Origin of the sequence: Flavobacterium sp., from assembly GCF_044341265.1 — a bacterium.
Taxonomy (GTDB): domain Bacteria; phylum Bacteroidota; class Bacteroidia; order Flavobacteriales; family Flavobacteriaceae; genus Flavobacterium.
Genome location: NZ_JBIISA010000003.1, coordinates 57,672 through 115,342, shown reverse-complemented (window position 1 = coordinate 115,342; position 57,671 = coordinate 57,672). Strand labels below are relative to the sequence as shown.

At 30.8% G+C, this 57,671-nt stretch carries 53 protein-coding genes and 1 tRNA gene (2 of these 54 cut by a window edge); 28 read left to right on the top strand and 26 right to left on the bottom strand.

Translation table 11 applies throughout. From position 1 onward, the window contains the following. Window positions 1-541, top strand: partial view of a tryptophan synthase subunit alpha gene (trpA, locus tag ACIQ06_RS02335; protein WP_396143676.1) — the 3' portion only. The gene continues 233 nt to the left of window position 1, outside the view; 541 of the gene's 774 nt are visible here — the last part of the coding sequence; its start codon lies beyond the left edge, outside the window; it ends in the stop codon at window positions 539-541. Between the two features lie 47 nt (window positions 542-588). Here trpA and ACIQ06_RS02330 read toward each other — a convergent pair whose 3' ends face one another. Next, complete coding sequence (locus ACIQ06_RS02330; RefSeq protein WP_396143674.1) at window positions 589-1,944, bottom strand: alpha-amylase family glycosyl hydrolase; 1,356 nt, start codon at window positions 1,942-1,944, stop codon at window positions 589-591. A 355-nt stretch (window positions 1,945-2,299) separates the two neighbouring features. On the opposite strand from ACIQ06_RS02330, the gene ACIQ06_RS02325 reads away from it, so the two are divergent. The 5 genes from ACIQ06_RS02325 to ACIQ06_RS02305 all read left to right on the top strand — a co-directional run bounded on the left by ACIQ06_RS02325 (window position 2,300) and on the right by ACIQ06_RS02305 (window position 9,144). Beyond that, the gene (locus ACIQ06_RS02325; protein WP_396143672.1) at window positions 2,300-3,661 is read left to right on the top strand and encodes a DNA methyltransferase; all 1,362 of its coding nucleotides are present in this window, start codon (window positions 2,300-2,302) and stop codon (window positions 3,659-3,661) included. Beyond that, entirely contained in the window at window positions 3,645-4,601 is a 957-nt protein-coding gene (locus ACIQ06_RS02320; protein WP_396143670.1) for a hypothetical protein, read from the top strand. The genes ACIQ06_RS02325 and ACIQ06_RS02320 overlap by 17 nt, the downstream gene beginning before the upstream one ends. Before the next feature lie 2 nt (window positions 4,602-4,603). Continuing rightward, the gene (locus ACIQ06_RS02315) at window positions 4,604-6,577 is read left to right on the top strand and encodes a hypothetical protein (RefSeq protein WP_396143668.1); all 1,974 of its coding nucleotides are present in this window, start codon (window positions 4,604-4,606) and stop codon (window positions 6,575-6,577) included. Next, window positions 6,574-7,554, top strand: a complete 981-nt coding sequence (locus ACIQ06_RS02310; RefSeq protein ID WP_396143666.1) for a hypothetical protein — start codon at window positions 6,574-6,576, stop codon at window positions 7,552-7,554. Before ACIQ06_RS02315 ends, ACIQ06_RS02310 begins: the two co-directional genes overlap by 4 nt. Before the next feature lie 645 nt (window positions 7,555-8,199). Further along, a complete protein-coding gene (locus ACIQ06_RS02305; RefSeq protein WP_396143664.1) occupies window positions 8,200-9,144 on the top strand; it encodes a hypothetical protein in 945 nt (314 codons plus the stop codon). A gap of 120 nt (window positions 9,145-9,264) precedes the next feature. Here the strand turns inward: ACIQ06_RS02305 and ACIQ06_RS02300 are convergent, their stop codons facing one another. The 10 genes from ACIQ06_RS02300 to ACIQ06_RS02255 form a co-directional block, all read right to left on the bottom strand. Further along, on the bottom strand, window positions 9,265-9,921 hold the full coding sequence (locus tag ACIQ06_RS02300; RefSeq protein ID WP_396143662.1) for an NUMOD1 domain-containing DNA-binding protein: 657 nt from the start codon (window positions 9,919-9,921) through the stop codon (window positions 9,265-9,267). Beyond that, the gene (locus ACIQ06_RS02295; RefSeq protein ID WP_396143660.1) at window positions 9,902-10,999 is read right to left on the bottom strand and encodes an AAA family ATPase; all 1,098 of its coding nucleotides are present in this window, start codon (window positions 10,997-10,999) and stop codon (window positions 9,902-9,904) included. Before ACIQ06_RS02295 ends, ACIQ06_RS02300 begins: the two co-directional genes overlap by 20 nt. Window positions 11,000-11,451: 452 nt before the next feature. Then, window positions 11,452-11,700, bottom strand: coding sequence for a hypothetical protein (locus ACIQ06_RS02290; protein WP_396143658.1), 249 nt, complete (start codon window positions 11,698-11,700; stop codon window positions 11,452-11,454). A gap of 69 nt (window positions 11,701-11,769) precedes the next feature. Continuing rightward, window positions 11,770-12,750 (bottom strand): DUF3871 family protein, encoded by a 981-nt coding sequence (locus ACIQ06_RS02285; protein WP_396143656.1) that lies wholly within the window; start codon window positions 12,748-12,750, stop codon window positions 11,770-11,772. Then, on the bottom strand, window positions 12,728-13,624 hold the full coding sequence (locus ACIQ06_RS02280; RefSeq protein ID WP_396143653.1) for an AAA family ATPase: 897 nt from the start codon (window positions 13,622-13,624) through the stop codon (window positions 12,728-12,730). Before ACIQ06_RS02280 ends, ACIQ06_RS02285 begins: the two co-directional genes overlap by 23 nt. A 111-nt stretch (window positions 13,625-13,735) precedes the next feature. After that, window positions 13,736-14,083, bottom strand: coding sequence for a hypothetical protein (locus ACIQ06_RS02275; RefSeq protein WP_396143651.1), 348 nt, complete (start codon window positions 14,081-14,083; stop codon window positions 13,736-13,738). A 181-nt stretch (window positions 14,084-14,264) separates the two neighbouring features. After that, a complete protein-coding gene (locus ACIQ06_RS02270) occupies window positions 14,265-14,702 on the bottom strand; it encodes a hypothetical protein (RefSeq protein WP_396143649.1) in 438 nt (145 codons plus the stop codon). Between the two features lie 19 nt (window positions 14,703-14,721). Further along, window positions 14,722-15,204 carry a hypothetical protein gene (locus tag ACIQ06_RS02265; protein ID WP_396143646.1) on the bottom strand — a complete coding sequence of 161 codons (483 nt, stop codon included), beginning with the start codon at window positions 15,202-15,204 and terminating at the stop codon, window positions 14,722-14,724. Between the two features lie 5 nt (window positions 15,205-15,209). Further along, window positions 15,210-15,842, bottom strand: a complete 633-nt coding sequence (locus tag ACIQ06_RS02260) for a hypothetical protein (protein ID WP_396143643.1) — start codon at window positions 15,840-15,842, stop codon at window positions 15,210-15,212. 3 nt (window positions 15,843-15,845) lie between these two features. Then, window positions 15,846-16,163 (bottom strand): hypothetical protein, encoded by a 318-nt coding sequence (locus tag ACIQ06_RS02255; RefSeq protein WP_396143640.1) that lies wholly within the window; start codon window positions 16,161-16,163, stop codon window positions 15,846-15,848. A 97-nt stretch (window positions 16,164-16,260) separates the two neighbouring features. Between ACIQ06_RS02255 and ACIQ06_RS02250 the strand changes: the two genes are divergently transcribed. Continuing rightward, a complete protein-coding gene (locus tag ACIQ06_RS02250; RefSeq protein ID WP_396143637.1) occupies window positions 16,261-16,509 on the top strand; it encodes a helix-turn-helix domain-containing protein in 249 nt (82 codons plus the stop codon). A gap of 53 nt (window positions 16,510-16,562) precedes the next feature. Here ACIQ06_RS02250 and ACIQ06_RS02245 read toward each other — a convergent pair whose 3' ends face one another. The 4 genes from ACIQ06_RS02245 to ACIQ06_RS02230 all read right to left on the bottom strand — a co-directional run bounded on the left by ACIQ06_RS02245 (window position 16,563) and on the right by ACIQ06_RS02230 (window position 21,535). After that, complete coding sequence (locus tag ACIQ06_RS02245; protein WP_396143633.1) at window positions 16,563-17,771, bottom strand: site-specific integrase; 1,209 nt, start codon at window positions 17,769-17,771, stop codon at window positions 16,563-16,565. 216 nt (window positions 17,772-17,987) lie between these two features. Further along, window positions 17,988-18,061, bottom strand: a tRNA-Asn gene (locus tag ACIQ06_RS02240). Window positions 18,062-18,191: 130 nt separating this feature from the next. Further along, window positions 18,192-19,538 carry an RIP metalloprotease RseP gene (rseP, locus tag ACIQ06_RS02235; protein ID WP_396143631.1) on the bottom strand — a complete coding sequence of 449 codons (1,347 nt, stop codon included), beginning with the start codon at window positions 19,536-19,538 and terminating at the stop codon, window positions 18,192-18,194. An 80-nt stretch (window positions 19,539-19,618) separates the two neighbouring features. Next, on the bottom strand, window positions 19,619-21,535 hold the full coding sequence (locus ACIQ06_RS02230) for a M1 family aminopeptidase (protein ID WP_396143629.1): 1,917 nt from the start codon (window positions 21,533-21,535) through the stop codon (window positions 19,619-19,621). 180 nt (window positions 21,536-21,715) lie between these two features. On the opposite strand from ACIQ06_RS02230, the gene serS reads away from it, so the two are divergent. From serS to ACIQ06_RS02175, 11 genes are all read left to right on the top strand, one after another. After that, complete coding sequence (gene serS, locus ACIQ06_RS02225; protein WP_396143626.1) at window positions 21,716-22,987, top strand: serine--tRNA ligase; 1,272 nt, start codon at window positions 21,716-21,718, stop codon at window positions 22,985-22,987. Window positions 22,988-23,065: 78 nt separating this feature from the next. Then, the gene (locus ACIQ06_RS02220; RefSeq protein WP_396143623.1) at window positions 23,066-23,770 is read left to right on the top strand and encodes a hypothetical protein; all 705 of its coding nucleotides are present in this window, start codon (window positions 23,066-23,068) and stop codon (window positions 23,768-23,770) included. Next, window positions 23,771-25,543: a tetratricopeptide repeat protein gene (locus ACIQ06_RS02215; RefSeq protein ID WP_396143621.1), complete on the top strand. Its 1,773-nt coding sequence runs from the start codon at window positions 23,771-23,773 to the stop codon at window positions 25,541-25,543. It abuts the gene before it with no gap. Between the two features lie 41 nt (window positions 25,544-25,584). After that, window positions 25,585-25,908 (top strand): DUF4286 family protein, encoded by a 324-nt coding sequence (locus ACIQ06_RS02210; protein ID WP_298309305.1) that lies wholly within the window; start codon window positions 25,585-25,587, stop codon window positions 25,906-25,908. Window positions 25,909-25,986: 78 nt separating this feature from the next. After that, window positions 25,987-26,766: a 16S rRNA (adenine(1518)-N(6)/adenine(1519)-N(6))-dimethyltransferase RsmA gene (rsmA, locus tag ACIQ06_RS02205; protein WP_396143619.1), complete on the top strand. Its 780-nt coding sequence runs from the start codon at window positions 25,987-25,989 to the stop codon at window positions 26,764-26,766. Continuing rightward, on the top strand, window positions 26,756-28,108 hold the full coding sequence (gene mgtE, locus ACIQ06_RS02200; RefSeq protein WP_396143617.1) for a magnesium transporter: 1,353 nt from the start codon (window positions 26,756-26,758) through the stop codon (window positions 28,106-28,108). Before rsmA ends, mgtE begins: the two co-directional genes overlap by 11 nt. Window positions 28,109-28,269: 161 nt before the next feature. Then, on the top strand, window positions 28,270-29,274 hold the full coding sequence (locus ACIQ06_RS02195) for a 2-hydroxyacid dehydrogenase (RefSeq protein ID WP_396143615.1): 1,005 nt from the start codon (window positions 28,270-28,272) through the stop codon (window positions 29,272-29,274). Between the two features lie 93 nt (window positions 29,275-29,367). Beyond that, on the top strand, window positions 29,368-29,706 hold the full coding sequence (locus ACIQ06_RS02190) for a TM2 domain-containing protein (protein ID WP_298395397.1): 339 nt from the start codon (window positions 29,368-29,370) through the stop codon (window positions 29,704-29,706). Window positions 29,707-29,709: 3 nt separating this feature from the next. Further along, entirely contained in the window at window positions 29,710-30,114 is a 405-nt protein-coding gene (locus tag ACIQ06_RS02185; RefSeq protein ID WP_396143612.1) for a DUF2752 domain-containing protein, read from the top strand. Continuing rightward, entirely contained in the window at window positions 30,111-30,551 is a 441-nt protein-coding gene (locus ACIQ06_RS02180; protein ID WP_396143610.1) for a hypothetical protein, read from the top strand. The genes ACIQ06_RS02185 and ACIQ06_RS02180 overlap by 4 nt, the downstream gene beginning before the upstream one ends. Next, entirely contained in the window at window positions 30,541-31,347 is an 807-nt protein-coding gene (locus ACIQ06_RS02175; RefSeq protein WP_396143608.1) for a M48 family metallopeptidase, read from the top strand. The genes ACIQ06_RS02180 and ACIQ06_RS02175 overlap by 11 nt, the downstream gene beginning before the upstream one ends. A 69-nt stretch (window positions 31,348-31,416) precedes the next feature. Here the strand turns inward: ACIQ06_RS02175 and ACIQ06_RS02170 are convergent, their stop codons facing one another. Then, window positions 31,417-33,219, bottom strand: coding sequence for a GNAT family N-acyltransferase (locus ACIQ06_RS02170; protein ID WP_396143606.1), 1,803 nt, complete (start codon window positions 33,217-33,219; stop codon window positions 31,417-31,419). A 167-nt stretch (window positions 33,220-33,386) separates the two neighbouring features. On the opposite strand from ACIQ06_RS02170, the gene ACIQ06_RS02165 reads away from it, so the two are divergent. From ACIQ06_RS02165 to ACIQ06_RS02150, 4 genes are all read left to right on the top strand, one after another. Continuing rightward, window positions 33,387-34,148, top strand: a complete 762-nt coding sequence (locus ACIQ06_RS02165; RefSeq protein ID WP_396143604.1) for an exodeoxyribonuclease III — start codon at window positions 33,387-33,389, stop codon at window positions 34,146-34,148. A 65-nt stretch (window positions 34,149-34,213) separates the two neighbouring features. Beyond that, complete coding sequence (locus ACIQ06_RS02160) at window positions 34,214-34,936, top strand: hypothetical protein (protein ID WP_396143602.1); 723 nt, start codon at window positions 34,214-34,216, stop codon at window positions 34,934-34,936. 143 nt (window positions 34,937-35,079) lie between these two features. Next, entirely contained in the window at window positions 35,080-36,045 is a 966-nt protein-coding gene (locus ACIQ06_RS02155) for an OmpA family protein (protein WP_396143599.1), read from the top strand. Window positions 36,046-36,165: 120 nt separating this feature from the next. Beyond that, window positions 36,166-37,206, top strand: coding sequence for an aldo/keto reductase (locus ACIQ06_RS02150; RefSeq protein ID WP_396143597.1), 1,041 nt, complete (start codon window positions 36,166-36,168; stop codon window positions 37,204-37,206). Between the two features lie 66 nt (window positions 37,207-37,272). Here ACIQ06_RS02150 and ACIQ06_RS02145 read toward each other — a convergent pair whose 3' ends face one another. The 10 genes from ACIQ06_RS02145 to panC form a co-directional block, all read right to left on the bottom strand. Beyond that, window positions 37,273-37,656, bottom strand: coding sequence for a hypothetical protein (locus ACIQ06_RS02145; RefSeq protein WP_396143595.1), 384 nt, complete (start codon window positions 37,654-37,656; stop codon window positions 37,273-37,275). Window position 37,657: 1 nt separating this feature from the next. Then, entirely contained in the window at window positions 37,658-39,076 is a 1,419-nt protein-coding gene (locus ACIQ06_RS02140) for a PQQ-dependent sugar dehydrogenase (RefSeq protein ID WP_396143593.1), read from the bottom strand. Between the two features lie 131 nt (window positions 39,077-39,207). Further along, window positions 39,208-41,040: a mucoidy inhibitor MuiA family protein gene (locus ACIQ06_RS02135; RefSeq protein WP_396143591.1), complete on the bottom strand. Its 1,833-nt coding sequence runs from the start codon at window positions 41,038-41,040 to the stop codon at window positions 39,208-39,210. Window position 41,041: 1 nt separating this feature from the next. Further along, complete coding sequence (locus ACIQ06_RS02130; protein ID WP_396143589.1) at window positions 41,042-41,797, bottom strand: hypothetical protein; 756 nt, start codon at window positions 41,795-41,797, stop codon at window positions 41,042-41,044. 68 nt (window positions 41,798-41,865) lie between these two features. Then, window positions 41,866-42,330, bottom strand: a complete 465-nt coding sequence (locus ACIQ06_RS02125) for a hypothetical protein (protein WP_396143587.1) — start codon at window positions 42,328-42,330, stop codon at window positions 41,866-41,868. A 39-nt stretch (window positions 42,331-42,369) separates the two neighbouring features. Next, a complete protein-coding gene (gene radA, locus ACIQ06_RS02120) occupies window positions 42,370-43,728 on the bottom strand; it encodes a DNA repair protein RadA (protein ID WP_396143584.1) in 1,359 nt (452 codons plus the stop codon). Between the two features lie 27 nt (window positions 43,729-43,755). Then, window positions 43,756-44,910 (bottom strand): alpha/beta hydrolase, encoded by a 1,155-nt coding sequence (locus ACIQ06_RS02115; RefSeq protein ID WP_396143582.1) that lies wholly within the window; start codon window positions 44,908-44,910, stop codon window positions 43,756-43,758. A 56-nt stretch (window positions 44,911-44,966) separates the two neighbouring features. After that, window positions 44,967-45,926 (bottom strand): lysylphosphatidylglycerol synthase transmembrane domain-containing protein, encoded by a 960-nt coding sequence (locus ACIQ06_RS02110; protein ID WP_396143580.1) that lies wholly within the window; start codon window positions 45,924-45,926, stop codon window positions 44,967-44,969. 4 nt (window positions 45,927-45,930) lie between these two features. Further along, window positions 45,931-46,281, bottom strand: coding sequence for an aspartate 1-decarboxylase (gene panD, locus ACIQ06_RS02105; RefSeq protein WP_344815969.1), 351 nt, complete (start codon window positions 46,279-46,281; stop codon window positions 45,931-45,933). A 14-nt stretch (window positions 46,282-46,295) separates the two neighbouring features. Then, window positions 46,296-47,144: a pantoate--beta-alanine ligase gene (panC, locus tag ACIQ06_RS02100; protein ID WP_396143578.1), complete on the bottom strand. Its 849-nt coding sequence runs from the start codon at window positions 47,142-47,144 to the stop codon at window positions 46,296-46,298. A gap of 107 nt (window positions 47,145-47,251) precedes the next feature. Between panC and ACIQ06_RS02095 the strand changes: the two genes are divergently transcribed. The 6 genes from ACIQ06_RS02095 to atpD all read left to right on the top strand — a co-directional run. After that, a complete protein-coding gene (locus ACIQ06_RS02095; RefSeq protein WP_344815971.1) occupies window positions 47,252-48,055 on the top strand; it encodes a glycogen/starch synthase in 804 nt (267 codons plus the stop codon). 15 nt (window positions 48,056-48,070) lie between these two features. Then, window positions 48,071-49,705: a DUF4270 domain-containing protein gene (locus ACIQ06_RS02090; protein ID WP_396143575.1), complete on the top strand. Its 1,635-nt coding sequence runs from the start codon at window positions 48,071-48,073 to the stop codon at window positions 49,703-49,705. An 18-nt stretch (window positions 49,706-49,723) separates the two neighbouring features. Further along, window positions 49,724-51,574, top strand: coding sequence for a glutamine--fructose-6-phosphate transaminase (isomerizing) (gene glmS, locus ACIQ06_RS02085; protein WP_396143573.1), 1,851 nt, complete (start codon window positions 49,724-49,726; stop codon window positions 51,572-51,574). 280 nt (window positions 51,575-51,854) lie between these two features. Beyond that, the gene (locus tag ACIQ06_RS02080; RefSeq protein WP_396143571.1) at window positions 51,855-54,698 is read left to right on the top strand and encodes a TonB-dependent receptor; all 2,844 of its coding nucleotides are present in this window, start codon (window positions 51,855-51,857) and stop codon (window positions 54,696-54,698) included. Window positions 54,699-54,733: 35 nt separating this feature from the next. Beyond that, window positions 54,734-56,302 carry an SGNH/GDSL hydrolase family protein gene (locus ACIQ06_RS02075; protein ID WP_396143569.1) on the top strand — a complete coding sequence of 523 codons (1,569 nt, stop codon included), beginning with the start codon at window positions 54,734-54,736 and terminating at the stop codon, window positions 56,300-56,302. A 225-nt stretch (window positions 56,303-56,527) separates the two neighbouring features. Further along, window positions 56,528-57,671, top strand: partial view of a F0F1 ATP synthase subunit beta gene (gene atpD / locus ACIQ06_RS02070; protein WP_396143567.1) — the 5' portion only. 368 nt of this gene lie beyond the right edge of the window; the window shows 1,144 of its 1,512 coding nt (coding positions 1-1,144); it begins with the start codon at window positions 56,528-56,530; the stop codon falls past the right edge of the window.

The following is a 57,671-nucleotide window of genomic DNA, read 5'->3' as shown; positions in this document are numbered from 1 at the left end:
TTTATTCGAACAATTGCAATCGCATCGAAATATCACTCAAAAGCCAATTGTTTTGATGGGTTATTTGAATGTAGTGTTGCAATTTGGTGAAAAAGAATTCATAGAAAAATGCGCACAAGTTGGTGTTGACGGAATTATCATTCCTGATATGCCATTGCATTATTATATTTCAAATTTTAAAGAATTGTGTGAAATAAATCAAGTTTCAAATGTGTTGTTGATAACGCCTGAAACTTCGGAAGAACGCATTAAGCAATTGGACAGTTATTCGTCTGGATTTATTTATTTGGTTTCTTCTAATAGCATTACAGGAAGTACCAATGCGATTACTTTTCAAACGGATTATTACAAACGCATACAAAGTATGAAATTACAAAATCCGCATTTAATTGGTTTTGGCGTTCATGATAAAAAGACTTTTGAAACAGTTTGCGAATTTGGTTCGGGAGCAATTATTGGAAGTGCTTTTATTAAGCATTTAAAAGAGAAAGGAACAAGTAGAGAATCGATTGTTGCTTTTGTTGACTCGATAAGAAAATAGTATAAATAAGAAATCCAGTTTATTTATTTAAACTGGATTTTTTATAATTAGTATTCATAAACTTCATAGCCCCAAGGCTTTATTTTTCTCCCATTATTACTTAAGGTTTCTTCTTTTTCGCTAAAGACGTTGTGAGTTTTTCCTAATAGAGTTTTGTCAGAAATTTTGATACTTTGCTCTTTTTCTGAAAAATTTAAAATAACAAGGATTTTTTTATTGTCTTTTTCTCTGGTGTAGGCATATATGACATTTTTATCTCCTACATCAACTTTTTTGAAAGATGCATTTGCAGAGAGCGCTATATTTCTTTTTCTTAGATGAAGTAATGTTTTGTAGAATTTCTCTCTTTTAAGATTTTTAAAATCCATCGGATCTTTGTCAAAGAATTTTATAGCTCTTAAAGTAGGTTCTTCTTGTCCGCTGTAAATTAATGGAACACTGTTTTTCATTGTTTGAGTAAAGACTGCAAAAGGTGCGTGAACATCATTTGGAAAAGTGCCATAATCAGCATGATTCCAACTGTTTTCATCATGGTTGCTTGTGAAGTACATTTGGATGGTGTTCTTTGGATAACGCGTTTCATTTTCTTTATTAATACTGTCTAAACTAAACGCAGGTCTTTTTCCTTTGGCCACTTTTTCCATCATTTTGAACATGTGCCAAGGATACACTGCGTCAAAACCACTTTTTGGAAGATACGTGCTATCACCTTCAGCAAGCATAAAAACATTCTTCATTTTTTTCAATTGTGGAATAGATTTTTTCCAAAAATTAGCTGGAACATTCCAAGCAACATCACAACGGAAACCATCGATATCGGTATCTTTAATCCAAAATTTCATAGCAGCTACCATACTATCTTGTAAGACAAGATTTTTATAATCTAATTGTCTAACGTCAGCCCAATCAAAAGCGACTGCGGCTTTTCCTGTACTATCTTTTACATAAAAATCAGGATGTTGTTTTAACCAACGATGGTCTGCTCCAGTATGATTAGGAACCCAATCAATAATGACTTTCATTCCTCTATCATGAATAGCTTTCACTATATTTTTAAAATCTTCTAATGTGCCAAATTCTGGATTAATAGAAGTAAAATCGGAAACCGCATAGTAACTTCCTAAAGAACCTTTTCTATCTACTTTACTAATTGGATTTATGGGCATGAACCAAATAGTTTCAACTCCCATTGCTTTGAGTCGGTCAAGATGTTTAGCAAAAGCATTTAGAGTGCCTTCTGGAGTATATTGTCTAACATTAACCTCATAGATATTACTTTGCATTATCCACGCAGGATGGTCATCAATAAGTTCATTATTTGCAATCTCTGGCTTACTTTTTTTGCAACAAACAAAAGAAAGTACAACAATAATCAAAAGTATTGGAATACGAATTTTCTTCATGATGAAAAGAATTTGATAGTTAGAAAAAGTAAATATCACAAAAAATCTTGATATAGCTACCAATTTGGTTTTGATTTTTTGGTATGATTTGAAAGAAATTGGTAATTTATAGGAATAAAAAAGCCTCTACAAAAATGTAAAGGCTTTAAAAGCTCCCTCTCTTGGGCTCGAACCAAGGACGGTTAAACCTTTAAATCCAGTATATTGAAATTGTTTTATTTTTTTGGGTGTCGAATTGTGTGCCTTATTTAGTTATTTTAAAGTTTTTTTTTGCTAATAACAAATATATTTAAAATAAAGATGATTTTTTTTTTTTTGTTTAAATAGAAAGTTATTTTTACCTAAAAATTTTAAATTGGAATTGAAGGAACTTAGTTATAGTGAAATATTTAATAATTTTTTAGAAACATACTCTAAAAATCAGGAGCCAATTTCTGTTGATTTTAGGGAGCTAGTAAACACAATTAAATTTACAGATAGAGCGACACATTCAATTCACTCCTATCCTGCAAAGCTTTTACCTAATATACCTTATTTTTTTCTTAATAACAGTTTTTTTTTAGATGAAGGAGATTTAGTTTTAGACCCTTTCTGTGGATCTGGAACAGTTTTATTAGAAGCTAATTTAGCAAATAAAAACTCGTTAGGATCTGATGCAAATCCATTAGCTAGATTAATATCTAAAGTCAAAACTTCCACATACGATATCAAGATACTTAATGATCTTACCAATAGCTTGAAAGAAGAAATAGAACAAATCGAGATAGATGAAAATGTAATATTTCCTGATGTCATAAATATTGATTATTGGTTTTTACCACATATTAAGGTTCAATTACAAGCTATTTTAACGAGTCTAAAGACAATATCGGATGAAAATTATAGGAATTTTTTTCTACTTTGCTTTTCAAATTGTGTAAAAAAAGTTAGCTTGGCTGACCCAAGAGTTTCCGTGCCAGTAAAAGCAAAACTTAATAGAGAAACTATTAGTTATCACCCTTTTTTTGAAGAGTCTAAAACTAAATTAAGAAAACTTGAAAGTATAAATGTTTTTGCAAAATTTATTGAAATTGCTAATAGTAACATTAAAAGATTTGAGAATAAACAAAATTTAATATCTAAAAAATATAGTTCTAAAATAGTTTCAGAAGACGCAAGAGAATTAAAACTTAAAAGTGAAAGTGTAGATTTAATAATTACTTCTCCACCATATGCTGGAGCACAAAAGTACATTCGTTCATGTAGTTTAAATCTGGGTTGGACTGAACTTTCAGATAAAGATAATTTAAGAGTATTAGACAAAAAAAACATTGGAAGAGAAAACTATAGTAAAGCAGACTATTTAACACTTAAAATCACAGGCATTAAAGAAGCTGATAGTCTTTTAGAAGAAATTTTTATAATTAATCCTTTGAGAGCTCATATTGCTGCAAATTATCTTTTAGAAATGAAGCAAGCTATAATAGAAGCATCAAGGGTGTTAAAAAAAGGCAAATACTTTATACTTATTGCTGCGAATAATAAGGTTTGTAATAGAGAATTTAAAACTCAAGAATATTTAAGACATTTAGCAGAAGAATCTGGGTTAACTACAATTTGTAGATTAGTAGATGATATTAAATCATATGGTTTAATGACTAAAAGAAATAAAACTGCTAGTGTTATAACTTGCGAATGGGTATTAATATTAAAAAAAGTGAATGAGCCTAGAAGATAAATTACATAAGAAGATTAAGCGTCTGAATGAAACATTATGGGATGGTAAAGCATCTTATTCAAAAGTACAAGCTTGGTTAAATAATTTCAATGATGATGACGAAAAATTACATGCACTTTTTTTATTATCACAATGTATTTATTTTAACGAGTTCCAAATTAGGGTATTACTTAAAGCTATATATAGAGATTTTTTTGAATATCCGCATATTGAAAATATCCGAAGAAAAAATGCAAATTCTCTTGATGAGAAACTTATAAAACTTGAATATAAAAAGGTTCTTAACGTAACTAGATTTATAACTGTTGGAAATCCTTCTGAAAGTAGTGCTCATTTAATGATGTATTTTAGACAGGAGAATAAATTAAAAACTGAGCTTTTCATTAGCCCAGAAGATATACTAAGTTGTCCTGCGAATATTGAAAATTTTGTTTTTCTAGATGATATTTGCGGAAGCGGTAATCAAATGGTAAGCTATTCTAGAACTGTAATAAAACACATAAAATCAAGTTACCCGTTTGCTAAAACATACTATTTTTTATTGTTGGGAACTAAAGAGGGTAAGGATTACATTAGGACCAATACTGTGATAGATGTGGTTGATTCTGTACTTGAACTAGATGACTCTTTTAAACTTTTTGACTCAAATTCTAGGGTGTTTAAGAGTAAGCCCGCTGAAATTGATATTGATAAAATTAATATATTTACTGGGAGAGATGGCAAGGATCTTTACCAAACTATTTATGATAGGACACACGCATCATATGATTCTATGGAACGTGCCGCACTAGCTGATAGAGATAAGTTTGGCTATAAAGACGGACAGTTTTTAATAGCTTTTCAGCATAACACCCCAGACAATACTTTACCAATTATATGGTACAATGAAGATGTTAAACCTTGGTATCCTATCTTTAAACGAGCACATAAGATTTACTAGTTATGAAAAAAAATAGCAATCCATTTAATATTACAAAAGCTGTAGATTATACAGATGAAGAACTTGATAAATTTTGGGTGGATTTTCCATCAGATTCAGGATTTAAAGAAATTATTAAACCTACATCAGATATGCCTATGATAATAAGAGGAAGTAAAGGAAGTGGAAAAACACATATAATGAAGCACTTTTCATTTACTTCACAATCTTTAAGATGGAAAGAAAAAATTATAGACGGTATTAATGATGATGGGTATTTAGGAACCTATCTTAGATGTTCGGGATTAAATGCTTTTAAATTTAAAGATAAACATGATAGCACGGAAGATTGGCAAACAATTTTTTCTTATTATTTAGAATTATGGTTGAGTCAATTGCTTTTAAAAAATATTATTAAAATATTAGAAGATAAACACTTAGTAATTTCGAATGAACATATTATTGCTTTAGAAATAACGGATTTACTAGATACTAATATTTCAAATAATATTAAAAGTTTTGCTCATTTGGTTAAATACTTCAGCGACTTACAAAAGCATATAGATTATACGATTAATAATAAAGCTTTTACAAATAAAAGTGTTTCTGAATCTGTTGAAATATTAGCTAGTCCTGGAAGTCTAATCTTTGGAATTCCTGAAATTTTGACTTCACATGTGAAAGAGTTTGAGAATGTAAAATTTCTCTATTTGTTGGACGAATATGAAAATTTTACAGCCGATCAACAAAAGTATTTTAACACCCTAATAAGAGAAAGGAAGAATCCAACCTGCTTTAAAATTGGTGCTAGAAGATATGGCATTAGAACATATGAAACCTTAAGTGCAGGAGAAGAAATTAAAGCTGGCTCAGAATTCGAGGCAATTGATATTGATAATATATTCAGAGAAAACAAGAAGGTTTATAAAAAGTTTATTACTGATATTTGTATAAAGAGACTTGATCAAGCTGGTGTTAAAATAGCTGATAGCGAATTGACAAAATATTTTGAAATATTTGATGAGGATAAGTTTTTAACTAAGATTCAAATAGGAGACAAAGGTCATCTACAACTTTTATCTAGAAAATTGTCATCTTATCAATATAAATCTATTCGAAATCGTGTTATTCAAAACTTAATTTTTGATAAAAACATCCTTTTGGAAAGAATAAATATTATGTTATTTTATCGAGAATGGAAAAAGGGGACTGACTTAATTATGGCTTCTGAGCAAATAGCAGTTAGCTGTTCAAGATACCACCAAAACAAAGTTGAAAATGAGCACTATGTAATTATTCAAAAATTTAAATATGATCTTTTAGATAGTCTAGCTAGAGAGAATGGAGAAAAGATTCAGACAGCAATAGGTTTTGATAATATTGTAAAAATTTCAAATGGTATTCCTCGGCATTTTTTAATAATCATGAAACATATTTTCAAATGGAATGAATATTATGATCTATCGACATTTAAATCACTAGGCACGAAAATACCTGCTGAATCTCAATTAAAAGCAATTAAAGACACTAATAAATGGTTTGTCGAGGATGCTAGAATACCAGGAAATAATGGTTCTAAAGCGAAAGACTCAATTGAAAGATTATGTGATTATTTAAGGGAATTGCGGTTTTCAGACATACCTCCAGAGTGCTCGATATCGTCATTTTCCATTAAACCTAAGCATATCCCTGTTGAAATTTCTGAGATGCTCGATTTTTTAGAGCAATACAGTTATATAATTGAAGTTCCTGACCGAAGAGATAAAAACACTAATAGTACTTACAGAACATACCAATTAAATGGATTAATGGCTGTAGATTGGGAGTTGTCTTTAAGTAGAAGAGGAATCGTTGATTTAAACAGTATGGTTATAAAAGCTATTTTTGATCCAAAAGACCAAAATGAATTTAAGACAATGCTACAAAGCGAAAAGGCGAAATATAACACTCCTTTTAAAACTAATAATTCTCCAACCTTATTTGATATTGATTCATGAAGTACTCATATTTATTTAAATCAAAACTAGAAAACATTGATAAGCATTTAATTGCTTCAACTTTTAATCATGATTTGTTTATCTCAGCTTATAACGAATCTGAAAGGGTAAACTTTGTCTTTGATAATGTAAGTAGCAAAAATAAACATTGGATTATTTTCCCAGAATATAATTTTAATGTTATTGATTTAGCTACACTAAGTGGTTCTATATTTGATTATTCAAAAAAAGCTGATGAAGATGAAGCTCAGATAATTACTCATTACTATGAGAATCATGCAAAAAGTTTTTTTGAAAATAAAAAATCTGTTTGCATTGATATGACAGGTTTTATAAGGCCTTATTTAGTTTTTTTAATACGTCTTTTGCAACAATATGGAGTTAAAGACATTAATTTTATTTATAGTGAGCCATCAAATTACATTAAAAAAGAAGACACTTTGTTTTCTGAAGATTTTGATGAAATTAGAGCAATAAAAGGTTGTTTAAATAGTCATAATCCTGACACATCTAATGATATTTTAATAATTGGCTCAGGATATGACAATAAGATGATTTCTAAAATTGCCAAAGAAAAGGCGGAAGCTCGAAAAATTCAAATACTTGGATTCCCATCTTTAAAAGCAGACATGTTTCAAGAAAATATTTTAAAAGTTTATGAGTCTCAAGAAGAGATTTCAGGAGGAGATTTTTCGATTGATGACAATAATAATATAATTTTAGCCCCTGCAAACGACCCATTTGTAACAGCAGAAATGATAAGTGATTTTGTATCAAAGGAGCATAAGAAAAAGCCAATTACTAATTTATATTTATGTCCACTTTCAACAAAAGCTCAAACTTTAGGGATGGCGTTATATTATGTTTCGGAGTGCTTGACTGAACCTGCAAGTATACTTTATCCTTTTTCAAACAAATATTCTAGAGAAACAACTGAAGGGATTTCTAATATTCTTATTTACGAAGTCCAATTTTAATATTAGAAACAGCCCTCTCGGGCTTTCTCAATTTTAAGAGTATTTCCAAAGGTAACTTCCCGTTTGTTTTCTTTCTTTTCTACAACATCTAGTGATACAAGTTTTTGATATTCCTGTTTTTCTTGATGCTATAGTCTCTGAAGTAGATTCACTTGCTGTTTATTTCTCTCTGAAATAATGAAGTATTTATATAATGATATTTTATTCGCTTTTTTATATAAAAAGCAATAACCTTTATTTTTGATTATATAGTTTGGATTTTATTTAAGAATTTTTTTTCAAAAGTATCTGAATGCTAATTGTATTAAAGACATTCTTTTTTATATTTACTTAAAAACAGTAATATAAAAAATTTAAAAAAACAACTATTTAAATAATGTTTTCAGTAAATTTAAATTGATTAGGTATAAAAAAATGAATTGATGTTGATGATTTTTCACAATAAACTTGTAAAAGTCAATATTGACAAAAATAATAATTGAAGCTTAAATAAATTATTTCAAAATGATTTAGTGATTATTAAAGAACATGGCATCTAAATATAAAAAGAATTGTAGAGAATGTAGGATAGCAGGAGACTCTTTTTCCCCTGGAGACAAAAAATGTAGAGCTTGTTGGGGATCTGGTAAAGATGGTATTAAACAAATGTCAAAAATTTTTACGGATATCCCATTAGGTTTTTTAGGGATTGATAATAATAGTGATGAGGATTGTAAAGTTTGTTCTGGAACTGGTCAATGTCAAACCTGTGGTGGTGAAGGAATAGTACATGTTGAAATTGATGATGAGCGTACTAATTTAACAGATAGTGAGACAGATGAGTTTAAAGAAGATGGCGAAGAATTTTTAGAATATTCAAGTAGTTTAGAAAATTCATATGATTATGATGACTATTCTAGTTCGCATAATGGAGATTCAAATACAAAGACAAATAATAACAATTATTCTTTTATTTGGATTATAATTATTTTAACATTAATTGTGGGCTATTTTGGATTAAAAAATTTATTTAAAGACTTATCTGATAAATCAAAACCAAAACCCGAAATTGAGAATATTATAGACAAAGTAGGCTATGTTAATATAAAATCAGAGGGTAGAGTTCAAGTTTATCCAACAGCCAATATGAATTCTGTTGAAAGTTATTATGTTTATGGAAGAGAAAAAGTTGATGTGATTAGTTTTTTCCCAAAATATGAGACGTACAAAATCAGAAATGAATACAATCAAATAGGGTTCATAGACAACATGTTTATTACTTTTGAAGATATTACTAAGGAATATAATGGAAAAGTTTATAGAGAATTTTATTTTGAAAACATATCATTAACAGAGAATGATAGAAATGAAATTAAACTGTTTATAAATGAATTAAAAGAATATTCTGATGATTACGAAATTTTGTCATATGATTATTTGAATCAAGAAGCAGTAGCACATCATAGAGGTCAAGATGTATTTTATTTATTTGATATGTCAGGAATAAGAAATCAATTTAATGTGATAGTTAAATTTTGGGATAATGATAGTAAGAATACCAATAATCTTATTATAATAAAAAGTAAAGAATATAATAAAGAGTTAAACTAATAATCAAATCCGATTATATAAATGGCTCTTCTCAACTCAAAGACAAATAACATTAAGCTGTTTTTTTTACACTTATAAATACCTAAAAAAGACAGCCCATTAAGAGCTGTCTTATAAAGTTTAATTATATTCAAATATAAATCCGTGAGTGCTTGTTCTGTCTCCTCTACAACATCTTGCAATGCAAGTTTTTGATGCATTTGTTACTCTTGAAGCTTCTGCTAAAGATTCATACTTAGCAATGAAATTTTTATTTAAATCAAATTGAATCACTTCTTTTTTTCTTTTGTCCGTAAAAAGCTTGTAATCCTCGTCATAGCTCCATGCATAACCTTTACAAGTATTGTAGAAACCTAAACAAACATCACTAATATTTTGTTTTACTGCATCCACTGCTTCGGCAGCTTGTGATAACGATTCATAAGAATTAATTAATTCACCTGTTTTAGAATTGAATTGATAAACTGTTTTCTTAATTCCACCACCTCTATCTTCGTTGTATCCATCTCGCAAAGCATTATATTGTTGTATGTATTTAACTTCTTTTTTAGCAAGTTCATCATTTGATGAAGCTGTGTCAATTTGTTCCCAAGAAAAAGAATCCATCCCATAAGTCTGTATCGCTTCTTGAAAATAACTGCCAACCTTTTTTTCAGATTTTTGTAGGTGGTCTAATTTTCTTTCATCAATACTTTTTGTAGTTGCACCAATGTAAACTTCATTTGTAATTACGTTTTCTGCCTTGTAAATAATATAATTATTGTTGTTCTCTTTCATCTTCTTTTCTTTTTTTAATTATATATTCTCCCATCTTAACTTTTTCAATAGTACCTTCATTAATCAATTTTTCTAATGATTTATATAGGGTGTCTTTTGACATTGTTTTAGAGTCATTATCAACAAATTCTTTTTTTAAATCAGCTGAATAAGTAACCTGACTATTCTGACTACTCTGATTTTGAATGAAGTTCAAAATTCTATTTCTATTTGTTGAATCTGTTCGATAATCTATTTTTGTATTATTGTACAAGTCATATTTATTTGCAGATCCAATATTTTGAACCCAATTTTCAGAATCTATTTTATAAGTATAAGCTGTTGAATCGTCTTTTTCTATATATTTATTATATAGTATGCATAGATAACTTCCACCTGCGTTTGTTGGTATGTTCCCCAACCCGATAGCATATTCGAACTCTTGAGCAATAATTCTACTTCCTGCAATACTGTCTTGGTCTATCGGTTTATCATTTCCTTTAGTATTGTGATGTACAATTATAACTGTTTTATTTAAAGAAGAAATATATGTTCGAAATCTTTTTACAAATTTAATGGCTGGTTCACTATTCTCAATTTGTCCCTCAAACATGTGAGATAAGCTATCAATAAAAACGTATTTAGGATTTACTTCTTCAATATATTTGTTTACAGAATTCCAATTATCCTCTGTAACTAAAAATTCTGGAAAATCTTCGGGTGTAGAGTAATAGTTTTCATCAAATAAATTTTTTTCATCCTCTGATAGTATTGAAATTTGTTTAAGATTTCTTCTGCTTCTTACCCTAAAACTTTCTTCTAAATTAATAAAAAGTACTTTTTCTGGTTTGCCTTTTAAAGGATAGTTGAAAAATTCATTTCTACCGACCGCGAGAGAAATTGCTAAATTTTCTGCTAAGGTAGTTTTGCCTGTTTTACTTACTCCTACAATAAGACCTTTGGAGCCTTCTACAATTCCATTCCAAATAATTTCAGGTTCTGGTTCATTCTGAATTTTAGAGATCAAATCTCTTGCCTTTGTGATTTTAAAGTTAAATCCATTAAACTCATCTTCATGTTGCTCTAAAGCATCTTTCATTTTAAATAATTTTAAATTAATAATTTAAAACTACATTATGGGAAACCTCTTTTTTTTTGATTTATTTTTATCTGAAATTTAGTCAGACCAGTCTGTTTAGTCAGACTACACTATAAAGAGTTATAGCTTTTTTTGATTTTATTTTATTTTGATTTTTTTGAAGTTTTTTCGTAGCTAAAATTTACATAAATGTAATTTTATGCAAAGATACAAATAAATATATGACAATTCCTAATTTTTTAGGCATTATTTTTAAAATTAAAGTTAAATAATTGAATAAAATGTAAAAATAAGCTAAATAACCACATTTTTTAAATAAAAAATTCAAAAATGTGGTTGATTTTAACTTATATGAATAGCTAACTACTTTTTCAGTGTTTTTTTGATAACGGAGAAACGGCTCAAAAGCTTGGTTATTCAAAATACAACATAACTCCGATATAGCAAAACAGCTATATAATAATATCAAAATGATAATAATAATATGCGTTATCATTTATGATATAAACAGTCTTTAGTTCTGGGGTTACTTTAACCTCTTCCACCCATGCAATTTGGTTTCTAAAAAGCTCTCCAATATCACTTTTTACTCTAACTTTAAAGGGACAAAATACCTGTTTGAGTATATTATTCCATGTTACAACGTAAATTATGTTTGGAGAGCTATATTTGAGCATTTCTGCTAATTGATTTTTGTTCATTTTTACAATAGATAGTTACTTTTTTGCATCTATATTTTTTAGATGTTTCCTAATAAAAAAGCTATAGTATTATAATTGTAAGAACCAATTTGGTTGGCTGTTTTGCAACGAATTTGCAGTCATATTTATAAACTCGTATGCATTTACATTTCTTTCTAAATTGGAATCAATATAACTGCTTTTATTTGCCTCTGTGAATATGTTGTATAAATTCCAAAGTGAAATGTTTTTGTTTTCATCTCTTGAAAAGTTGGAACAAGTATAATAGTCTTTTACTACAGAATTCATTTGTCCATCGTTTAAAAGAAATTTTCCTTTACTTTTTTGGTCATCCTTTTCAAGATGTTGATACATTCTGATTTTACCAATTAAGTGAGCAAACTGATTTTCATTTAGATGGAATTGATTCATCTTTTCCATCATACTTAAATGTTTAATTCTATCGTAATTACTAAATAGATTATACATGTCAGTGTGCAATTCATTTACAGATGATATCCTGACTTCATTAGTAAATCCGTCCGTTGAAACGCATAGATTAGTACAAACCTTATTTTGATAACCAATAAAGATTTTAAATTTTTCAACCGATTTCTTACTGTAAAGATTCTCTTGATTGTAGGATCTTACGCCACCAATTGACAATGAAAGAGTATTTCCATTAATAACTTCTTTGGCTTGATGTAATTCAATTAAGAAAGCACAACGTTCGTAATAAAGCGTTTTTTCCTCGTCTAATAAATCTTTAGCTGGTTTCCCAATAGCTGAAGGAATCCTACCTTTTACAATGTGAGATACTCTAATATCAGGTTCTTTAGGAGTAAAATCTGGAAATAATTCCTGTACTACTTCGTAGGCTTTGTTTATAAACTGATAATGTGAAATTGTAGATTCATTATCTTTAGAAAATACAGGAATAATACAATCATTTTTTAGGTGGTCAAGCGTAACCTTTTGTGTATTGGCTTCAATAAAGCTTGAAGTTTTATTAATTACTTCACTTTCTTCAATAACTTGGTTATTAATACTACTGTTTATTACTAATTCCATTTTCTTCTGTTTTTATAGGTTGGATGACTTCTTCTTTTGATAAAACTTGAGAATGGATGTTTTCAAGTTCGTTTTTACGTTCCATTATTAATGGATGTGTTGACTTCTTTAAACTTGGGTATTTCTCATAGATAACTTTCAAATCTTCTAGAGATTCAGCTTGTTTAATTTCAAGTTTTACATCTTCAATTGATATGCCTGAATTACACCATTCAATCAGCTTTTTGCCTGTCTGAGTTGAAATTATAAATTCAGGTGACTCAGAAAATAATCCTGTTCTGTCCTTACTTGTTTTAACTAGATGTTTATCATTGATTAATTCAAAATTGACCGTTAATTCATATTCAAAACCTTCTCTAGTGACTTCTTTTGTTCCGTGTTTAATTACTTGTGTTTTTCCGTTGCTATTAACATCTAAAGAATAATCAATTTTTCGCCTTACCGTTGTTATTATATGGCAACTTGAATTTAAAATCTTATCAATGAAAGTCTGATGTCTAGGCGATACCTTCGCCCAATCAGAAAATCTACCTCCTAATGATTCGTGTATTTCCAGACAGCCTCCCTTTCCATTCCATTCGTGGGTAATACTATCAATGATAATTACTTCAATATTTGATAATTCACAAGTTTCAATTGCTTGAATATATCTTTCAGGAGTATAAGGTTCTGTTAGTGTTAAAACATTATAACCTCCTAAATGAGAATATAAAGAAGCACTTCCGTTTTCAGTGTCAATGATTGCAATTTTTGACCAATCATCTGTAATGCCATAGGCTAGGATTAAGGCTGAGTAAGTTTTGCCAAATCCGCTTGCGCCTGATAAACCAAGTCTTAATTTTACTTGATTTCTTTGAGCTTTATGTAGCTTCATAATTTTATTATTTAGTATTAATTAAAAAAATAGAAGACATATGTTAATTTTTAATAAAAAAAAAGGAGCCTCATTTCTGAAGCTCCTTACATATGTTCATTTTGTGATGAATTAGTGAATTGGAATTTCTTGTTCAATAACATTAGATTCAATAATGCTGTCCTCTTCATTCACAAATTCATATCTGTGATTTAGTTGAATGATTTCTCCTGTTTCTGTAACAGTATAATCATAAGGGTCTGTTTTAACTTTTTTAACAACACCACTGATTTTTTCCCCAATTAACCCTGAACAAGTTTGTTCGTTGAAGGTTGTTGGAACATTTACAGTTTTTGCTGTAATATAAGTTCTACCTGTTTGCTGACTTTTAACAGCCTCAATTCCACCTTGAACCACAAGGCAGTAAAAATTCTCTCCATTCTCTTTCTCGAATGTTTTGTAACCTACGATTGTAACCATAGTTTTTAAATTTTATAGATTAGACATAACGGAAAATCCCGCAAAACTTGATAAAAGTGGGCTGATGAATCAACTTCTTATTTCAACTAGCGCGGGTTCACCCAAACTTGTATTAAGGTCCGGGGTTATGTTTGGTTTAGGTTACGTTTACTTTCAAAAAAATTAGAAAAAAAAATATTTTTCAAGAAAAATAAACAACTAATGATATGATTGTTATTATTGCTAAAACTATAATACAACCCGAACTTTTATTTTCTGAATTTGATAATTTACCATTAAGAAAATTCATCGCTACTTTTTGATGGTCTGGATTGCTTATGTGTTTAATCATTATTTCATTAATTATCTGTAACCAATTTTCGACTGTCAAATCATTTTTAATAAATTCACTTTGAGTTGTTGCTTTAATTTTTTTACCAGTTAAAGTATGAAAAACAATAATTGCATATTTGTTATTGAATTCTATTAATTCTATTGCAACATCTCCGAGTTTATTATTAAACGCCAGTAGTGGCATAGTATATTTTATTTTATTGTAATCACTTGAGATTAATTTCAAATTAGTATCAGCTTTGATACTCTCTATTGCAATAACAAAGTTTGGATATTTTTTTAGCATTGTTTATTGTTAAAAGTATTTAAAAGCAATTCAGCTCATTAATATATATATTGTTGTTTTTAGATATTGATTGACCATATTTTTTATTGTCAATACTGAAATAAATACTTTTAAGAGGGTACTTTTTCAATTCAACAATGCTTTTATTGTCAATCTCATATAAACCGATTGCTACTTTTTTACCATTCATTTCCACTTCTTCACTTTTTATTAATTTTAGGGTAATACCTATCTTATTAGTAGTTTGAATTATTAATTCTCCATTTAGTGGTTTGTTTGGTAGACTTTTGAATAAAATAGTTAAGTTAATCATCATTTTTCCAGTAGTTACATTTTTATAAATTGCTGTTCCTACTTCGAATTGTTCTTGAATTATAATAGGTTTTGGATTAAAGTATTTAATTGTGTTACCATCAGGGCGATTTACTGTTTTTATATCACATTGTCCAAAAATGTTGGAATAAATGAAAATAAGAAACAGAGTTAAAAGTTTTGTTTTCATAGTTTTTAATTTAATTGTTTAAACTGAAATTTTAAATTTTTTATTTGATTTTCAACAACATAATCTTGAAGTGCATCATTGAAATAAGCCTTGTCAAAAGATAATACTAATGCATTATTAATTATGCTACCGTACCATTTATCATAATTAAGTATATTTTCAAGATCACTATTTGAGTAATCATCTGGATCAAAAAATTTCATTCTAATCTGTCCATCTTTTAGTTTATACTTTGCTGAAATTTGTGGATTTTTAATTTCAGTAATTTTACTGGACTCTAAAATTAGTTCTTTAATGTCTTCGTCAGAATTGTTCATTCTCCACTCATCATAATCTTCGATTTCTAATAATCCAACAAGACCATTTTTAGTGAAAATTATAAAGAAATGAATTAATATAATTTCATTAAATTCAGTTAAGGCTTCATATTTAGAAATATAATAGCCATCTGTTCTTATTTTACCATTTGTATTATTTTTTGTTTTTTTGTCTTCTTCTAATTTAGATGAAATTTCTTCATTAGGCTTTTTACCAAATAATAATGGCACTAAAACAAACAAAGCAATTGAGAATAATACCATAACAAGCATTTTTGCTTGTTCCGATCCAGACAACAAAATGAGATCAAATGTTTTCATAATTTATTTAATTTTGAATTTAACAAAGTGATTGATTATTGATATAACCCAGTAAATTATAAAAATAATAAACACAACAAACATATCGTCATCTTGAAATAGTGCTAAAAAGGCACATTGTAATTTAGAAGAGTTTCCAAATATACTTTCGTTAAAAGCTGTATTAACATAATATGTATTAGTACCGTAAATATATCCATAATTTGGTTTTTCCATTACTATTAGCTCTAAAACATATACTGTTATTATTGCTAGTATTAAACTAATTAATAGATTTTTTAAAATCATACGATTGATTGTAAATTCAATTTTTTTTTCCATACTATAAAAACTTTTTTTAAATTTTAGGTTAAACAAATATATTAAAATTCGACTTATATGTCGAGAATAAAAATCTTATCTCATTTTTCTTTGTAGAATGCTTGAGCATTTTGAACAAATAGAAAAAAATGTAGTAAATAAAATTTACAAATTGTTCCTTGAAAAATTCAATGGGAACAATTCTAGGTTTGCAAATGCTTCAGATTGTTCTGAAACAACTGTTAGAAGAGTTTTTAGAAACAAACAAAGAATGACTTTAAATTTACTTTTAAGGTTTTGCAATGCCCTAGAAATAGATATTAAGGATGTATTCGATGATATTGAAGTTACTCAAAAAGACAATTAAACTTACTACAATTTTTTAATGTAGCAAGTTTAGAGATCTTTAATTTTAATTCCTTACGGTTTCCCGTAATCATTCATTTTTTTTGATAAATTGATCATTGCATCACTAACTTTTTCCTTTACAATTTGCCCATAACTTTCTTGAGTAATAGTCATATTAGAGTGTCCTAATAGTTCTGATACTATCTCCATTGGTACATTATTATATAGAAGGACTGTAGAAGCAAAAGTTTTCCTAGCAATATGATGGGTAATGTTTTTGTTAATTCCAACAATTGCAGCTATTTCTTTTAAGTAGGAGTTTACTTTTTGATTACTTAATTTTGGGAGAGAGTTTTCATATTTATTTAAAATATATTTTGCTTTTGGTAAAATTGGAATAGCTATTTGTTTAGATGTTTTTTCACGTTTCATTTGAATCCATTCCATATTATCAAATCCAATAGAAATGTTTTCAGATTTTAGGTTTACCATTTCATTGTAGGCTAAACCTGTATAGCAACAAAAAATAAATAAATCTCTAACTTGATTTAATCTAGTTTGTTCAAAAGAATAGTTTTCTAATTTGTTTAGTTCATCACTTGTTAGAAAAATAATCTCTTTTTTTACTCGGCTAGCTTTATACATTAGAAAAGGATCTTTATCAAGATAACCTTCAGAAATAGCATTTTTAATTGGTTTTCTAAATCTTTGAATAGTTTTATTTAAAGTAACTTGTTTGTTGTTCTTTTCTGTCTTTAAATAGTATTCAAGCTCCTCTAAGAAATTAAGATTTAACTCATTTAAAGGAATGTCTTTTTGTTTAAAAGCAAACTTTATAAATGAAGCAACATCATTGTAGGCGTAGTTAAATTTATTCCAGGTGGATTGTTTTAAATCTTTACCAATTAATTTTTTTAACTTATCTAAATCTTTATTTAGATAACTAATAACTGAATCTTCTTTTTTAGATGGTTTTTGAAAATAGGAATCAATAATATCATCAACTTTAATTGTTACGTTTTCAATTTGTAGTTTGAAGTAGATGTTATTGATTTTTTGTTTAATGAGAGATAGCTGACCATTTAGAACTGTGTAATCTATTTGTTTTGATTCAGCTAGTTGTTTTTTAGAATTCCAATCTTTTGGATTTATGGAATTTCCTGTAGAGAATTGTTTTCTCACTTTATTGAAAGTTATTCTGCAATAAATGGAACAATGTCCTTTTTGATTTGTTTTTGCTTTATTTGTGTAGAATAAAACATTTAAGTTTTCTGCTTTCATGACCAGATGTTTTTAAGATTAGACAAATGGCACACATGCGACTAAAAAAATGGGATACCTGAGTTTTTTAATGGGATACCTAATAGGATACCTTTTTTATTTAAATCTTGGTATAATTTCAAATAGTACTTCTTTTAGAGGAAGCTTGTAAACATCAATGAATATTGATAAAAACAAAAAATCCAGTCTAAATAAATAAACTGGATTTTTAAAAAGCTCCCTCTCTTGGGCTCGAACCAAGGACCCTCTGATTAACAGTCAGATGCTCTAACCAACTGAGCTAAGAAGGAAACTGTATATTTTAATTTTTTTAAGAACTTTTTTGTGGCTAATCAAGAATAAAAAGATATTTTTTATCTGCTAAGCGGTTGCAAATATAAAGCGTTTTTTATTTTTTGCAAACAAAAAAGAATAATTTTTTTAATGATTTGTAAAAAATTTATCCATTACTAATTGATAAATGTCTTTTCCAAAGGTTAAAGCCATTAAAGTCAGTAAGATAATCATTCCAAAGGTTTGAACGTAACCTGCTGTTTTTTCGTTTAAAGTTTTACCTGTTATCATTTCTACAATAGTGAAAAGAGCATGTCCTCCATCTAATCCCGGTATTGGAAGTAAATTCATGAAGGCTAAACCAATTGAAAAAAGAGCTGTAAAACTCCAAATAAATTCCCAGTTCCATTCGTCTGGTAGCATTCTTGCAATACCAATTGGACTTTTTACTTGTTTGTAAGCTTGAGTTTTTGGTTTTAAAATTAGTTTGAATTGTTTAACATTATAAACAAGTAATTCCCAAGATTCTTTCATTGCTTGGGGTAATGCATTACCAAAAGATAGTTTGTTTACTACCTCATATTTTTCTTTATCATTGGTAAGACTTAGACCAGGTAGAAAACCTAATTTACTATTTTTATCAAGTTTAGCTTTAAGATTTACAATTTTATTGTCTCTTTGAACCGCTAAAGCAATTGAATCATTTGCTTTGTTAGTAATTAGTTCAGAGAATTCATCAAAATATTTAAATTCTTTATTGTTTACCGATATAATTTGATCGTTTACTTTTAAACCTGCATTGAATGCACCTGATTTTGGTAAAATAGAATCGATTTTAAATCCTTCAATTCTTGGAGCCATAAAGTTTTTGCCTTCTGCACCCAATATTTTTGCTTTATCTTCATCTGATAAAGTAATTTCTTTGTTTTGTCCGTCTCGATCTACAATTAATTTATCACTTAAAAGAACGTCTATAATTAACCTATTAAATTTATTTTGAACTAGTTCGCCATCTACAGAAACTATTTTGTCCCCATTTTTAAAACCTACATCTTTTCCTACTTGGCTAAAACTTAATCCATTTTTTTGGACAACATTAGTTGCTGTGTATTTCTGTCCAACAGTAGAAAACATTATGGTATAAATCGTTATTGCTAGAATAATATTTACAATAATTCCACCAAGCATAATTATTAATCTTTGCCAAGCAGGTTTCGAACGAAATTCCCATGGTTGTGCTGGTTGTTTCATTTGCTCGGTATCCATGCTTTCATCAATCATTCCTGAAAGTTTCACGTATCCTCCAATTGGTAACCATCCAATACCCCATTCTGTTTCTCCAATTTTTTTCTTTACTAGTGAAAAACCAGCATCCATAAAAAGGTAGAATTTTTCAACTCTTACTTTAAAAATTTTTGCAGCAATGTAGTGACCGAACTCGTGAAGTATAACTAATACTGAAAGTATAAAAATAATTTGTGCAACTTGTATCATTTAATCTTGTAATCTAATGTTTCTAAAAAAAGCAAAAGTAAGGTTTTCACCTTACTTTTTACTAAATATGTTGTTTATGTCTAATTTTTTATAATTTTTTTATGAAATGTCCCTTCAGATGTTTGAATTTGAACGAAATGGACACCAGATGATAATTGGCTTACAGAAAAATTGGCAGTATTATTTTCGATAACTTTTTGTCCTAAACTATTAAAAATGATTACTTTTTCTATAGAAATATTACTTGGTATTTGTATGTGTAATTCATTTGACAAAGGATTTGGGTAAAGAGCAATAGCTTTTTCTAAATCGAAATTTTCATTACCTAATGTGACCGTGTTGTTTTTAGAGATTATATCTTTTTCAAGGTCGAAATTTGCTCCAGTAATAGCAAAAGGAACCGATATGATGAACTCTTGATTATTGGTTGTATTTTCTAAAATTGTATCAAATGTTTGCCCTCCGGCGCCAGTTAATCTTACTGGAATTGGCATTTCAAAGAACGAAACACTACTGTGAGATTGTGTTTGGCTTACAGTAATCTTGGCTTGTCCAGCACCCCAATTTTGTGCAGTAATATTATAAGTTGGATATCCTTGATTAAAAACCCAATCATTAAAAAATTCGGTTAAACTACTTCCATATACGGCTTCTAAATGATATTTTAAATCGCTAGTTACGGCATATTTAAATGCTAAATTAGTGTCAGCTAGATAATTTCTTAAAGCTTGAAAGAACATTGTATCACCCATTTTTAGTCTCAACATGTTTAAAACCATCGCGCCTTTGTTGTAGGATAATCTTGAACTGAATATACGTCCTACATTTTGAGCCTCGGTATCTGTTAAATAAACAGAACCATTTGTTTGCGAGGTTATATTGTTAATTAAACTGTTTTTATTAGCAATAAAAGCGGTATTTCCGTCAAAATTTTCAATTACTAATGATGATAAATAGGTTGCAAATCCTTCATTTAACCAAATGTCTTTCCAGGTCCCACAGGTAATTTTATCACCAAACCATTGGTGTGCTAGTTCATGAGCAATTAAACCACGACTAAAATTCTGCATAAAGGAAACCGTAGTATGTTCCATTCCTCCTCCCCAGCCGAATTGTGCATGTCCATACTTTTCGTTATGAAAAGGATATACTTCAAATAACGTTTCAAACAAATTCATAATTAAAGGTGTTTGTGCTAATTGAGTTTGAACAGCAGGTGTAAGAGTTTCAGGATAAATGTAATTTACTATGGGAAAATCATTTGGAGCGGTTCCTGCAGTTTGATTAAAAACAGAATAATTAGTAACTGCAATAGCTACTAAATAAGCAGGAATTGGATAGTTGTGCTGAAAATGTGTTATTTTATTAGAACCAGTAATTACTTGGCTAATTTCAAGACCATTAGATACACTAACGTATTGAGAAGGCGCTGTAATATAAACGTCGATAGAATTTATTTTATCATTTAAATCTTGTTTACATGGCCACCAATCTCTAGCTCCAAAAGGTTCAGATAAAGTAAAAATAACTGGAGTTCCACTGTGAGTTGAAGCTGTAAATGCTTGTTCCCCAGTTGCAGGTGCACCTGAATAATTTATTTCAATTGTTCGCGATGTTCCTGCTAATTGTGTCGACGGAAGCGTGATAACAAGTTCATCATTTGTATTTTGCAGGAAAGTAAGATTTGTAGTGCCTAATTTTACCGAACTCACGACTAATACGTTAGTTAAGTCAAAAGTTACAGTTGACATATTAGATAATGCTGTATAAGTTGTAGTGACTTTTCCAACAATGTTATAAACAGCTGGATTTACAGTGAATTCTAATTTTTGATAAGTAACATCATAATTTAATGTATTCGGATTAACCGCTAATTCCATTAAACCTGAGGCCGATTTCATCTCAGCTTCAACGATTTCATTTAACTCTTTTTCATTGGTTTGGGAAAATGAAAAGCTTATTGAAAAAAGGAAAAATAATAAGTAGGTTTTTTTCATGACAAATGGTAATTTTTTGCGAATATAGTAATTATTTGGCTTTGCAATTTGTAAAGTTTCATTTAAAATAGAATTAAGTTACTAAAACAGATGACTTTACATACAATAATAGAAACTCATTGTAATATTCTATTAATAGAAATCAATTCCTTAAATTTGCAATCTTATAAAATTTTAGTCATGTTACAGTTAGCATTTATTAGAGAAAATCAAGAGAAAGTTGTAAAAGCTTTAGCCAAAAAACACATGGATGCCAAAGCCATAGTGGAAGAAATCGTTCAAACTGATGATTTGAGAAGAAGTTCTCAAGCTGAATTAGAAAATACTCTTGCCGAATCCAATAAATTGTCGAAAGATATTGGCGAAATGATGAAGAATGGTGAGAAATCTAAAGCTGAAATTTTAAAGCAAAAGACGGTTCAATTGAGAGAACTTGGAAAAGAGTTGTCTGAAAAAGTGGATGCTTTAGCTAATGAAATCACACAGAAACTATATTTATTACCTAATCTTCCAGCAGCTATTGTTCCTGAAGGAAAAACTCAAGAAGAAAACTTAAATGTTTATGAAGAAGGCGATGTTCCTAAATTGCATGAAGGTGCTTTACCACATTGGGAATTGGTAAAAAAATATGACATCATCGATTTTGAATTAGGAAATAAAATTACAGGTGCAGGATTTCCTGTTTATAAAGGAAAAGGAGCAAAATTACAACGTGCTTTAATCACCTATTTCTTAGATAAAAATACTGATGCAGGTTATCTTGAATATCAAGTGCCTCATTTAGTAAACGAAGCGTCTGCTTATGGAACGGGACAATTACCTGATAAAGATGGTCAGATGTATCATGATGCAACTGATGATTTGTATTTAATTCCTACAGCAGAAGTTCCAGTAACTAATATTTTTAGAGATGTAATTTTGTCTGAAAACGAATTGCCAGTAAAATGTACAGGTTACACACCATGTTTCCGTAGAGAAGCAGGTTCGTATGGTGCGCACGTTCGTGGCTTGAATCGTTTGCATCAATTTGATAAAGTCGAAATAGTACGTGTGGAACATCCAGAAAAATCGTATGAAGCATTAGATGAAATGGTAGAGCACGTAAAAAGTATTATGCGTGAATTGAAATTGCCTTACAGAATTTTACGTCTTTGTGGAGGTGATATGAGTTTTGCTTCAGCATTAACTTACGATTTTGAAGTTTTTTCAACGGCTCAAGACAGATGGTTAGAAATTTCATCAGTTTCTAATTTTGAAACTTTTCAAGCGAATCGTTTGAAATTAAGATTTAAAGATAAAGACGGAAAAAACCAATTGGCACATACGTTGAACGGAAGTTCGTTAGCTTTACCAAGAGTTTTAGCTGGAATTTTAGAAAATTACCAAACACCAGAAGGAATTGTAGTTCCAGAAGTGTTGCGTAAATACACAGGATTTGACATTATTAACTAAAAGTTAATCTTATATAAATAATGTACTAAATTGGCACAAAATGTGTTACTTTAGTACATTGTTTTTTAAAGGTATTTGATGAAACAATTATTATTTTTATTCTTTTTGGCTTCAGTTACCCTTGTGAATTCACAAAATAACCAGCCAATTATTCATAAAGAAGGAAAGTTAATTACTGACTTTGTTCCTAGAAAATGGAAGATTATTGCAAAGTCAGAAGGTGATTTGAATAAAGATAAAATGATTGATATTGCATTTGTAATTGAAAACACCGCAATTGAAAACATTATTTTAAACGAAGGTTTAGGAAAAGACACATTGAATGTTAATCCAAGGTTTTTGTTGGTTTTATTTAAAACAGATTCTAAATATGTTTTGAAAAGTATCAATAAAAAATTTATTCCTTCGCAAGATGATGCAGAAAGTCCTTGTTTAGAAGATCCATTTATGGAAAATGGAGGAATTGAAATAAAAAATGGCGTTCTATATATAGATTTACATTATTGGTTAAGCTGCGGTAGTTGGTATGTAACAGATAGAAAATACAAGTTTAGATTTCAAGACAATAGTTTTGTTTTAATAGGTTATGATTCGACTAGTTTTCATAGATCATCGGGTGAAAGTGAATCGGAGAGCATTAATTTTCTATCTAAAAAGAAAGAACTAATTACAGGAATGAACGAATTTGAAGAAAGTAATCCAAAAACAACTTGGAAAAGCATTAAAATTGAAAAACTAATAAAATTAGAAGATTTAACTACCGATTCAGAAATAGATTATTAAATGAAAAAAATCATTGCTTTATTATTTATATTCTTATCACTATTTGTTCATGGTCAAAACGAACAATTGGCGCTAAACTACTTTGATAGAGGTGAGTTTGAAAAGGCTTTGGTAAGTTATGAAGAACTGCTAAAAGCACAGCCTAATAATTTCAATTATTTTCAGAAAGCAGTAGAATGTTATCAGCAGTTACAGCAATTTGATAAGGCAGAAAAAGCTATTCAAGAACGATTAGACAAATACAAACAAGGCAATTTCTTAGTTGAATTAGGGTATAATTATCAGCTCCAAAAAAATCAAGAAAAGGCCAACAAGTATTATGATCAAGCTATTGATAAAATTAAGAGGAATCCAAGTGAGGTGTATCAAATAGCCTATGTTTTTGATAGAAAGGCTTTGGTGGATTATGCTTTATTGGCTTATCAAACTGCAGTTTCGTTGGAACCTAAGTTCAATTTTAATTTCCAAATGGCTTTGCTTTATGGTCAGAAAGGCGAAACAGACAAGATGATTGACATGTTTTTGACAGAATCGTATGCCAATCCTCAAAACTTGATTATGATTCAAAATCAGTTATCCCGATTTACAACAGAAGAAACAGATATAACTTTTAACGATGCTTTAAAGAAAGCCCTACTAGTTAGAATTCAAAAAAATCAAGATATATTTTGGAATGAATTTTTGAGTTGGTTTTATGTTCAACAAAAGGAGTATGGAAAAGCTTTTATTCAAGAAAAAGCCATTTACAAAAGAAATCCGGAATCCTTTTCAAACATTGTAAATTTAGGTCAATTAGCTATTGAAGAAAATGATCAAGAAGCGGCAAAAGAAATATTAGGATTTGTATTAGAAAACACTAAAGATTTGGATTTACAAATTCAATCACATTCCTATTTAATGGAAATGAAAATTGACAAAGCGCTTCCTAAAGATTATACAGCAATTAATTTTGAATTGGATAATTTGATAAAGGAGTTTGGTGTTAGTCCTTTTTCATTATCTCTTTTGAAAATTAAAGCACATTTTGTGACATTTAATTTGAAAGATGCAGAAACCGGGAAAGTCATTTTGAAGAACGTTTTAGAAATGCCATTGAATAGAGATCAAGTAGCAGAAGTTAAAATGGAGCTGGCAGATATTTTATTATTTGAAGAAAAATTCAATCAAGCCTTAATTTATTATTCGCAAATTGAGAATGATGCTAATAATAGTCCTATTGGTCAAGAAGCAAGCCTAAAAACAGCCAAAACTAGTTATTTTAAAGCTGACTTTAAATGGGCAGAACACCAATTGAAAGTTTTAAAATCGGCTTCAACCCAGTTGATTGCTAATGACGCTTTAGATTTATTTCTTTTAATTTCGGATAACACTGTAGAAGATTCGACACAAGTTGCTTTAAAGAAATTTGCTCGCGCCGATTTTTTATTATATCAAGAGAAAAAGCAAGATGCACTAACTGCTTTCCAAGCTATATTAAAAGAAAATAAAGGAGATGCTATTGAACCAGTTACCTTATTAAGAATTGGAAAAATCTATGAGGAATTAGGTGATACAAATGCTGCTTTGGCAAATTATAAGTTGATTTTAGATAATTTTAAAGAATGTATCTACATTGATGAAGCCTTATTTTATTCTGCCGAAATTTACAATCAGTTGAATGATGTTGAAAAAGCAAAACCACTTTATGAAGAAGTTATCACTAAACATGAAGACAGTATTCACTATGTAACTTCGCAGAAAAAATACAGGAAACTTCGAGGCGATTCAATTTAGTATTTAGATAGCAGTAATTAAAAATAGCAATTTATTATCATATGATATTATACAACGTAACAGTAAACATCCATGAAAGCGTCCACAATCAATGGATGAATTGGATGCAAACCAAACACATAAATGACGTTCTTGCCACTGGAAAATTCTCTTCGGCTAGAATGGTAAAAGTTTTAGTTGAAGAAGAAATGGGCGGAACAACCTACGCCATTCAATACACTACTGATAGCAAGGAAACTTTGCAACGCTATTACGATGAAGATGCGCCAAGATTAAGAGAAGAAGGAGCAAGACTTTTTGGAGACAAAATGTTAGCTTTCAGAACGGAGTTGGAAATGATTTCGGAGTTTTTTCAGACGAATTAAAACAAACAATTTGCTTTGCGCCTTTGTGCCTTTGCGAGAAAAAAACCTTAGCGACTTAGCGCCTTCGTGGCAAACAACATGGAAAAAGTAAAAGCAAAAAAACACCTCGGACAACATTTCTTAAAAGACGAATCTATCGCTAAAGCCATTGCCGATACTTTAAATCTTGAAGGTTATGATGACGTATTAGAAATTGGTCCAGGAATGGGTGTTTTGACCAAATATTTATTGGAAAAACCAATTACGACTTATGTTATTGAAATCGATACAGAATCGGTAGCGTATCTTGATGCCAATTATCCAAAACTTAAAGATAAAATCATTTCTAAAGATTTCTTGAAATACAATATCAACGAGGTTTTTGACGGAAAGCAATTCGCAATCATTGGTAACTTTCCGTACAATATTTCTACTCAAATAGTTTTTAGAACTTTAGAATATCGCAATCAAATTCCAGAGTTCTCAGGCATGTTTCAAAAAGAAGTTGCTGAGCGAATTTGCTCCAAAAAAGGAAGTAAAGTCTATGGAATTCTATCGGTTTTAGCTCAAGCATTTTATGATGTTGAATATCTTTTTACTGTTGATGAAACCGTTTTTGATCCACCACCAAAAGTAAAATCGGGCGTGATGCGTATGCGTAGAAAAGAAAATTATTCCCTGCCTTGTAGCGAAAAATTACTGTTTACAGTAGTTAAAACTGCTTTTCAACAGCGAAGAAAAACTATGCGAAACAGTTTAAAATCACTAAATTTGTCCGATAATTTAAGAGAAGATACTATTTTTGATCTTCGACCAGAGCAATTATCGGTAGAACAATTTATTGAACTTACCCAAAAAATAGAGGCCAATGCAGTTTAAAATCAGCAAAGAACTTTTAGTTCAAATAGAGCAATTAATTCATCAAAAGAACGACCAAGAGTTGGAAATTTTGTTGAACGACTTGCACCATGCTGATATTGCCGAAATTTTTGATGAGTTAGAAACCAATGAAGCCATCTATATTTTCAAAATTTTAGATAGTGAAATTACTGCCGAAATTCTAACTGAACTTGAAGACGACGTTCGTGAAAAAATACTTCGTGGACTTTCTGCCAAAGAAATTGCCGAAGAGCTTGATGAACTTGACACCGATGACGCTGCCGATATTATCGCCGAACTATCGCAAAGTAAAAAAGAAGAAGTAATTTCTGAGCTTGAAGACGTTGAGCATGCTAAAGATATTGTTGATTTATTACGCTACGACGAAGATACAGCCGGAGGTTTGATGGGAAAAGAGTTAGTAAAAGTCAATGAAAATTGGAACGTACTAACTTGCGTAAAAGAAATGCGAATTCAAGCCGAAAACGTTACAAGAGTTCATTCTATTTATGTTGTTGATGATGAAAATCGTTTGAAAGGAAGATTGTCTTTAAAAGATTTATTGACTACTTCCACTAAAACACCAATTAGCGAAGTTTATATCAAAAAAGTTGATTCGGTTCGTGTTAACGCATCTAATGTTGAGGTAGCGCGAATCATGCAAAAATATGATTTGGAAGCCATTCCAGTTGTTGACGAAATGGGACGATTGGTTGGTCGAATTACCATCGATGACATCGTTGACGTAATTAAGGAAGAAGCCGACAAAGATTACCAACTTGCTGCCGGTATCTCGCAAGACGTTGAAGCCGATGATAGCATTCTTGAACTTACAAAAGCGCGTTTACCTTGGTTGGTTTTAGCACTTCTTGGCGGATTTGTAAGTGTAAAAATGTTAGGATTGTTTGAACCAGCAATGAAAGAACACGGTTCACTCTTTTTCTTCACACCACTTATTGCCGCAATGGCAGGAAACGTTGGCGTTCAATCATCAGCAATTATTGTTCAAGGTTTAGCAAATCACTCCATTAGTGGTTCTATTTTTAATAGATTATTAAAAGAAATTTCATTAAGTCTTTTAAACGGAACAATTCTAGCCATAATCCTATTCTTAGGAAGCCATTATTTACTCGATGCCGATATTAAAATTGGTATAACAGTAACTATTGCGTTAATTTCTGTAATTATAATTGCTTCATTAATCGGAACATCTATTCCACTTATTTTAGATAAATTCGGTATTGATCCAGCACTTGCAACTGGTCCGTTTATCACTACAAGCAACGACATTTGTGGAATCCTAATTTACTTTTCAATCGCTAAGTTAATTTTAGGGTTTTAAAGCGAATGGCATGGGATTTATTTGGTTTCCATTTTCCTGCTTTCCATTGCAATCTTTTATTTTGTTGCCTGAGGTTCTCGAAGGCAACAAAATAAAAGGATTTCCATTGCAATCAGGGCTAGATTGTATTTGTCTTTTCCTTTTGTTTCGGTTTTCAAAAAATGTTTATCTTTAACCAACAAATTTGCATTAACCCGAAACCCGAAACCTTGAAACCCGAAACTGTAAAAATCCTCCACATCGACAGCAATCATCCGTTATTATGGAATCAACTTGAACAAGCAGGTTTCACTAACGAAGAAGATTTCACTTCCACCAAAGAAGAAGTCGAAGCAAAAATCCAAAACTATAACGGAATTGTAATTCGTTCACGTTTTAAAATCGATAAAACGTTTCTCGATAAAGCAACCAATTTGCAATTTATTGCACGAGTTGGCGCAGGTTTAGAAAGCATCGATTGTGATTATGCTATCGAAAAAGGCGTTCACTTAATTGCAGCTCCAGAAGGAAATAGCAATGCCGTTGGCGAACACGCACTCGGAATGTTATTGTCTTTAATGAATAAATTAAATCGTGCCGACAAGTTAGTTCGCGAAGGAAAATGGATTCGCGAAGGCAATCGCGGTTATGAACTAGAAGGTAAAATGGTTGGAATAATTGGTTATGGAAATATGGGAAAATCATTTGCCAAAAAACTTCGTGGATTTGATGTAAAAGTACTTTGTCACGATATTTTAGAACATGTTTCCGATGAAAACGCTACCCAAGTTTCATTGCAAGAACTTCAAAAACAAGCTGATGTTTTGAGTTTGCACCTTCCATGGACACCAGAAACCGATAAAATGGTAAATACTGAATTTATAAATTCATTTGCAAAACCTTTTTGGTTCATCAATACATCAAGAGGGAAAAATGTTGTAACAGCCGATTTAGTAGAAGCTTTAGCATCAGAAAAAATTCTTGGCGCAGGTTTAGATGTTTTAGAATATGAAAAACTTTCGTTTGAAAACTTATTCATCGACACTGAAAAACCAGCAGCTTTTCAGTATTTATTAGATTCAGATAAAGTTCTTCTTACGCCACATATTGCTGGTTGGACCTTTGAAAGTCATCAAAAATTAGCACAAGTTATTGTCGATAAAATCATCAATTATTATAAAGGATAACTTTTTTAGTAACTTTTGTAGTAATTGTTCGTCTTATTATTAAAATTTTATATTTTAGTAAAATTAAAAATCACTAACCAACAAAACAAAATTATGGAATCAAGTAAAGTAGATATGTTCATGATGACCAATTCAAAATTTTTTGAAGCACATCATTTAATGGCAGTAAGAGAAAAATTATTAACTCTTGATGATTCAAAATGGGGAATGGTTCAAACTATGCAATTTAAAGATCCAACAACAAGTATCATTGTTTCATTACTTGGAGGTCAATTAGGAATTGACAGATTCATGATTGGTGATACAGGAATGGGAATTGGAAAATTATTAACTTGTGGTGGATTAGGAATTTGGGCAATTATCGATTGGTTTTTAATCATGGGTGCAACTCGTGAAAAAAATATGGAAACTTTCCAAAATTCGCTATACTAAACCATGACCAAAAACAAGTTATATGCTATTGTTTTTATAGCTTGTTTTTTTGGCTTAGCCTATCTTTTTTATAAAATAAATTATTCCGAAAGTTCTCATTTAACTGTTTGTATTATCAAAAATGTGACAGGTTATGCTTGTCCTTCTTGTGGTACAACACGTGCGGTTCAGCTTTTTCTTCAAGGAAATTTTGCTGCTTCACTTAAAATGAATCCTTTCGGAATAATTGTTGCTATACTCATGGTGATTTCACCAATTTGGATTTTATTTGATATAATTGCAAAAAAGGACACCTTCTATTTTTGGTATAAAAAAACAGAAGAAATCATTCGAACAAAATGGATAGCGATTACTTTAATTATTTTAGTACTACTCAATTGGATTTGGAATATATATAAAGGATTATGATATACGATACTACTTTTCCCTACAAACCATCAGAGCACGAATCTGAAAAAGCATCTAATAGTTATTTGATGTCTTTGGTAGCTTTAGTTGCTGGTTTGCCGTTGCCAATAATCAATTTGTTTGCAACTTTTTTCTTCTATTTAGCTAACAGAAAAGGCACTTACTTTGTACGTTGGCATTGTCTTCAAGCTTTGTTTTCACAAATGGCATTGCTTTGCATGAATAGTTTTGGTTTTTGGTGGACAGTTTCAATTATTTTTAGAGGAGAAAAACCTACCAATTATTATTTTGCATATTTGTTTACGGTAATTTTTTTCAATTTATTAGAGTTTGTTTCTACTATTTATAGTGCAGTTCAAACACGAAAAGGAATTCATGTGCAACAATGGTTTTTTGGAAGTTTAACTAATTTAATTTGTAAGCCAAATGATAAATAAAACTTTAGTTCAAGGAATAGTTATTCTAGTTTTATTCTTCGGAATGTTCTTCGGATTATCAAGAATTGACTTTGTTTCTTTATTCGAAATTGAAAAAAGAACGGCTTCTGCTGAAAATAATATTGGCGATTTAATTTGGGATCAAATTCAAGATACGGAAGATGTAATTCTGAATGATTCTATAATAAAAACATTAGATAAATTGATTTTGCCAATTTGTAAAGCCAACGATATTGAACGCGATTCATTGAAAGTTCACATTATTGATAAAGACGAAGTAAACGCATTTGCTTTACCTAATAATCACTTAGTAGTTTATACTGGATTGATTGAAGATTGCAAAAAACAAGAAGCATTGCAAGGTGTTTTAGGTCACGAAATTGCGCATATTCAAAACAATCATGTGATGAAAAAACTTTCTAAAGAAATTGGATTATCAGTTATTCTTTCTGCTGCAACAGGTGGAAAAGGAGGAGCAATTTTAAAAGAGATTTTGAATACTTTGTCTTCTACAGCATACGACAGAACGTTAGAAAAAGAAGCCGATATGGAAAGTGTAAAATATCTATTGGAAGCTGACATCAATCCAGAGCCAATGGCCGATTTTATGTATGAATTAGCCCAAGCTCAAGATATGCCAAATGCACTAGAATGGATTTCAACACATCCCGATTCTGAAGCAAGAGCAAAATATATTTTAGATTATCTAAAAGGAAAGAAATACAAAAAGACACAAACCTTGACTCAAAAAGAGTGGGAAGATTACATGGTTTTGATTAAGAATAATGTGGAATAAACAAAAAAGCTAAACTGAAAAGTTTAGCTTTTTTTATAATTTTGAACACTGAACACTGAACACTGAACACTACTCGTGTTTTTCACTCAATTTTCTCTCCAATTCTGCTTGAAATTCTTCCATTACAGGTTTCATGGTACTTTCAGGAATATCGGCAATTCGAATATACATTAAACCATCGATGGCGTTATTGAATAAAGGATCAACATTGAAGGCAACTAAACGTGCATTTTGCTTGATGTATTTTTTGATTAAAACAGGTAATCTTAAATTTCCAGGTTCTAATTCGTCAATGATTTTATCAAATTTATTCAAATCGGCTTCTGCTTCATCGAAAATGAAATCCTTATCGGCATCTTTTAATTTTACTTTAAATTCCTTTTTAGGATGCACATATTGCGCAATGTAAGGATCGTAGTAATTGGATTTCATGAACTCAATCATCAACGACTTTGAGAAATCGGTAAATTGATTACTGATACTCACGCCACCAAGTAAAAATTTATGTTCAGGATAACGCAAAGTGGTATGGATAATTCCGCGCCAAAGTAAGAACAAAGGCATCGGTTTTTGTTGGTATTCTTTTACGATAAAAGCACGTCCCATTTCGATAGAACTTCTCATCATATCATGCAGTTCAGTTTCAAATCTGAACAAATCATTCAAATAAAAACCATCCATTCCATATTTAGGAAAAATTTCTGAACCCAATCCCATTCTATAAGCACCAGCAACTTTTTTTGCCTCTTCATCCCACAAAAACATGTGATGATAGTATTTGTCGTACTTATCTAAATCGATAGATTCGTTTGTTCCTTCACCAACTTCACGGAAGGTAATTTCTCTCAAACGTCCAATTTCATGAAGAATATTTGGAATTTTATTGGCTTCTGTAAAAAACACTTCATAGTTCTTGCTTTGAAAAAATCTTGAATCGGTTTTACGCAATTCTTCCACTTCAGCAATCATTTTTTCCTGACTTGCAGGCGTAACGATTTTCTTTGGACTTTTTGGTGTTTTTAAATTTGGAACCGTCAACAATTTACTTTCTTCATTAAAAGAATTTGCTAACATATAGGTCTTCTTTCTCAAGAATTCAGAATATTCATCAATTGATTGGTATTCGTTTTGTTCGGCAACAGAAATTGGTTTCCCAATTCGAACTTTAATAATTCTATCTTTTTGAGAAAATAATTCTGAAGGTAATTTTGCAGTTCTAAGTGTGCCGCCAATTTTGGAAAGAAAATAAAATAATCTACTATTCTTCGCATGAAAATATATTGGAACAACAGGAACTTGCGCTTTTCTAATTACTTTGATAGCACCTTCTTCCCAAGCTTTGTCAACTACTAATTTGCCATCTTTGTATGTAGAAACTTCACCAGCAGGAAACATTCCTAAAGGTTTTCCATCACTCAAATGACGTAACGTTTCTTTAATTCCGATAACGCTAGATTTAGCATCTTTATGATTTTCAAAAGGATTTACCGGCATTATGTATTGCTTCATTGGCTCAATTCTGTGCAATAAAAAATTGGCAATAATTTTGAAATTGGGTTCTTTTTCCAACATCAATTTCAATAATAAAATACCATCGATTCCGCCAAGTGGATGATTGGAAATAGTAATGTAGGCACCATCTTTTGGAAGACGTTTAAAATCTTCTTCAGGGATTTCAAATTTAATCTCTAAATCGTTTAGAATTGCATTCAAAAACTCAACGTCTTTTATGTGCTTATTTCTATCATAAATTTTATTTAAGGTAGAAATTTTTAAAATTTTCATCAGCAACCAACCCGAAAAAGTACCGAAAACTCCGTACTTATCAGCGTTTATTGCTTTTGCAACTTCTTTAGCAGTGACTAAACCCATTCAGTTATTTGTTTATTGAGCAAGAAACAAAGATAGTAATTCTATTTGAATGGATTTTTGAAAAAATGCAGAAATCAAAAAAAGGTTAAACAAAACTTATAATTTAGATTTATCTATAGATAGATTTCAGGTTTTTGGTTATTTTTGAAAAACTATAAAATTCAATTATGAGAATCATATCCTATAATGTAAATGGCATTCGAGCCGCAATAACAAAAGGTTTTTTAGATTGGTTGCAACAAGCAAATCCCGATGTAATTTGTTTACAAGAAATTAAAGCTCAAGAAGATCAAATTCCTGTTCTTGAAATTGCAGAAGCAGGTTATCCTTTTCAATATTATTTTCCAGCTGAGAAAAAAGGATATTCTGGCGTTGCTATTTTGTGTAAAACAGAACCTAAAAATATAGTTTACGGAACCGGAATTCAACACATGGATTTTGAAGGAAGAAACCTTAGAGTAGATTTTGATGATGTTTCCATTATGAGTTTATACTTGCCTTCAGGAACCAATATTGATAGATTGGATTTCAAATTTCAATATATGGATGAGTTTCAAAATTACATCAATCATTTGAAAAAAGAAGTTCCAAATTTGATTATTTGTGGTGATTACAATATTTGTCACGAAGCCATTGATATTCATGATCCGATAAGAAATGCAACGGTTTCAGGATTTTTGCCATCAGAAAGAAAATGGTTGGATGGTTTTATGAAATCAGGATTTGTGGATAGTTTTCGTCATTTCAATAAAGAACCACATAATTATTCGTGGTGGAGTTATCGTGCAGGAGCAAGAGGAAATAATAAAGGATGGAGAATCGATTATAATTTAGTTTCTGAAACTTTAAAAGAAAGAATGACAAGAGCAGTAATTTTACCTGAAGCCAAACATTCTGATCATTGCCCAATTGTGGTGGAGATTGATTAAGGGTTTGATAGCAATTTCAAAAATCAATAATATCATATAGTTTTAATTATCAGAAAATAACACAAATGAAACACATTATTTTAAAGTTTTTTACTTTGTCTTTTATTTGTATTCTTATTTTGTCTTGTTATAAAAAAAGTGACAAGGTTGAAAAACAAACATATACGAAAAAATTAAAAGACACTTCTCAATTAAAAGTGAAAAATGTTGTTCGAGAAGAAGATACAATATCAATAGAATATTTGAATAAATCTAATTCCTACGACTATGAAACTAAATTGAGTAATGGTTACAACTTAGAATTTAAATATTTTAAAAAGAATAGTAATAGTTATATTGAAATGTGTTTAAATTTGAGAAAAGATGATGTAATTATTGATACTTTAAACATTATGGGATATGGAGCACCACATAAAAATTTAGGTTATATTGGTGCGGATTTCAATGAGTATTTTGCTTTTGTAAACTCATTTGGTAGTGGAAATCCGCATGAGTTTAAATTAATCAGAAAATCAAATGGAGAAGTTATCAAATCAGGTTTTATTGTAGATAATTTTAAAAATCCTGAACTTCTTTTATACTCAAAAGGATATGATTCTTTAATGCTTTATGATATTGAAAAAGATAGAGACCATTATATTGAAAAAATAAGTAAATCAAAAGAAATTGATTGTATGGTTAGTGAACTGAATCAATTTTTAAAAATAAAAAAGGCTACTAAAGATTATGTCATAGTGGAAATTGAAAATAGAGAAAATAAAAAAATAACAAAAAAATATTCTCGCTAAAATTTATTTTCTTTAATTAAAAAAGCATAGTTCGAAAACCTATAATAAATTGTCAATAACAATGTCAATAACAAATAAAATCAATAGACCAAAAACCAATTTGATGCTTTAATTTTGATTCGATTCAAAAAAATAAATTTAAAATGATTAAAAGAATTTCCTTAGGATTATTGATTGTGGCACTTTCAACATCGTGTGTTTCTAAAAAAATATACAACGATTTGGAAAACAAGTTTGCCGAATTAAAAAAAGAAAACAGAACTTTAGCTGATAGTAACGAAGATTTAACTAAATCCAAAAACCAGTTGGAAGCCGATAAATCTAAATTACAATCGGAATATGATAAGTTGAAAGCAGAACGTGATAAACTTCTTGCTGATTTTACAGCATCAGATAAAAACTTGAAAACACTTCAAGCTTCTTACAATGCTTTAGAAAAAGATAGTAACGAAGCGTTAACGGCTAACATCAATAAAAACAGAGAGTTACTTGCAAAATTGGAAGCTAAAGAAAAATCGATGGCTGCTGAACAAGAACGTTTGAATAAATTGAAAGCTGAATTAGACGCAAGTTCAAAACGCTTGAGCGAATTAGAAGCCTACATTGCGGCTAAAGATGCAAGCATGAAAAAATTGAAAGAAACACTTTCTAAATCGTTGAAAGCATTCGAAGGAAAAGGATTAACTGTAGAACAACGCAACGGAAAAGTATATGTTTCAATGGAAAATAAATTACTTTTTGGAACAGGAAGTTGGGCAGTTGGAGCAGAAGGGAAAACTGCAGTTGTAGCTGTTGGGAAAGTACTTGCTGATAATCCTGATATTTCTGTATTGATTGAAGGTCATACAGACGACGACAAAATTCTTGGAAATATTGGTGGCGGAATTGAAAACAATTGGGATTTATCTACCAAAAGAGCTACAGCAATTGTAAATATTCTTTCAGAAAATAAAGGTGTTAAAAAAGATAATTTAACTGCTGCCGGAAGAGGTGAATTTGCACCATTAATGAGCAACGACACACCAGAAGGAAAAGCAAAAAACAGAAGAATCGAAATTATTTTGACTCCAAAATTAGACGAAATTTCTAAAATGTTGAATGAACTTTAAAATGATTTAAAAGTTTATTAATGTTTAAAAGTTAAAAGTAAAAGTTCAGAGATTTCTTTGAACTTTTTTCTTTTTATATCGCTTTTTGTCTTTGTATCTTTGGACTTTCAAAATATAAAAATGAACTATACTACACTTCCAAATTCCGATATAAAAATCAGCAAGATCTGTTTAGGTACAATGACTTTTGGCAATCAAAATTCTGAAGCCGAAGCTCATTCACAATTGGATTATGCCGTTGAAAGAGGAATAAATTTTCTTGATACTGCCGAGATGTATCCTATTGGTGGCAATGCCGAAATCTTTGGAAGTACGGAACGACATATTGGAAGTTGGTTGCACAAAATTGGCGCTTCTGAAAGAGAAAAATTGGTTGTAGCAACTAAAATTGCAGGACCAAATCGTGGCATGGAATACATTCGTCAACCGTTAGATTTTTCCAAAAAAAGCATTCACGAAGCGGTAGAGTTGAGTTTGAAAAATCTTCAAACTGATTACATCGATTTGTATCAAATGCATTGGCCAGAACGTGTAATGAATATGTTTGGAAAACGTGGCGTTACCGAATTGGATACCAAATGGCAAGACAATTTCTTCGAAGTTTTATCGGTTTATGATGGATTGATTAAAGAAGGAAAGATAAAACATATTGGAGTTTCTAACGAAAACCCATATGGTGTGATGAAGTTTTTAAACGAAAGCGAAAAGCATAATTTACCAAGAATTGCAACCATTCAAAATCCATATTCATTGTTGAATCGTCTTTTTGAAGTTGGACTTTCTGAAATTTGTATGCGAGAAAATGTTGGATTATTAGCGTATTCTCCTCTTGCTTTCGGATTTTTATCAGGCAAATATTTGAATGGATATCCTGAAAATTCACGTTTGAAATTGTTTCCAAATTTCACTAGATACAATAACGAAAATTGCTTTAAAGCAACAAAATTATACAAAGACTTAGCCGAAGCTAATGGATTAACAATTACTCAAATGGCATTGTCTTTTGTAAACCAACAGCGTTTAGTGATGTCAACGATTATCGGAGCAACCTCATTGGAACAATTAAAGGAAAATATTGATGCGTTCGAAGTAGTTTTATCTAAAGAAATTTTATCTGAAATTGAAAGAGTTCAAGAGATTCATCCTAATCCAGCACCTTGATTCAGTATTCAGTGATCAGTGATCAGTGTTCAGTGTTCAGTGTTCAGTGTTCAGTGTTCAGTTTGATTACAACTTAACATGAATTGCTTCTAGCGTTTCATTACCAATTACACTTGCTTTGTGTCCGTGAATTTTGTTGTCGAAAAGTACATCTTCAGGTAAATTGTCTTTTGCAATGAATGAATTTCCTGCAGAAAATGTTTTGAATTCACCATTTTGCAATTCAATCTTCAAAGTTCCTTTTAAGATAATTATTAAAGTTGGGTCACCACTTAAATGAAAATCGGTTTCGTAACCCACATCACTTTTCCGAATTCTCAAATTCTTGGAGGCAATTTGTTCCGTTAAAAACATTCCGCCTCGTTGATTCACCTCAAAATCAGTTTCAGTAAAAACAGAAATTCCGGTTTCGTTTGTTGTAATTGTTGTTACGATAAATGGTTCGAGCATATTATTCGATAATCAATTTTGTGGTATAACTCGTTCCATTTTTAGTTTCCAAAGTAACCAAATACATTCCTTTAGAAAGTGAAGTTGTGGCAATAGTATTTTCAGGATTATTTTCTAATTTTTTTGTCAAAAGTAATTTCCCAGTAAGGTCGAATAAATCGACTTTTGTTGCTAAATTTTCATCAGAACTTTTAATTGTAAACAATCCTTTTGCCGGATTTGGATACAAAGAAAATCCCATTTTATAAAATTCAGAAGTACTTAACGATGTATCGATTATTTTAAAAATTGTTCCAGACGAAATTCCAGCGATGTATAATTCGCCTAAATAATCTTCACCAAAAGTTGCAAAATCATTATCTGGAAAAACAACAGAAGTTGATACTACACCATTATTATCAATTATTCTAATTCTATTATCACAATAATCACTAAAAACATATTTGTTTTGTAAATTTGGATAAGTAGATCCTGTGTATGCATATCCTCCAGTTATAGAACAAGTACCATTACTATATAAAGGATATTGATAAAATGGAAAAGTCATAGTGCTTGCTGCTGCACAGCCTGTAGTATTGTAGGTTGCATTTCCTTCATAACATTTCCAACCAAAATTAATTCCGGTATTAGGTAACGGACTCTGTATTCTATTAAGTTCTTCAAAAGCATTTTGTCCTACATCGGCAATCCATAAATCGCCGTTTAATCTGTTGAATGAAAATTTCCATGGATTTCTTAAACCTATTGCCCAAATTTCTTGTTTTCCAGCTTCGTTAACATACGGATTGGTAGAAGGAAATCCATAATTTAATCCAGGAGCTGTTGTATTAACATCAATGCGAAGCATTTTTCCTAAATAAATTCTAGACGGATTTGACACAACATTTGAATTCGTTAAACTTAAATTTTGAGAATAACCTTGAGGATCGCCACCACTTCCACCATCTCCCATACCGATATATAGAAATCCATCAGAACCAAATTTTATACTTCCACCATTGTGATTTGTATAAGGTTGATTTATGGTCATTAAAATAGTTCCAGTTGTGTTGGCAATATTTGGATTACCAGAATTTACAGAATATCTTGCAATTACAGTATTTCCAGCCGTATTTGTGTAGTTAACAAAGAAAAATCCATTTGTAGCATAGTTTGGATGAAAGGCTAGACCAAGTAATCCACGTTCGCCTCCAGAACTAATTAAGGAAGATAAATTTAAAAATGGGGTTGCATTTATAGTTCCATTTGAATTCAAAATGCGAATCAATCCATCTTTTTGTACTACAAATAATCTTGAATCTCCTGCGTGTGCAATTTCTACAGGACTACTGAAACCGGTTGCGAATGACTGTAAGCCAATTGTTTGTGCGTATCCTAAAAAGGATAATAATGTTATACCTAAAAGTAAAATCTTTTTCATATCAGTGAGTTTAGCAATCGTAAATTTAATAAAATTTTTCTAAAGTATTTCATTCATAGTGATTTACAAAAACAAAAAAGCGCAAAGAGTTTTAAATTCTTTACGCTTTTCCTCTGCTTGAGTTAGTTATGCTATAAATTGTCGATTACTTTATCCTTTGGATATTTCACTTTATAACTGATTCTGATTTTCTTGGTTTCGTTTGGAGCGAGTTTCAGTTCCCATGTTAGAATTCCGGTTTCGGTGTTTACTTTTGCTTTTCCGTCTTCCAATAATTCTATTGTAACTTCTTTATCTGTACTCAACGGATATTGGTCTTTCAACAACATGAAAATCTCTTCTTTTTTGTTGTTTCTCACAGTTAAATCATAGGTAAACGTTTGTTCTTTGTAAGAAGATAAAAATTTAGTACCGCTTTTATCAACTACTTTTTCGCGTTTGATGTTGATTTTTTTATCTCTTCCCATACTTAAATTTAAAGTATCGGCCGTTTGATTAGGATTGATAGTTGTTTTTCCAACATACAAACCTTCAAATATGATATTGGCTTCGCCAGGCAACAAATTATATTTAGAATAATCATTGATTTCTGCCAATAAAAACGCTTCTTTATCTACTCTTGGCGCAGCATAATATTTATAAGTTGCGGGTAATTTAATTTCTTTCAACGCTACAGAATGTGCTTTTCCGTTTGATAAAATATCATAAGGAATATCAATATCGAAAGAAACGTTGAGTTGGTTTTCGTTGATGGAAGTGTAATCATCCATTTGTTTTGTAGTAATGACGATGACTCCATTTGAACCACGTGAACCATATATAGAAGTAGCTGCTGCATCTTTCAAAACAGTAGTACTCTTAATACTTTGAGGATTTATAGAGCTTATATCGCCTTCATATGGAACACCATTAACAATATATAAAGGATTTTTATCTCCTGACATAGTACTGTACCCTCTAATACGAATTTTATCATCACTTCCTGGAGCTCCATCTGCATCTCTAATATTTACACCTGCAAGTTGTCCTTGTAATGAATTAAAAACATTTGATTGTGAATCACCATCTCGATAAGAATAACCAACTTTTTTATAAGGATTTCCATACCTCAAAAACCAAGCTTGTAATAATGGAGCTTGATTATTTTGATTAGGATTTCCGCTTGATAAAGTTAGTTTCACTTTTTTCCAATCGATTCCAGAATTTTGGGTTACTTGTGCTTTATACATTATGTTTATTGGATCTTTTACGTTGTCCACACGTAAATCATAAAACGGATTCCATGTTGCGGAATTGGTGATGTAGTTGATGTCAAGATTTACGTTTCCTGCAATTTCGTTCATTACTTGAAGCACCAATTTTCCTTTAGAAGTTTTGTCTTCTTTTTGGGTATTGATGACTAATTTATCGTTTAAAGCTTTAAGTTTTTTGTTCCAATTGGATTCTTTTTCTTGTAATGAAACTATAGCGTTGTCCAATTCTGTTCTTTTGGCTTTATAATAGTCAACCAATTTTATTAATTCGGTTACACTTAATCCCGAATTTGCTCCTGCTACCGTTTGATTATTGTCTAATAAACCAATAGTTTGTTGATGCGAATAGGTTTCAATTTGAATTTTCTTAATCTCTTTTTGAACCAAAGTAATACTATCACGCACTTTTTTTATCGCAGGATTGCTTTCGTCAATTTCATATTCTGAAATATAATTTTGAGTGAATTGCACCGACAAAACCGTCACTGAACTTGGTGCTCCAATTTGAATCGTATTTTCATTCAAGTAATCAGCAACATTTTTAATTACGATTTCGCTTGTTCCCACAGGAAGATTTACTGTTGTGGTTTGTTGCAATTCGGCAGCGTTAAAATATACGGTTGCTGATTTTACTTTTGCCGAAGTAAAAATAGGTTTCTGAGCAAAAGAAATTGTTGAAATTAGTAAGGTTAGTAAGAGTATTTTTTTCATTTTATGAGTTTTTCATTTTTTTACTGTCAATATAATTCACACCCAAACCACCCATAATTTGGTGATTTTGCATTTCGCTTTCTGAATCAATTGATAGGTTTAAAGTTAGGCTATTATTTCTGATTTTTGATAAATCAATTTTCATACTTTTAGAATAACTTGAATCACTTGAGTTTATTGTAATAAATAGTTCTGTAGTTTTCTTGTCTAGTAAAACAGGAATTGAATAGGCTCCAGTTTTTGGATCTACTTTTACAGAAACATTCGAACCCGAAACAAAAATGGTTAGCTCACGATATTTTTTATTTGACAAAGGTTTTTTAGTTGATTTTTCTAAAATTTTCCCACTCAAAACAAAGGATACCATTTTTCCTTCTTGATAAGCAATTTTTCCATGTTTAAAACCCGTAGGTTCGGAACAACCAAGTTCTGTTTTTACAGATTGTTTTTCTTGACCAACAACAGTAGAAGTTAATAAAACTGAAGCGGCAACTGCAACAGCATATTTAAAATTATTGCTTTTAGAAATTTCGTTTATTTCAAATTCTTCTTCAAGTTGCGAAGTTTTCAATCGGGCACAAATGCTTTTGTTTTTATTTTCAGCTATAAATCTTGCTACTTCCGAATTGGTTTTTGTGCTCAAATCAATTACGTTTTTAGCACAAGAACTACAAAATGAACCATTCGAATTTGGAATCATTTTATCGAAGTTTTCGCTGCAAGGTGTTTTTATTTCTAATGAAAATTTCTTTTTCATAACATTTAGTATTTAGTTATAAATATAAAGAGTACTATTTTTATGAAAAGGTTGGGAAGCAATGCAAATTATTTCGATTGTGTTACTTTAATTCCTACTCCAATAACATTCGGAAGGTAAGGTCCATCAAAATCGTGACCTACTTTTATTTGATATTTTCCTTTTAGGAGTTTAGTTTTTTCAATCACGTTCATCGACATATCACAAATATCGCCACCACAATCGGCTAATGGTTTGCCTTTACTGTCTTTTATGTTGAAATCAATGTTGTGAAATTCTTCTTCACCTGATGGATTTTTAACATCAATTTTTATGGGAACACTTGCAAATTGATAATCATAAATATGACTAAACTCAAAGGTAACATCATATAACTTTGTGTCATCGTCAATGGTAAATTCAAAAATTTTGGAATCTGATTTTAGCCATCTGTGGTCTTCAGGAAGTTTGATAAATTTTTTATAGTCTGTTTTTTCTGAACAAGAAATTAGTAAGAAAATAGCGAAGATTGGGAAAATAAATTTTGGTTTCATGGTTTGGTTTTTTAGATAACGTGATTGATAACTAAATTATTATCCAAACAAATGTTCTACAACTTCTTCAATTTTAGATACTAAAATCACTTTTATTCCAGGAAATTTTGTAGAAAGTTTATTGTATTTTGAAACAAAAATAGTTGCAAAACCAAGTTTTTCTGCTTCTTGAATGCGTTGTTCCACACGGTTTACAGGACGAATTTCACCCGAAAGACCAACTTCGCCAGCAAAGCAAACATCTTTTCCAACGGCGATATCTTCATTTGAAGATAGAATTGAAGCCACAACAGCCAAATCAATTGCTGGGTCATCAACAGATATTCCACCAGTAACGTTCAAAAAAACATCTTTTGTCCCTAGTCTGAAACCAGCGCGTTTTTCTAAAACTGCTAAAAGCATGTTTAGTCTTTTGGCATTATAACCTGTTGTACTTCTTTGAGGTGTTCCATAAACTGCGGTTGAAACTAATGCTTGAATTTCAATCATCAACGGACGCATTCCTTCAAGTGTTGAGGCAATGGCTGTTCCAGAAAGTTCTTCTTCACGATGCGAAAGCAATATTTCAGATGGATTGGAAACTTCTCTCAATCCGGAACCTTGCATTTCATAAATTCCGAGTTCAGCTGTGGAACCAAATCGGTTTTTCAAACTGCGTAAAATTCGGTAAACGTGATTTCTGTCGCCTTCAAATTGTAAAACAGTATCGACCATGTGTTCCAATATTTTTGGTCCAGCGATAGTTCCATCTTTGGTAATATGTCCAATTAAAATTACTGGAACATTGGTTTCTTTAGCAAATTTTATCAATTCTGCAGTACATTCTCTAATCTGCGAAATGCTTCCTGCAGTCGATTCAATATAATCGGTATGAAGTGTTTGAATGGAATCTATAATTACAATTTCGGGTTCAATTTCTTGGATTTGACGAAAGATATTTTGAGTTTTAGTTTCTGTTAAGATATAGCAATTGTCTCCATTTGGAGTAATTCTTTCGGCACGCATTTTTATCTGCTTCTGACTTTCTTCACCGGAAACGTATAATGTTTTATAAGGTAATTTTAAAGATATTTGAAGTAACAAAGTGCTTTTTCCAATTCCTGGTTCACCACCAAGAAGAATTAATGAACCTGGCACAATTCCACCACCAAGAACTCTGTTTAATTCGCCATCAAGCGTGTTCATTCGAACTTCTTCAGACGAATCAATTTCTGTAACTTTTAATGGTTTTGGCGCTTTTTTAACTTCAGATGTTGGCTTCCAACTTGATTTTTCTTCTTTTTGAATTACTTCTTCAACAATAGTATTCCATTCTTTGCAAGCATTGCATTGTCCTTGCCATTTAGCATATTGAGTACCACAATTTTGACAAAAGAAAGAAGTTTTAAGCTTAGCCATTAGTTAATTTCTGAATCTGAATATTTGTTATTTCTTTTTAATTTGCACTCTTAATTCATCTGCTTTACCAAGCATCATGTCTTTGGTTAAATCACCAATTTCTTGCATTTGAAAACCATTTTGATAATGTCTAACAGCATTCTTAATATCACCAGTATTTTCGTAAAACATTGCCATATGATAATCTCCAAGCATTGATTTTGGATACATTTTTTTAGAAAGTTGTGCTAGTAGTTCAAATTCATTGTAGGCTTTGTTTTTAAGAATTGCTGCTTCAATTGCTTTGAAATCGTTAAGACGTATTGGCATTTTAATACCTAATGCTTTTTCTAAAATCTCATATTTATTTTTAAGATAATCTACATAACCCGATTCCAATTTGACAATTTTTTCTTGAAATTCAGAAGTTGAAATTGGTTGGTAAGCTGCAAAAAACTGATATAGAGCACTTGGAATAGAATATAAAACAAGTGAATAGTGAGAAGCTCCTTTAAAATCGTCGTATTTGTAGTTTAGACTAGTATTATTAGCTGCTTTTATATTTTCGTCTAAAGTAGCAATTTTGGTTCTCATTTTCTTAATATCTCCATCGGCTGAAGATTGATAATAGAACATATTTTGTTTGAAAGTTCCTAATCGTTCAGCAACTCTTACCTCCATTTCTGTAGCAAGTTCTGGGCTTAATGAAATGTATGCGTTGAATAAAGGATTGTCTTTGTATAGAAATAAGTTCATATAACCAGCAGTTACGTCATGACCAGCAATTATTTTGAAAGGAGAAATTCTGTATTTATTTTGAAGAAATGGTAAAAGTTCACCACCAATAAATTCGAAAAAGCTTTCACCTTTTCCTTCAGGTAAACCTGTGCTGTCATCAAATGTACAATCGGAGTCACGCTCATTATCTCTATTTTGAGCTAAGCCTACAATGATTACTTCTGGCAAATCATCCCAATAATTTCCATAACTTATAGCGCCTTGAAAAGGATCAAATAAATAATCACCATCTAATAAAAAAAGTAGAGGATATACTTTTTTAGTTTCTCTATCATAAGAAGGAGGTAGAGATACTGTTAAATATCTATAAGTATCTAATTTTTTTGAAAGGATACTATCTTTTAATTTTTGACCAAAACCGCTAAAGCTAAGTGTCATTAATAAGAATAAAATAATTTTTTTCATATTTTGGTTGTTTTGATTGACTTAAAGTAAGTTTTAAAAACAAGCAATATAATAAATTATTTTCTATTTAAGATAGGTAGTAATAAAAATGATAACAATCCCAAAAGTAAAACTAATAACATTTGAGAAGTCCAAATAATCCAACCAAAGGCTGTTCCTGCTGGTTCTGCAATAGCATAAAATAACAGCACTTTAGATGTTAGAAACGGATAAGCGCCAAACCCGCTATTGGTAAAAGCAATCGCGATACTTCCTACAACAAAGCAAGTTATAATGGCTTCAAATGTTAGGGTTGAAGTTTCAGGAATTACTTTAGTAGCTATATAATAGGTGATTAAATAGGATATCCAAATTAAGATGGTTTGAAAGAAGTACTTCCATTTTTCTTTCATGTGGATAATACTCAATAATCCTTCTTTCAATCCTGAAATTTTTTCTTTAAAAACAGCTACTATTTTCAATTTTGAATACTTGTAAATTAAAACAAATACAATTAAAAACAAGATTCCAAAAATGGAGAGAAGCGTCATTAGTTGTAACGGAATTTTGTCTAAAATAAAGGCTTTTACTATTTTAAACTGAAGGACAACAGATAGTAACATAAAGAATAATAGAAAAATCATATCTATCAATCTTTCGGCGACAATGGTTCCAAATCCTTTGTCGAAAGGGATGTTGTTATATTTTTTTACAATTAGAGCTCTTGAAATTTCTCCTGATTTTGGGACGGTCAAGTTTAGTAAGTAACCAATATTTACTGCCATGAAATTGTTTTGGAAAGAAGAGTCATAACCCAAATGGTCTAACATGTATTTCCATCGGTAAGCTCGAATGGCATTTCCTATAAATCCAACAAAAACAGCTAGGCAAACATAAAAATAATCGGCATTTTTGAAGTAACCAACTATTTCATTGATTTGAGCATCAGTAAATTTTGAGTATTGATATACGATTATTCCAACTCCTAAAAGTATTGGAATTACTATCGACAACCATTTACTTACTTGATTTTTCAAAAGACTATTTCAAAGTGTTATCGTTTTCGTTTGGGAAAACAAGCCAAGGTTTGAATGTTTTTGCTTCTTCAAAATCTAAAGTAGCATAAGAAATAATAATGATAATATCGCCAGCATGTACTTTTCTTGCAGCAGGACCATTCAAAGTGATTTCACCAGAATTTCTTGCGCCTTTAATAGCGTAGGTTTCAAAACGCTCTCCATTATTGATATTGACAATAGAAACTTTTTCGCCTTCAATTAAGTTTGAGGCATCCATTAAAGCTTCATCGATAGTAATACTACCGATATAGTTCAAATCTGCGCCAGTTACTTTGACGCGATGAATTTTTGATTTTACAACTTGAATTTGCATGGGGCAAAGTTAAATTAATTTAGTGAAATAGTATCTATTAATCTTATTTTGTTAACAAAAACTGCAATAAAAGCTCTATATTTTTTCTTTTTGTTTTTTCTTTTACAAGTTAACAGGCTAGCTTCATCCGCAATTTCAAAATATTCCAATTCAAATATTGGATGATTTAAAAAGGTTTTTGTTACATACTCAGCAACCTCTTTAGCAGATTTCGTGCCAAAAAGATGTTTTACTTCATTTAATGTTTTAAAAATAATTGAGGCTTCCTTTTTTTCGTTTTCAGAAAGGCGTTCATTTCGAGAACTCATCGCTAATCCGTTTTGCTCTCTAAAAATTGGACATCCGATTATGGTTACTGAAAGTTTTTCTTTTTCAACTAGTTTTTTTACAATTTGTAGTTGTTGAAAATCTTTTTCACCAAAATAGGCGTTAGTTGGATTTACAATTTCAAATAATCTTTTTACAACAGTTCCAACTCCGTCAAAATGTCCTGGACGAAATTTACCTTCCATTTGATTTTCTAAACCATCAAAATTGTAATGTTGTGATTTTGTATTTCCATCATAAATATCTTCAACAGTTGGAGCATAGATGAGAATTTTTTCAGAAATTGTTTTAATTTTTTCTACATCACTTTCTAATGTTCTAGGATATTTTTTTAAATCTTCGGGATTATTAAATTGAGTTGGGTTTACAAAAATACTTATTACTGTTGTTGCATTATTTTCAATAGATTTTTTAAGCAGAGAGAGATGTCCTGCGTGTAATGCTCCCATAGTTGGGACAAATCCTACTGTGGATTTATCGAGGTTATTCTCTTTCAGATGATTGATTAAATCTGCCTTTTTACTGAAAATGTGCATGTGTTTTTTTATTAAATAGGGTACAAACTTACTACTTTAGTAATTATCTGCATAAATTTTTGTAATTTTGCATGTTTTTTATTGCCAATAAATACATACATAACATAATGGAAGATAAGAGGATATTATATGTATCATCTGAAGTGGTGCCTTATTTAGCAGAGAATGAAGTTTCTCTAATGTCATATGACGTGCCAAAAATGATTAATGATCAAGGCGGACAAATCAGAATTTTCATGCCTAGATATGGAAATATAAATGAAAGAAGACACCAATTGCACGAAGTAATTCGTCTATCTGGAATGAATTTAGTTGTAAATGATGTCGACATGCCTTTGATTATCAAAGTAGCATCAATACCTAAAGAACGAATTCAAGTTTATTTTATAGATAATGACGAATATTTCAAAAGAAAAGCTACCTTTTCTGATGAAGATGGTGTTTTATATCCAGATAATGACGAACGTGCTATTTTCTTTGCGAAAGGCGTTGTAGAAACCGTTAAGAAATTAAATTGGGTTCCAGATATTATTCATGTTCATGGATGGATGGCTTCAATGCTTCCTGTTTATATGAAACATTTTTACAAAGACGAAGCATTATTTTCTGAAACTAAGATTGTAAGTTCAGTTTATAGCCAATCCTTTGATGGAAATTTAGATTTAGAAATGATTAATAAGATTAAATTTGATGGTGTTCCAGAAGAAGCGGTTGCTGATTTGGAAACGCCAAATTATGAAAATCTTATAAAAGCTTCTGTAATGCACTCAGACGCAGTAATTATTGCTTCTGAAAATCTTTCGCCAAGTTTAACAAAATTTATAGAATCTTCAGGCAAACCTTTTTTACCTTTCGCTCCCAAAGAAGGATTCGCAGAAGCGTACACTTCTTTTTACAAAAAGATGCTATAATATAATTTACAAAACATGAAATTTAATTTCTTATTCAAAACATTTATTATCGGATTATCAATTCTTTTTTTCGCGTCTTGCGATAAGGATTTTAATGAATTGGGTTCCGAAATTGTAGGCAATGAAAACTACAGTTTAAACAAAGAAGCAATAGATGTTGTAGCCTACAATCAAAATATTGGTGTATACAGATCAAGTAATCTACCTATAAATTCTTTGGGCACTTATACCAATCCTGTTTTTGGAAAAACTACAGCAAATTTTGTTTCACAGGTTCAGTTAGTTACCAATAGTCCAAAATTTTACAGAACTGCCTCAAATATTATTATCGATTCAGTATATCTTTATGTGCCTTACTTTAGTTCTGTTGAAAGCACTGATGCAACTTCAGGTGATACAACTTATAAACTAAGTCAAGATTCTATTTTTGGGGATAAAGAAATAGACCTTAAAGTTTATGAGTCTAAATATTATTTAAGAGATAACGATCCTGCTACAGGTTTTCAAGAGCCGCAACATTATTATAACAATCAGGAAAACGAAATAGAGGCTACATTAGATTTGTCAGCTCCTTTAAATACAGATAATAGAAATATACAAGATAGTACGGCAACACCAGATAATTCCCAAAACAGCAAGTTTAAGTTTAGTAATAAGCAAATTAAATTGTATAAAAATATTGGTAAACCAACTGTTGCTCTTAAAGAACGTCTAGCTCCAGGAATGTTACTTAGTTTAAATAAAGAATTTTTTAGACAAAAAATATTCAATGCTCCAACAGGAGTTTTGTTTAACAACAATGCTTTTGTTAACTACTTCAGAGGACTATATTTTAAAGTAAATAATGCAACTACTTCACCAAATCAAGGTTCTTTAGCAAAATTAAACTTTGCAAATGGATACATAAGAATTATTTACAGAGACAATAAATCTGATGCAGATAACGCATTAGTTAGAAGAACATTAGATATTAAATTAGGCGGCAATACAGTAAACTTAATTACTAGCGATTGGTCAAACCCTGTAACTTCACCAAATACAACTGTTGGTGACGATAAATTATATCTTAAAGGGATGGGTGGTTCAATGACAGTCATTGATTTATTTGCAGGAACAGCAGGAGCTGCAAAATTACAAGATATTAAAGATAATAATTGGTTAGTCAATGAAGCTAATTTAACTTTTACTATTGATAAAGATGCTTTGATAAATTCTTTTGGTTTTGCTGCTCCAGAGCCAAACAGAATTTATTTATATGATTTGAATAACAAAAGACCATTGATAGACTATTTTGCAGATTTAACTACAGCTAATTCATCAAAATACAATAAGTTTATTTATAGTGGAATTATTCAAAAAGACCCAAGTAAAAGAGGAACTACTTATAAAATTAGGATTACTAATCATATTAGAAATTTAATTTTGAAAGATTCTACTAATGTAAAACTAGGATTAGTGGTTACAGAATCAATCAATAATCCTTCGAATGTTAACTTGTTTACACCATTCAACAATGGTTCTGTTACAACAAAGTTTGTTCCAGCTATGTCTGTTGTAAATCCATTAGGAACCATTTTATTTGGATCAAATCCAAGCGTTCCTAGTAATCAAAGATTAAAATTAGAAGTTTATTATACCAAACCTGACTAACTAAATAACTATAATAATATGTGTGGAATTGTAGGTTATATTGGATATCGTGAAGCATATCCTATTGTTATAAAAGGATTAAAGCGATTAGAATACCGTGGCTATGATAGTGCTGGTGTTATGCTTTATGACGGAACAGATTTAAAAGTTTCTAAAACAAAAGGAAAAGTTTCCGATTTAGAAGAAAAATCATCCAAAGAAATTACAACTAATGGAACTATAGGTATGGGACACACACGTTGGGCAACACATGGTGTTCCTAACGATGTAAATTCACATCCACATTTATCAAATTCTGGAGACTTAGCAATAATTCACAATGGGATTATAGAAAACTATGAACCATTAAAGAAGGAATTAATAAAAAGAGGATATACTTTCAAATCGGATACTGATACTGAGGTATTGATAAATTTGATAGAAGATGTTCAGAAAAAAGACAATCTAAAACTTGGAAAAGCAGTTCAAATTGCTTTAAATCAAGTTGTCGGAGCTTATGCAATTTGTGTTTTTGATAAGAAAAAACCAGATGAAATGGTTGTTGCAAGATTAGGTAGTCCATTGGCAATTGGAGTTGGTGAGGATGAATTTTTTATAGCTTCTGATGCATCACCTTTTATTGAATATACTTCTAATGCAATCTATTTAGAAGATGAAGAAATGGCTATTGTACGTTTGCACAAACCATTGAAAATAAGAAAAATTAAAGACGACTCTTTGGTAGATCCTTATGTTCAAGAACTGCAAATGAACTTAGAGCAAATAGAAAAAGGTGGTTACGATCACTTTATGCTTAAAGAAATTTACGAGCAACCAAATGTAATTAAAGACACTTATAGAGGAAGACTTCACGCAAATAGCGGATTAATTCAAATGGCAGGTGTTGAAGATAATATCGAAAAATTTCTTCATGCCGATAGAATAATAATTATTGCTTGTGGAACTTCATGGCATGCAGGTTTAGTTGCTGAATATGTTATTGAAGAATTTGCAAGAATTCCAGTAGAAGTAGAATATGCCTCAGAATTTAGATATAGAAATCCAATTATTACAAGTAAAGATGTGATTATTGCAATTTCACAATCTGGAGAAACTGCCGATACTTTAGCAGCAATCAAATTAGCAAAAGAAAAAGGCGCATTTGTTTTTGGTGTTTGTAACGTTGTTGGATCTTCAATATCTAGAGAGACTCACGCAGGTGCTTATACTCATGCTGGACCTGAAATTGGTGTTGCATCAACAAAAGCATTTACGACACAAATTACAGTTTTAACAATGATTGCCTTACGACTTGCAAAAGCTAAAGGAACGATGTCAAATTCTGACTTCCATAGATATTTACAAGAATTAGAAGTGATTCCAGAAAAGGTAGCTGAAGCCTTGTCTTCTACAAATGAAATTGCTAAAGAAATTGCTTCTATATATAAAGATGCTCCAAATTGTTTATACTTAGGTAGAGGATATAATTTTCCAGTTGCTTTAGAAGGAGCTTTAAAGTTAAAAGAGATTTCTTATATTCACGCAGAAGGCTATCCGGCTGCAGAAATGAAACACGGACCGATTGCATTAATTGACGAAAAAATGCCAGTAGTTGTAATTGCTCCTAAGCAAGGACATTACGATAAAGTGGTAAGTAATATTCAGGAAATCAAGTCAAGAAGTGGTAAAATTATTGCCATTGTTACTAAAGGTGACGTTCAAGTAAAAGGTCTAGCAGACCATGTAATTGAAATTCCTGAAACTTCAGATGCACTTTCACCGCTTTTAACTACAATTCCATTACAACTTCTTTCTTATCACATTGCGGTATTAAGAGGATGTAATGTTGATCAACCTAGAAATTTAGCAAAATCGGTAACGGTTGAATAAATAAAATATGAATTTGATTAAAAAGCGAGAAAAATATTTTTCTCGCTTTTTTGTTTTAACATTTTTATGATTAATTTAAAAAAGAAGGCTCTTTACTATGTGCGCATACTATTTTTTTAGTAATATTCACAATAAGTTAATAAAAGCATAAAGATTTTTGATTGCGGATTAATCGAAAAGAGTTAAAAAAAATGACAATTATTAAAATAATCTTTACTTTTTTTAATAATATAAAAATTATTTGTATTTTGGCTACTTAAACCAACAAAAATCAAACCTAATGAAGATTTATTATTTTATTTTGACGTTGTTTTTTTGCAGCATTTCATTTGCTCAAAGCACAATTTCAGGTTCGGTAAAAGACAGTAAAAACGAACCAATTCCTGGCGCAAACGTTAAAGTTGTTGGCGAGCCATCAGGAACTGTTACAGATGGAGACGGTAAGTTTATTGTCAAAGTCACAAAAAAACCACCTTTTACAATTGAGGTATCAAGTATTGGATTTGCAACTCAAAAAATTGAAGTTACTTCAGCATCCCAAAAAGTTGAAGTAAAATTGGAAAATCAAGACACACAATTAGATGAAATTGTAGTTGCAGCTTCTAGAGCTCCTGAGAGAATTAAAGAATCTCCAGTTACAATTGAAAGGATGACCATTAAAGACATCAAGAAAACGGCTTCGCCTTCTTTCTATGACGGTCTTGAAAATCTAAAAGAGGTTCAAATGAATACAAGTAGTATGTCATTTAAGTCTATCAACACAAGAGGTTTTGCTACTGTAGCTAACACAAGATTTATGCAATTAGTTGATGGTATGGATAACTCTTCACCATTATTAAACTTTGTTCTAGGAAACCTTATTGGTATTTCTGAAATTGATGTTCAAAGTGTTGAGTTACTTCCTGGAGCATCTTCTGCATTATATGGAGCAAATGCTTTTAATGGTATTTTATTCATGACCAGTCAAAGTCCTTTTGATAAGCAAGGAGTAACAGCATATGCAAAATACGGTATGACAAGTCAAGTGGCTGCTGGTAACAATTTGTATTATGATTATGGAGTTAGAGTTGCACATGCTTTTACTAAACATTTTGCTGCCAAAGCCAATTTCACATTTATGAATGGAACAGATTGGTTTGCTACAGATTACAGAGACAAAGATTTAGTAAACAATGTAGGATTAGACAGAAGCTTCCATAATTATAATGGTATGAATGTTTATGGTGATGAGGCTTCTACTAATCTAAGAGGTGTAGGTAACGCACTTGTAGGGTTGGGAGTTATTTCACCGGCTCAAGCATCAGTTTTACCTAACTACAATGTTAGTAGAACAGGTTATAATGAAGTTGATTTAACAGATAATAAAGTACAAAATGCTAAAATTGATTTCTCGTTACATTTCAAGCCTTGGGCAAATGACACAGAAATTATTTGGCAAAGTAAATTTGGTTTTGGTAATACTGTTTATCAAGGAGCCAATAGATATTATTTGAACGGATTCTTTATGCAACAACACAAACTAGAGTTGAAAGGTAAAAATTTCTTCGTTAGAGGTTATTTCACAACTGAAGATGGTGGAAATTCTTATGACATGTTGTTTACAGGATTAAATATCAATAGACAATGGAAATCTGACAATCAGTGGTTTGGAGAATACGCTGGAGCCTACATTCAATCGACTTTATTAGGTGGAGCGACGCCAGCTCAAGCACATGCTATTGCAAGAAATACTGCTGATACAGGTAGATTAGTTCTTGGTACAGATGCTTTCAAAAATGCTTTCAATAGAGTAATTGCTGATCCAAATGTACTTACAGGTTCAAAATTAGTTGACAACTCTTATATGTATCATTCAGATGCAAATTACAACTTCAAAGACTTAATAAAATTTGCTGAAATTCAAGTTGGAGGTTCATTTAGATTATATGAACTAAATTCTTTCGGAAGAATCTACACAGATTACACAAGTCAAATTAACTATAACGAATACGGAGCATATACTCAAATTCAAAAGAAATTAATGGATGATAGATTGAAGTTAACAGGTTCTATTCGTTATGATAAAGCTAAAAACTTTGATGGTAATTTCTCTCCAAGAATTTCTGCTGTATATTCAGCTGGTGCTCAAAAAGCACATACTTTTAGAGGTTCATTCCAAACAGGTTTCCGTAATCCTACTACTCAAGATCAATATATTGGTTTTAATGTTGGTAATGCTGTTTTACTTGGTTCTGCACCAGATAACTTAATAAGATATTCTGAAACTTTACCAGTAACTTCTCCATTAGGTCAAGCTGTAGTAGGAGGTACTTCAACTACTATTAATGGTAATAATGCATACTATAACTCATATACAGCTGCTTCAGTTCAACAATTTGCTGCATTAGCAGGAACTAACCCAGTGGCTGCTGCAGGTTTATTAAGGAAAACAAATGTTGGACTTGTTAAACCAGAAACTGTTAAAGCATTTGAATTAGGATACAGAGGACAAGTTCAAAAGTTATCTTATGATTTAAATGGATACTATAACATCTACAATGACTTTATTGGAAATATAACAGTTGTTGCTCCAACATATGGTACAGCTCAAGACGCACCAAATCTTTTATTAGGGCCAACAAACGCTGGAGTTCAATCTGTAGATGCAATATCGACTGGAAATACAAGAGCCTTCCAACTTTATACAAATACTAATATCGAAATTAAATCGATAGGTTTCGGAGCAGGTCTTGCATACAAATTGCCTAGAAATTTTGAAATCAGTGCAAACTATAACTATGCACAATTCGATTTTGATCAATCTCTAGACCCAAGTTTTGAAGCTAGTTTCAATACACCTAAACACAGAGTTAAAGGTTCTATTAGTAATGATAAATTATTCAAAAATTTTGGTTTCAATTTAAGCGCAAGATGGAACGATGAGTACAAATGGGAATCTACATTTGCTGATGGTATGATTGATGCTGCAACAGTTATTGATGCGCAAATCAATTATAGTATTCCAAAATTAAAATCTATAATTAAACTTGGTGCTGCAAATATTGGTGGTCAAGAATACCGACAAGTTCTTGGAGCGGGATTAATAGGTCAACAATATTTTGCTTCTTGGACAATAACTCCATAATTTATTTTTAATAAAATTTATAATACTATAAGATTATGATAAAAAATTTCAAATGGCTATTCTTGGTTTCGTTAACCTTTATAGCTTGTAATAATGATGATGAAACAGTAGTAAACAATACATCAGACGGATTACCATTAACTTCTGGTTCAGCAAATTTTTCAAAATATGTGGCTCTTGGTGATTCATTTGCTGCAGGATTTTCTGATGGTGCTTTATTTATTGAAGGTCAAAAAGGAGCATATCCTAATATTTTAGCTCAACAATTTGCTTTAGCTGGTGGTGGTGCTTTTACAACACCCTTTATGGCGGATAATGTTGGTGGTTTTTTAGGAAGTACTATTTACACGCCGAGATTATATTTAGCACCACCAACAACACCTGGAGGTTCTCCTACACCATCTTCTGTTGCTTTGCCTCCTTACAATCAAACATCTTCGACAACTTTTGCATCTTTAGGTTCAACTTATAATAATATGGGGATTCCTGGAGCAAAAAGTTTTCATTTGCTAGCTCCTGGTTATGGAAGTGCTGCTGGAAATCCATACTTTGCTCGTTTTGCAACGAATGCTGGCACAACAGTTATTGCAGATGCAATTGCTCAATCACCAACGTTCTTTTCTTTATGGATTGGCGGAAATGATGAATTAGGATATGCTACAGCTGGTGGGGATGCAAGTGTTAATCCTTTAACACCTCCAGCAACTTTTGAAAGTTCATATAATACTTTAGTAACCCAATTAACTGCAGGAGGAAGAAAAGGCGTAATTGCTAATCTACCATATGTAACAACATTACCTTATTTTTATGTAATAAAACATAATCAATTAACACAAGCAAATCTAACAGTTGGCGGAGTTAATCAAGTTAATAATTTGAATACACAATTATATGGTCCTTTAAAAAATGCACTTACCTTTTTGGGAGAAGGAAATAGAATTAATCTTTTATCAACTACAGGAAACAATCCAATGCTTATGGTTGATGAAAATCTTACAGATTTAACTACGCCGTTAGCACAAGTTATTACTCAAGGTTTAATTTTACAAGGTGTTCCAGCTGCCCAAGCTAGTGCCCAAGGAGCTTTATTTGGACAAGTTTTTGGTAGAGCAAGACAAACTTTACCGACGGATTTAATTTGCTTAAGCGCTTCTTCAAGAATTGGTCAAACGCCAACTGTTGCTGCTGACGGAATTGCTTCACCAACACCAACTTTAGGACAATTAGGTATTACTTTTCCTCTGCCAGATAGATATGTTTTGTTGCCTTCAGAAGTTGCCGAAATTAAAACGGCTACAGACTCATACAATGCTGTTATTCAAAATGCGGCAACAACAAATAATTTAGCTTTTGTTGATGCAAAAGCTATAATGGATCAATTAGTTACTACGGCTGGAATTTCTGCTAACGGATTTACGGTAACATCAACCTATGTAACGGGTGGTGCATTCTCATTAGATGGTGTTCACCCAAGTCCAAGAGGATATGCTTTAATTGCAAACAAATTTTTAGAAGCAATAAATGCAAAATACGGTTCAAACTTTAAAAATGTAGATTTAGGAAAATATAGAATTTTATTCCCTCCAAATCCTGCAAATTTTTAATTTGAATTCAAATTAGATTAAAACCATCAACTTCGGTTGGTGGTTTTTTTGTTTATTGAATATTGATTTCTCTATGATTCAATCTTCAAATAGAAAAAAAATCAAAAAATGCATAAAAAAATAGCATTTTGCTATTGATTTTCTATTTAGAAAAATTATCTTTGCACTCTGAAAAAAGACATCATTTTTTCATTTCTAAAACGCTATTAAATAAATACATAAGCAATGTCAAAAGCAATAGGAAAAGTTTCTCAAATCATCGGACCAGTAGTTGACGTAGTATTCAACACTAAAGATGCTGAATTACCAAAAATTTACGATTCATTAGAAATCACTAAAAAAGATGGTACTTTATTAGTACTTGAAGTACAATCTCATATTGGAGAAGATACTGTTCGTACTATCTCTATGGATTCTACAGATGGTTTAAGTAGAGGTACAGATGTAGTTTCTACTGGAAATCCAATTCAAATGCCAATCGGTGCAGATGTTTACGGACGTTTGTTCAACGTAATTGGTGATGCAATTGATGGTTTAGGAAATTTACCAAAAACAGGTGAAAACGGTATGTCAATTCACCGTCAAGCACCAAGATTTGAAGATTTATCTACATCTTCTGAAGTTTTATTTACAGGTATCAAAGTAATCGATCTTATCGAGCCTTATGCAAAAGGAGGTAAAATTGGATTGTTCGGTGGTGCTGGAGTTGGTAAAACAGTATTAATTCAGGAGTTGATTAACAATATTGCAAAAGGTCACGGTGGTCTTTCTGTATTCGCAGGAGTAGGTGAAAGAACTCGTGAAGGAAACGACTTACTTCGTGAGATGTTAGAGTCTGGAATTATAAAATATGGTGACGATTTCATGCACTCTATGGAAAATGGAGGTTGGGATTTAACTAAAGTTGATAAACCAGGAATGAGAGATTCAAAAGCAACTTTCGTTTTCGGACAAATGAATGAGCCACCTGGAGCTAGAGCACGTGTTGCTTTATCAGGATTGTCTATCGCAGAATATTTCCGTGATGGAGCAGGTTCAGACCAAGGTAAAGACGTACTTTTCTTCGTCGATAACATCTTCCGTTTTACACAAGCAGGTTCAGAGGTATCAGCACTTTTAGGACGTATGCCATCTGCGGTAGGTTACCAACCAACTTTAGCAACAGAAATGGGTGCGATGCAAGAAAGAATTACATCTACTAAAAAAGGTTCTATTACATCGGTACAAGCGGTTTACGTTCCTGCGGATGACTTAACTGACCCGGCACCAGCAACAACGTTTGCTCACTTAGATGCAACAACAGTATTGTCTCGTAAAATTGCTGAGCTTGGTATTTATCCAGCGGTAGACCCACTAGATTCAACATCTC

Bases quoted from the DNA above. Each gene is read 5' to 3' on its own strand.
- ACIQ06_RS02300 (WP_396143662.1), bottom strand. From the start codon at position 9,921: ATGAAAGAGAACAACAATAATTATATTATTTACAAGGCAGAAAACGTA.
- ACIQ06_RS02195 (WP_396143615.1), top strand. From the start codon at position 28,270: ATGTTTATCTTTAACCAACAAATTTGCATTAACCCGAAACCCGAAACC.
- rsmA (WP_396143619.1), top strand. From the start codon at position 25,987: ATGGAAAAAGTAAAAGCAAAAAAACACCTCGGACAACATTTCTTAAAA.
- ACIQ06_RS02270 (WP_396143649.1), bottom strand. From the start codon at position 14,702: ATGCTAAAAAAATATCCAAACTTTGTTATTGCAATAGAGAGTATCAAA.
- ACIQ06_RS02130 (WP_396143589.1), bottom strand. From the start codon at position 41,797: ATGAAAAAGAAATTTTCATTAGAAATAAAAACACCTTGCAGCGAAAAC.
- ACIQ06_RS02290 (WP_396143658.1), bottom strand. From the start codon at position 11,700: ATGAACAAAAATCAATTAGCAGAAATGCTCAAATATAGCTCTCCAAAC.
- panD (WP_344815969.1), bottom strand. From the start codon at position 46,281: ATGCAAATTCAAGTTGTAAAATCAAAAATTCATCGCGTCAAAGTAACT.
- panC (WP_396143578.1), bottom strand. From the start codon at position 47,144: ATGCACATTTTCAGTAAAAAGGCAGATTTAATCAATCATCTGAAAGAG.
- ACIQ06_RS02170 (WP_396143606.1), bottom strand. From the start codon at position 33,219: ATGGGTTTAGTCACTGCTAAAGAAGTTGCAAAAGCAATAAACGCTGAT.
- ACIQ06_RS02075 (WP_396143569.1), top strand. From the start codon at position 54,734: ATGATAAAAAATTTCAAATGGCTATTCTTGGTTTCGTTAACCTTTATA.
- ACIQ06_RS02145 (WP_396143595.1), bottom strand. From the start codon at position 37,656: ATGCTCGAACCATTTATCGTAACAACAATTACAACAAACGAAACCGGA.
- ACIQ06_RS02090 (WP_396143575.1), top strand. From the start codon at position 48,071: ATGAAATTTAATTTCTTATTCAAAACATTTATTATCGGATTATCAATT.
- ACIQ06_RS02280 (WP_396143653.1), bottom strand. From the start codon at position 13,624: ATGAAGCTACATAAAGCTCAAAGAAATCAAGTAAAATTAAGACTTGGT.
- ACIQ06_RS02285 (WP_396143656.1), bottom strand. From the start codon at position 12,750: ATGGAATTAGTAATAAACAGTAGTATTAATAACCAAGTTATTGAAGAA.
- ACIQ06_RS02260 (WP_396143643.1), bottom strand. From the start codon at position 15,842: ATGAAAACATTTGATCTCATTTTGTTGTCTGGATCGGAACAAGCAAAA.
- ACIQ06_RS02210 (WP_298309305.1), top strand. From the start codon at position 25,585: ATGATATTATACAACGTAACAGTAAACATCCATGAAAGCGTCCACAAT.
- ACIQ06_RS02310 (WP_396143666.1), top strand. From the start codon at position 6,574: ATGAAGTACTCATATTTATTTAAATCAAAACTAGAAAACATTGATAAG.
- ACIQ06_RS02155 (WP_396143599.1), top strand. From the start codon at position 35,080: ATGATTAAAAGAATTTCCTTAGGATTATTGATTGTGGCACTTTCAACA.
- ACIQ06_RS02250 (WP_396143637.1), top strand. From the start codon at position 16,261: ATGCTTGAGCATTTTGAACAAATAGAAAAAAATGTAGTAAATAAAATT.
- mgtE (WP_396143617.1), top strand. From the start codon at position 26,756: ATGCAGTTTAAAATCAGCAAAGAACTTTTAGTTCAAATAGAGCAATTA.
- rseP (WP_396143631.1), bottom strand. From the start codon at position 19,538: ATGATACAAGTTGCACAAATTATTTTTATACTTTCAGTATTAGTTATA.
- ACIQ06_RS02190 (WP_298395397.1), top strand. From the start codon at position 29,368: ATGGAATCAAGTAAAGTAGATATGTTCATGATGACCAATTCAAAATTT.
- ACIQ06_RS02330 (WP_396143674.1), bottom strand. From the start codon at position 1,944: ATGAAGAAAATTCGTATTCCAATACTTTTGATTATTGTTGTACTTTCT.
- ACIQ06_RS02160 (WP_396143602.1), top strand. From the start codon at position 34,214: ATGAAACACATTATTTTAAAGTTTTTTACTTTGTCTTTTATTTGTATT.
- ACIQ06_RS02255 (WP_396143640.1), bottom strand. From the start codon at position 16,163: ATGGAAAAAAAAATTGAATTTACAATCAATCGTATGATTTTAAAAAAT.
- ACIQ06_RS02140 (WP_396143593.1), bottom strand. From the start codon at position 39,076: ATGAAAAAGATTTTACTTTTAGGTATAACATTATTATCCTTTTTAGGA.
- ACIQ06_RS02215 (WP_396143621.1), top strand. From the start codon at position 23,771: ATGAAAAAAATCATTGCTTTATTATTTATATTCTTATCACTATTTGTT.
- ACIQ06_RS02125 (WP_396143587.1), bottom strand. From the start codon at position 42,330: ATGAAACCAAAATTTATTTTCCCAATCTTCGCTATTTTCTTACTAATT.
- ACIQ06_RS02220 (WP_396143623.1), top strand. From the start codon at position 23,066: ATGAAACAATTATTATTTTTATTCTTTTTGGCTTCAGTTACCCTTGTG.
- ACIQ06_RS02295 (WP_396143660.1), bottom strand. From the start codon at position 10,999: ATGAAAGATGCTTTAGAGCAACATGAAGATGAGTTTAATGGATTTAAC.
- ACIQ06_RS02315 (WP_396143668.1), top strand. From the start codon at position 4,604: ATGAAAAAAAATAGCAATCCATTTAATATTACAAAAGCTGTAGATTAT.
- ACIQ06_RS02305 (WP_396143664.1), top strand. From the start codon at position 8,200: ATGTCAAAAATTTTTACGGATATCCCATTAGGTTTTTTAGGGATTGAT.
- ACIQ06_RS02245 (WP_396143633.1), bottom strand. From the start codon at position 17,771: ATGAAAGCAGAAAACTTAAATGTTTTATTCTACACAAATAAAGCAAAA.
- ACIQ06_RS02165 (WP_396143604.1), top strand. From the start codon at position 33,387: ATGAGAATCATATCCTATAATGTAAATGGCATTCGAGCCGCAATAACA.
- ACIQ06_RS02095 (WP_344815971.1), top strand. From the start codon at position 47,252: ATGGAAGATAAGAGGATATTATATGTATCATCTGAAGTGGTGCCTTAT.
- ACIQ06_RS02080 (WP_396143571.1), top strand. From the start codon at position 51,855: ATGAAGATTTATTATTTTATTTTGACGTTGTTTTTTTGCAGCATTTCA.
- ACIQ06_RS02175 (WP_396143608.1), top strand. From the start codon at position 30,541: ATGATAAATAAAACTTTAGTTCAAGGAATAGTTATTCTAGTTTTATTC.
- ACIQ06_RS02115 (WP_396143582.1), bottom strand. From the start codon at position 44,910: ATGAAAAAAATTATTTTATTCTTATTAATGACACTTAGCTTTAGCGGT.
- glmS (WP_396143573.1), top strand. From the start codon at position 49,724: ATGTGTGGAATTGTAGGTTATATTGGATATCGTGAAGCATATCCTATT.
- ACIQ06_RS02230 (WP_396143629.1), bottom strand. From the start codon at position 21,535: ATGAAAAAAACCTACTTATTATTTTTCCTTTTTTCAATAAGCTTTTCA.
- ACIQ06_RS02180 (WP_396143610.1), top strand. From the start codon at position 30,111: ATGATATACGATACTACTTTTCCCTACAAACCATCAGAGCACGAATCT.
- ACIQ06_RS02150 (WP_396143597.1), top strand. From the start codon at position 36,166: ATGAACTATACTACACTTCCAAATTCCGATATAAAAATCAGCAAGATC.
- radA (WP_396143584.1), bottom strand. From the start codon at position 43,728: ATGGCTAAGCTTAAAACTTCTTTCTTTTGTCAAAATTGTGGTACTCAA.
- ACIQ06_RS02135 (WP_396143591.1), bottom strand. From the start codon at position 41,040: ATGAAAAAAATACTCTTACTAACCTTACTAATTTCAACAATTTCTTTT.
- ACIQ06_RS02265 (WP_396143646.1), bottom strand. From the start codon at position 15,204: ATGAAAACAAAACTTTTAACTCTGTTTCTTATTTTCATTTATTCCAAC.
- serS (WP_396143626.1), top strand. From the start codon at position 21,716: ATGTTACAGTTAGCATTTATTAGAGAAAATCAAGAGAAAGTTGTAAAA.
- ACIQ06_RS02275 (WP_396143651.1), bottom strand. From the start codon at position 14,083: ATGGTTACAATCGTAGGTTACAAAACATTCGAGAAAGAGAATGGAGAG.
- ACIQ06_RS02320 (WP_396143670.1), top strand. From the start codon at position 3,645: ATGAGCCTAGAAGATAAATTACATAAGAAGATTAAGCGTCTGAATGAA.
- ACIQ06_RS02185 (WP_396143612.1), top strand. From the start codon at position 29,710: ATGACCAAAAACAAGTTATATGCTATTGTTTTTATAGCTTGTTTTTTT.